Genomic DNA, 57,671 nt, shown 5'->3' with positions numbered 1-57,671 from the left:
AGGTCATACAAGATTTATAAACAAAATTTGCGCATTAATGTAATCTTGTTTAATCTGACCAAATAAAGAAAAATCGAGATTACATTTTTTTTATGCTAACAATAATTTTAAATGAACAAGAAAAGTATGATCAAGCCATTGAATTAAAAAACGAATCGTGCAGAAGAAATGTTATTGCAAGCTCGTTAGAGGATTGCATTCAAATCAATATCGACCAATTAAAAAAAATCTGATGATATTCGTTATGAACTCATTTTTAGACAATGGTTAAATTATTCGATCTATGATCTCTAATCACTCCCCCCACTTCGCCATCATCGGTGCAGGAACCGCAGGATTAGCCACTGCGATTCTACTGGCTCGGCAAAATATTCAAGTCAGTATTTTAGAAAAAGCCTCAGAACTTGAACCTGTCGGCGCAGGACTGTTACTCCAGCCCTCTGGTTTAGCTGTTTTTGAGCATTTAGGTCTCTTAGATGAAGTTTTAAGACTGGGTGCAAAAGTCACAGGACTCAAAGGTCAGTTACCGAGTGGAACTTTACTGGTCAATAGTCATTATCAACAAGCGCATTCTGATTTTTATGGCGTCGGTATCCACCGAGCAACGTTATGCCATGTTTTAGAAAATAAATGCTGTGAATATTCTGAATTCATTACTTGGCAGATGAATACCGACATTCAAACATTAGAAGAAAAAACAAATCATATCCAAGTTTTGGGTACAAAAGATGGCGAAGCATTTGATCAAGCTTTTGATGCTGTAATCATCGCCAATGGCGCACGTAGCCTTTTAAGACCCAAAAAATGGGTAAAGGTTGATCAAGCTTATCCTTGGGGAGCCAAATGGACGATTGTTCCTGAATGCCTTGAATTAGATACAGAAATTTTACATCAGTTTCATGACCGCTCTAAAATGATGCTGGGAATCTTACCAACAGGCACAGTGCCACATGAACCCAAGCAAAGACTGTCGAGTGTGTTTTGGAGTCTTCCAAGCCATCAGTTGAATAATTTTCTACACAACTCACAAGCGCATTCCGACTGGTTAAACCAAGTGTCTAAGCGCTGGAAACCTGCTGCGGATTGGTTAGAACAAGTCATTGCCCAGCCTGAACAAAAATCGCAATGGTTAACTGCAAATTATCGTGATGTGGTACTGTCTAAGTTTGGTGAGGGTCGTATTGGTGTCATGGGTGATGCCGCACATGCGATGAGTCCACAACTTGGACAAGGTGCAAATATGGCCCTTTTAGATGCATGGGCTTTGGGGCAAGCGGTTCAAAGCGCAAGGAAAAATGAGAACATTGATATTGATTATGTTCAACTCTGGCAAACGTATCATCAACACCGTCAAAGTTCGACGGCGTTCTATCAATTTTTAAGTCGTTTACTCACACCCCTTTACCAGTCTGAGCTATGGTGGGCAGGGGGGTTACGAGATTTAAGCTTTGCTTGGATGTATCGAATCCCCTATTTCCGTAAAGAAATGGCGGTGACGATTTCAGGTTTAAAATTAGGTATGTTCAGTCAAATGAACTATCAGGATATTGCAAAACAAAACAATCATTCTGCGTAGAATGCAACGACAATCATCGTCATCCGCTTTGGATTGATGACTGATGGTTGAATTTCTAAAATACAGCAATTAAGCCTCTGTGAGATAACTGTAGAAAGTTTCTCCTCTATTCTGTTTAAATCACGTAGACTATAGCGCTACGTTGACATCGTAACACTCTCAATATTTATTCGCTTGGTGAAATCTTATGAACAATTTGCAATGGCTCGATGAAGTAAAATTTAACGAACAAGGTTTAGTCCCTGCCATTGCACAACATCATCAAACTGGTCGAGTGTTAATGGTTGCATGGATGAACCGTGAAGCTTTGGCTTTGACGGCTGAAAAAAACCAAGCTGTGTATTTCTCTCGTTCACGCAACAAGTTATGGCACAAGGGCGAAGAATCTGGACATTTTCAGACCGTACATGAAATTCGTCTCGACTGCGATGCCGATGTAATTGTGCTACAAATTGAACAGCACGGCGGGATTGCCTGCCACACAGGTCGCGAATCATGCTTCTACCGTAAACTCACGCCAAGTGGCTGGGAAATTGTGGATGCACAGCTCAAAGACCCGAACGCGATTTATGGTGAAAAATCGACCAATCCACATACATTGGCAATGAATGCCTCAACGGCGCAGTCTGAACAAGTTGAAGTTTTGTCCTACCTCGGTCAAATGATGGCTGAGCGTAAAGCAGCAGATCCAGATTCGTCTTATGTGGCAAAGCTGTACCACAAAGGTCTCAACAAAATTTTAGAAAAAGTTGGTGAAGAAGCCATTGAGACAGTAATTGCCGCGAAAGATTTTAAGTCTGAAGCCAATGAAGATCATAAAAATGATTTGATCTATGAGGTGGCAGACCTTTGGTTCCATACGATTGTGGTTTTAGGTTATTTCGACTTAGACCCTCAAGTGGTTCTCAATGAATTGGCACGTCGTCAAGGGCTTTCTGGTTTGCTTGAAAAAGCCAACCGTAACCACTAAGTTTATTGCCTGTGTCGAATATCATCAAACCGAGCGCGACTTATGAGCAAGCCATTGCCATTGATAACGCACGTCTGGGCAAATCGTTTAAAGTGATTGCCTATGCAGGCACAGGTAAAACCACTACCTTGCAAATGATTAGCGATGCCATGCCACAAAGACGTGGCATGTATTTGGCATTCAACAAAGCCATTGCCAGCGAAGCACAAACGAAGTTTCATGGCAATGTCGACTGCCGAACTTTCCACTCGCTTGCTTTTCGCAGTGTTCCACGTGGAGTGACCGACAAACTTCGTCTACCTCGTTTAAGTCCGAGTTTTATCGCAAAAGAATACCGTCTTGAACCGATTACCTTAAGACGGATGATGGGCGGACGTTATGAAAAATATGTGTTGATGCCATCCCGTTTGGCCAGCCTTGTGGCCAATGCCGTGAGTCACTTTTGTTCAACCAGTTCTCAGTACCCAGCACCGCGTCATTTACAAGCACCGAGCTGGTTGCATCCCGATGACATCGACTCACTACAAAAGCACCTCTACCCTGCCATTGAACGTCGTTGGTTAGAATCCATCGACCCTCATCATCAAGCGGGGATTGGTCACGACATTTATTTAAAACTGTGGGCACTGTCTGAACCGAATATCCCAAGTGACTATGTGTTATTTGATGAAGCCCAAGATGCTGATCCGCTAATGTTGGGCATCTTACTGAAGCAGCGTAATACACAAGTGATCTATGTCGGTGATGCCCACCAACAAATTTATGCATGGCGTGGCGCAGTCAATGCCATGCAACAACTGCCTTTGCCTGAATCGCGCCTCACCACCTCGTTCCGTTTTGGTGAAGAGATTGCATTACATGCCAATGCTATTTTAGGTGCCCTGAATGAAACTGTACCGCTCATGGGCAACCCTCAGCTCAACTCTAAAGTGGTCAACAAACCCCATACCAAAATGCGCGATGCGATTTTATGTCGCACCAATGCCCGCGCTATGGAACTGTTACTCTCAGGATTGGTTCATGGCGATAAAGTCAGCCTACAAGCCGACCATGTCAAACTGAACCGCTTTGTCGATGCCGCAGCGATGCTGAAACAAGGTAAGCGCGTCACCGATGTGCCTGAACTGGCATGGTTTAATTCTTGGCACGATGTACATGAATACTGCGAAACCAATGACGGCAGTGACATCAAGCCTTTAGTGAAATTGGTAGATGATCATGGCACCGATCCACTCAAAAAAGCCCTTGCGAAGATTACACCGATTGAACAAGCGGATTATATTATTTCCACCGCCCACAAAGCCAAAGGCTTAGAGTGGAACCGCGTTCACATCGAAGATGATTACCAATTTAAGGTCAACGACAAAGACCATAAAATTAGTGATGAAGAGTTAAGACTGCTTTACGTGGCTTGTACACGTGCTAAAGTAAGTCTAAATATTCATCACATTTACGACCTGATGCAACAGCTCAAAAAACAGATGCCAAGCTCATTGCGTAAAGTGGCTGGATAATCGAATGTAAAAATAGCAACCACGTCTGCGGGTGTTCTATGAAAATTCAATCCATTCACCTGAAACACATCCTGCATTTTGCTGACCTCAAAGTCGATTTTTCTTATCAAGACAAAGCTGTCACTTTAATTTTAGGTGATCAAGCCTCAGGCAAAACCTCTATTCTGCGTTTTAGTTATCAGGCTCTGACTTGGTTTGCAGCCCGCTATAAAGATTTACGCTCTGCGGGGGTGGTGATGTTAGATCACGACATTATGCTGAACCGCCTACAGTCCAAAATTGATATTCAAGTTGCTATACCCGCTGAATTGTATGCTCTCAAATCTACAATAGCCGATGCTGCAGCCGAACCTTATACATGGCAACTCTACAAAACCTTAAACCAACAAGGGATTGGCATCAGTCGAGTGGAAACCTTGGAACTCGAACAACTGGTCAATCTATATCAGCAGGCAACCCTACAAGACCCACTGCAAGGTTTACCGTTGATTGCGTATTATCCTGCGGAACGTTTTGTCAATGAGATGAATATTCTCAGCAAGAACAATCCCCTGATTTTCCAACATGCACATGCCTATGAAATTTCAGCTATTCCCTATACCACCTTTGCCCGTTTCTTTGAATGGTTTCGTGAAATCAGCGATATCGAAAATGCGCAAACTGCGCAGTTTTTACAAACGATACTGCATCAGCCCAAAAGTATGCCACCCGATATTCCTCTAAGCTATCAACTCACTCAGGCTCAAGCACACATCCAGTCGCCCAGCCTACAAGCTCTTAAGCAGGCGTTAGCAACCGTGCTGCCTGAGATTGAAGATATTTATCTGCAATATCACCCCAAATTACAACTGATGGTGCGCTATCAGGGCAACAGCATGCTCTATCAACAGCTTTCCAATAGTATCCGCAACTGGGTGGCACTCATTGGCGATATTGTGCGACGTTTATGCTTACTCAACCCTGAAAGCCTGTTCCCATGCTTAGAAGGTGACGGTGTGCTATTGATTGACGCGATTGATCATCAACTGGATCAAAATATGACACAAGTCATTTTAAAACGTTTAAATCAGGCTTTTCCTCGACTGCAAATTATCGCTTCAGGTAACCGAAGTGAGTTGCTGGAGCAAGCCAGTGAGTTTCAATGCCTCAAACTGGAAAATAAACAATTAAGTCCGATCCAGCTCGATGCACTGCAACATCAGTTCGATGCCATTTACCAAAACCTTGCCAATCATGAAGCGACCAATGGAACCATCGAACCGATTGCGGCTGAACCTCAAGATTTAAATGTGGCTGAATTATTCACACAAATACAGCAGCAACTCTCTCCCGAACAGCAACAGCATTTGATTGCTTTACTCAGTGCTGAAGATGATGCCTCATCTACTAATCCATTATCTTAGCCGGCTTCATCAGTATCACCATTTCAACTCTAAAAACAGGCAACCAATGGTCGCTTTTTTACATTTCTTGCACTGAGAAAGTACCTCCTAGCCACCAAGAAACGACCATCATGCGTATAATGTTTTACGTCAGCGCAAAAAAGATTGATGTTGTTTTAGTCATGTTATATGATCGGTTTTACTTGCAAATTTCTAACTGAAATCGGATTTTGCTATAACGCTTCATGAGTTGCGCAACACAACTTCATTATTTTTAAATTTCACATTGGCTTTCAAGATTGAAACTCTTGGGCTGCTCTTTGCAGTCCTGTAATCCTTGAAAGATGAGATTCACCAATAGGTTTTAACCTATTCACGACAATGGAAACGAGTGTGCTACCGATTATTATATTGTTACCGTTAATACTTGGCACAACCCTTGTCTCATTACTGAAGCAGAGCTCACGTAGGCTAACCGCCTTCGCAGCTGTTGGGGTCAGTATGACAAGTTTAGGCTTATTACTGACCCAAGCACGAGACGTGTTTAATGGCGCTGTCATTACGCAGTCGTGGTCGTGGTTGCCGCAGCTTGGCATTAACTTCAGTTTCCGTCTAGACGCTTTAGGCCTCCTCTTTGCCTTACTCATCAGCGGCATCGGAACCCTCATTTATATTTATGCCTATTTTTATTTAGGCCCCAAAAATTCTCTCAATAAACTCTATCTACTGCTCATGTTGTTCATGGCAGCCATGCTTGGAATTTCACTCTCCAATAATTTAATTTTACTCCTCGTTTTTTGGGAACTGACCAGTATCTCCTCTTTTCTTTTGGTCGGTTATTGGAGCAATTACGACGCGGCGCAACGTGGCTCACGAATGGCCTTGACCATTACGGGTATGGGCGGACTGGCCATGCTGGGTGGTTTCATCTTGCTGGGCCAAATCACTGGCACCTACGAGATTGATCAAATCTTGACAATGACCACACAGATTCAAGGTCATGCTTTATTTGTACCGACGCTGCTGCTGATTTTACTTGGTGCTTTTACCAAAAGTGCGCAATTTCCATTCCACTTTTGGTTACCCAACGCGATGGCAGCCCCGACCCCCGTGTCTGCTTATTTACACTCAGCAACCATGGTCAAAGCGGGGCTTTTCTTGGTGGCACGCTTGTTACCGATTTTTGCAGGTGCGGCACTGTTCCATAATTTGGTCACATTTATTGGCCTGTTTACCCTGTGTATGGCTGCATTTTTTGCCATCTTTAAAGAAGACTTAAAAGGCCTGTTGGCCTATTCAACCATCAGCCATCTTGGCTTAATCATGTGTCTGTTGGGGATTGGATCCCCATTGGCTGTGGCTGCGGCGATTTTTCATATTATTAACCATGCCACCTTTAAAGCAGCGCTGTTCATGATTGCGGGCATTATTGATCATGAGTCAGGCACACGTGACTTGCGTAAGCTTAGTGGGTTATGGCAACTGTTGCCTTATACCGCTACGCTAACCATGGTCACTGCCGCGTCGATGGCTGGCGTGCCCTTGACCAATGGTTTCTTATCTAAGGAAATGTTCTTTACTGAGCTACTCAGCAACCTGTCTGGCCCTGTGCTCATCTGCTCTGCGATTGTCGCGACTCTGGCGGGGATTTTTGCAGTAGCTTACTCTGTACGTTTAGTTCACGGCGTTTTTTTCGATGGTCCTGTAGGCCAACAAGTCCCAAACAAAGATGCACATGAGCCACCGTTTGGCATGCGTGCACCAGCCACTTTACTGGCGATTCTGTGTATTTTAGTCGGCTTATTCCCTGCCCTAATGGTTGAAAACATCGTTAACAGTACAGCACGCGCCAGTACCCAAATGATGAATTTTGAAGGCACACATCTTGCCCTGTGGCATGGTTTTAACCTGCCATTGTTGATGAGTGCTATTGCCTTGGTCGGCGGTCTAATTTTCTATTTCAGTCTGGCGAAAGGCGGCAAAATTCGAGAAATTGATCTTGATCCATATTTAGGTCGTCTGCAAGGTCGAGTGGCTTTTGACTTATTCCTAAAGTCACTCCTGCTCAACTCACGCAAATTTAAACGATTGACTGAAAATGGTAAATTACAAAGCTATCTGCTCTGGATTGTACTATTTAGCATCGTTTTAGTAGCCATTCCATTCTTGGGCCAAGGCATTAGCACAGGTACACGTGAACTCGCCCATGCTCCAGCCTTAGCGATCGTACTTTGGCTACTGTTATTCTCTTCATGCTGGATGATGCTTTGGTTTCACCATGAACGCATTAAAGCGGTATTGATCAGTGGCGCGATTGGTTTAGTCGTGACCATGATTTTTGTCTGCTTCTCTGCACCAGATTTAGCTCTGACACAAATCACCGTCGATGTGGTCACTACCGTATTGCTATTGATGAGTTTATCGCTTTTACCGCAACTCACACCGTATGAATCAAGTGTCTCACGTCGTTGGCGCGATGCTCTCATTGCGATTGGTGGCGGACTTGGCATTGCATGGATTACATGGCTCATTTTAACCCGTGATCACAACTCCATTTCATGGTTCTTCATGCAACAGTCGATTCCACTAGGCGGTGGAACCAACGTCGTCAATGTCATTTTAGTTGACTTCCGTGGTTTCGATACCTTTGGTGAAATTACAGTCCTCGGTATTGCAGGCATCGGTGCACTGTGTTTAATGGATGGTATGCGTGCTCACGGTACCACCATGACCCAAGGTCTCAGCTACCGTTTCAATCCATCGCCACTCATGCTTCGCATTAGCGCATCGTGGATTTTACCGATTGCCTTGGTGGTCAGTCTGTATATCTTCTTACGCGGGCATAACCTGCCGGGCGGTGGGTTTATCGCGGGCTTAATTACCGCTTTGGCCTTGATTATTCAGTACATGGCACTCGGTCAAGACCATGCGGAACAGCTGCTCAAAGCCAAATCAGGTCGTTTGTATGAAATCTGGATTGGTACAGGTTTAGTTATCGCAGGCTTAACAGGCTTAGGCGCATGGTTTTGGGGACGCCCATTCCTCACCAGCGCACACTTTTATGTGTCGCCACCAATTTTAGGCGAAATGCATCTTGCAACCGCAGCACTATTCGATGTCGGTGTTTATATTACGGTTGTAGGCGCGACCATGTTGCTCATTTCTGTTTTAGGTGACTCTCGTCACTCCAGCATGTCTGGTCCAGTCGTACCAAAGGGGGATTAATATGATTAGTTTAGAATTGTTACTTGCCTCCGCTATTGGTCTATTGACTGCAACAGGTATTTATCTGATTTTACGTGCTCGTACCTTTCCTGTGGTGCTTGGGCTTGCCATGATTGGCTATGCCGTCAATTTATTTTTATTTGCTATGGGCCGACTCCAAATCAATGCGCCTGCGGTACTCACCGAAGCCAGCAAAGCAACCGATCCCCTTCCGCAAGCTTTGGTGTTAACCGCAATTGTGATTGGCTTTGCCACCACTGCTTTTATTGTACAACTGGCCTTACGCAGTCGCTATGAAACAGGAACCGACCACGTTGACTCTAAAGAAGAAATACCACAAATTGACCCACGTGAGGATGAGCCATAATGAATGACTTCATCCACTTTTGGACCGAACACACCCCAATTTTTAGTATTCTAATCCCTGCCCTTACCGCTTTTGTGTTGGTATTATTGGGTAATCCGGGATCAGGTTCTTTAGCACAAGACTGGCGACAACCTTGGCGTCGGGGTATCAGTTATACTTCAGGTTTGCTCGGTTTATTCACCGCAGTCAACTATCTGATCTTTGCAAGCTCAGGGCAAATCAGCGTTTACAACCTGAGTGAATGGGCAGCGCCGTTTGGTATTGTTTTGGTCCTCGATCAACTGTCTGCACTCATGTTGGTCTTAACCTATGCTTTGGCAGTTCCTGTAATGTGGTTTGCCAGTAAAGAATGGGATGAGCGTGGACGTTACTTTCATGCCATGTGTCATTTCCTGCTGATGGGTCTCACAGGCGCTTTCCTGACAGGCGACTTATTTAACCTGTTCGTGTTCTTTGAAATTTTGTTGATGGCCTCTTATGTCTTGTTACTGCATGGTCAAGGCAAAGCGCATTTTCAACTGGGCATTCACTACGTCACCATTAACCTGTTGGCATCAGCCCTATTTCTGATTGGCCTTGGCATGATTTACGGCAGTGTCGGTAGCCTCAATATGGCGGATGTTGCACGTTTGATGCCTGTATTAGAAGCCGATCAACATCGTATCGCGGTTGCAGGTGGGCTATTGTTGTTTACAGTCTTTGGCATTAAAGCAGCCATGCTACCTGTCGGATTTTGGTTACCCAAAACCTATGCGGTGGCAACGACGCCTGTGGCGGCTCTGTTCACCATCATGACCAAAGTCGGTATTTATGCCATTTTACGTGTCAACGGCACCGTATTTGACGATGCAATTAGTCGTGAAATTCTGCAATACATTTTATTACCAATTGGTTTGATTACATCTGTCTATGGTGTGATTGGTGCGATGGGTGCGGAACGCTTACGTCGTTTCATTGGCTTTATGATTTTGTCTTCTGTAGGCACGATTTTAATCGCCATTTCCCTATTCAATACTTTGGCATGGGCAGCGGCACTGTATTATTTGGTACACAGTACTATTATTGCAGCAGCGTTTTACATTTTAAGTGGTTGGATTACTTCACAACGCGGTGAATTTAAAGACCACTTTAAAATCGCACCTCAAATGAAACAGCAGAAGATACTCTCTATTACCTACTTTACAATTGCTTTGATGATGGCCGGTTTGCCCCCATTTAGTGGCTTCCTAGGTAAGGTTTTTATATTACAAGCAACCTCTAATTCACCTTATCAGTTGTTGATCATTTTGACGGTTTTGGTCGTCAGCTTACTCAGCATTATCGCCTTTACTCGTGTGGGTTTTATTCTGTTCTGGCGTGCAACAAAGCCTGAAGATAACCCTATCGAGCCTGCTTATACCACCTATCAAGCCTTGCCTGAGCAAGCACCAAAACGCAATGACAAAACCATTTATCTTTTATTGGTCGGTTTAATTGGCTATATGGTCTTTGCAAGTCCAATTCAGAAGTACACTTACCAAACCGCTATGCAAATCCAAAATAATGCGCTCTATGAGCAAACTTTGCTTAAAACCGATGAGCATGGGCAAACCATTAGCGTACAACCATTCGATAGTGAAAATTTACCTGAAACCAAATATGGTGGCGAACGCGTGGATCCAAATGCACATTTGATTCCATATTTAATTTCGGAAGAAACACTGGAAGGTGAACATATTTCTGAATACAAACAGCATCAAATGCAACAGCAGCATCAGGCTGAAGAGCAACCAAACACAGAACGACTAGAACCTACGGTGGAGCCTTAAACATGAAAAAGACTTCTTTTCTAGTACGCTGGCTTCCTCACCCTTTTGTTTCGGTTGTGGTTGCACTTAGTTGGCTAATGCTGGCGCATAGTGTTGAAGCAGCGAGTTTAGTCATGGCAGTTTTACTCGGTATCTTTATTCCACGTTTCATTAAACCTTTCATTGCATATACGCCAAATATTGAATGGAAATCAGCAGTTAAACTACTTTTTGTCGTACTTTACGATATTGTGATGTCCAATATTACCGTGGCAAAACAAGTTCTAGGGCCGATTGATCGTCTACAACCCAAATGGTTTCGTGTTCCGCTTGAAACGCAGCATGAGGAAGTCAATACACTATTGGCAATGATTATTACCACAACGCCTGGAACCGTTTCAGCAGGGATTGACCAAGATCGTGGGGATATTTTGGTCCACGCACTCAGCACTGATGATGCTGATGCCGAAATCCAAAATATTAAAGCGCGCTATGAAAAACCGTTGATGCAAATTTTTGGTGTTCAAGCAGGAGATAATACATGACTATTTTACCGTATGCTCTCGGCATCTGTTTAATTGCCGTCACGATCTCAATGCTGCTGTGCTTGATTCGTTTAATCATTGGCCCATCCATCGTGGACCGACTATTAGCACTCGATACCTTATTTTTAAATGCCACCTGTTTGATTATCATTTTAGGCATTTACTGGGCCAGCACCTCATTGTTTGAAGGTGCGCTATTGGTTGCGATGTTAGGCTTTGTATCTACAGCCGCTTTAGCACGCTACTTCACCTCAGGTCATGTGATTGACTAGGAGCGATATAGATGCAACTCACAATGGAAATTCTGGTTTCAATTTTTCTCATGATCGGCACTTTCTTCATGCTGGTTGGAGGGATTGGAATGGTACGCCTACCCGACTTATTCATGCGTCTTCACGCACCCACAAAATCAAGTACGCTTGGCTTGGGCAGTTTTTTGATTGCTGCCATGATTTATTCTGCATTTCAAGGTCGCTTTGGTTTTCCTGAACTATTGCTCACCTTATTTGCATTTTTGACTGCACCAGTATCTGCTAACTTAATGGCACAAGCAGCATTGCATTTACGTTTACGCTCACTCAGTGGTGATGTACCAGAAGCTTTAAATCGCCCCTTACCTTGGCAACGCACGCGCCGTAGGGCTTTCCAAAAGCAGCATAATGATGATCTTTCTCAGTAACATAGAAATCACGGCCACACTCGGTATTTCTGACTCATTCAATTTGTAAATACAAATGAAGCAAATAAAAAAGCCACCCTCAGGTGGCTTTTTTATGCTCAGTTAAACTGAATTACTCATCATCTTTTTTTGCTTCGTCAGCAGGTAAATCCTTCACTGCTTCTGCAATCAGACCAAACATATAGTTACCATATGCATTGGTTTTGTCGTAATGGAAACGCAAACGCGGTGTAATACGTGTCTTAATACGACGGCTGAGTTCATGACGCAAGAAACCAGATGCTTTGTTTAACACATCAAGTGTTTCTTTATTTGCTGCCTCACTTTGCTCATCGCCAAGCTCACGACCCATTACAGTCACATACACTTCAGCATAACCTAAGTCTGGACTTACTTTCACCGCAGAGATGGTCACAAGACCACCTAAGCGTGGATCTTTCAGCTCTTGACGGATCAATTCAGACAACTCTCGTTGTACTGTATCCGCCATACGCTTAAGACGTTGACTACCCGCCATTAAAGACTCCGTTTGATCAATTGAACATCATACACTTCAATCTTATCTAGTGCTTTGATGTCTTTATAACCTTTCACCGCAAGACCACATTCCATACCAGCACGAACCTCTTCAACCACTTCTTTATAACGACGAAGTGATTCAAGCTCACCTTGGAACACAACCACGTCATCACGAAGGACACGAATTGGTTTGTTACGGTGTAATACACCTTCAAGTACCATACAGCCTGCTGCAGCACCAAACTTACTTGAGTGGAACACTTCACGTACTTCAGCCACACCTAGAATTGTTTCACGGTGTTCTGGTGCAAGTTTACCGCTCATCGCTGCTTTCACATCATCAATCAATTGATAGATAATTGAGTAGTAACGAATGTCGATGCCGTCAGCATCTGCTTTTTGACGTGCTGCGTTATCCGCACGTACGTTAAAGCCAAGAAGAACTGCCTCAGAAGATTCAGCTAGTGTCACGTCAGATTCAGTGATCGCACCAACACCTGAACCAATGACACGGACTTTAACTTCGTCTGTTGCAAGGTCAGCAAGAGCAACGTGTAATGCTTCCAATGTACCACGTACATCAGTTTTCAATACGACATTGACGATAGGTACATCTTTCTTGCCCATAGACGCCATGATATTTTCAAGACGCATTGCGCTTTGACGCTCAAGACGTTTTTGACGTTCACGATCCATACGCGCATCCGCAACTTCACGTGCTTTCTTCTCGTCATTCACAACAAGAACTTCGTCACCTGCCATCGGTGCTTCTGGAAGACCCAAAATTTCCACTGGAATTGAAGGACCTGCAGATTGAATACGTTTACCGTTTTCATCTGTCATCGCACGTACGCGACCATAAGATGCACCCGCAAGAACCAGGTCACCTACTTTCAATGTACCGTTTTGAACAAGGATAGACGTGACCGCACCACGGCTGTTGTCTACACGTGCTTCAATCACGACACCTTGAGCAGCACCTTCTTCAGATGCTTTCAACTCAAGTAATTCAGCTTGGATTGAAATAATATCTAGAAGCTCATCAATACCTTGACCTGTATGTGCTGAAACCATTGCAACAGGAACGTCACCGCCCCATTGTTCAGGAACGATTTCTTTCACAGTCAATTCATTCAATACGCGGTCTGGATCAGCAGACTCTTTATCCATTTTGTTGATTGCAACAATAATTGGCGTACCAGCAGCACGTGCGTGATCAATCGCTTCAGCTGTTTGTGGCATTACACCATCATCTGCCGCAACAACCAATACCACGATGTCTGTCGATTTCGCACCACGTGAACGCATTGCAGTAAATGCTGCGTGTCCCGGAGTATCTAAGAATGTGATAATGCCTTTATCAGTCGTTACATGATATGCACCGATGTGCTGAGTGATACCACCCGCTTCACCAGCTGCCACTTTTGAACGACGAATACGGTCAAGCAATGATGTCTTACCATGGTCAACGTGACCCATGATAGTTACAACAGGAGGACGAGTCGTTTGAGCGCCACGTGCTTCTTCTGCTGCTTCAAGTAAGTTATCTTCAGCTTGGGTATCCGATACAAGAACTGGGTTATGGCCCATTTCTTCCACGATCAACGCTGCAATTTCTTGATCAATCGCTTGGTTCTGAGTTACAAGTTCACCCATTTTCATGAGCGACTTAATCACTTCGCGTACTTTAACTGCCATTTTCGCAGCCAAGTCAGCAACCACAATTGTTTCACCAATTTCAACATCATAAACTTGTTTTTTAACTGGTTTTTCAAAGCCATGCTTGTTTGCTTGGCTGGTTTTTAAACCACGTTTATGCGTGTTGTCACGGAAAGACTGTTCTTCACCACGACGACCACCTTTCTTCGGTGCACGCGCACCTGGTGTATTGGTACCACGTTTGATATCGCGGTCTTCTTTGGCAAATGAATCTTCATATGCTTGACCAACAAGACCCGCTGCAAGTGGAGAATCATCCACGACACGAATCGTTGCTGTTGCATCTTCATTTGAGTATTTAGACGCCATTTGACGCATTTGCTCAAGTGTACGTTGCTGTGCTTCTTCAGCTGCTTTACGACGAGCTGCTTCTTCAGTTGCTTTAAGTTGAGCTGCCTGAGCTTCGCGCGCTTTTTTCTGTTCTGGTGTTTCAATCACTTTAACTTGGGCTTTAACCACAGGTTTATTGGTTGATTTACGTTTCACCACAACTGCTGCTTTTGCGACTTCTTGCTTCGTCGTTTCTTGCTTAGCAGCAGCACGCATTGCTTCAAAGTTTGCAGCTGCTTTATTTACAACTGGCGTTTCAGCTTTTGGTTCAACCATAGCTTGCACGTTTGCACGCGCTTGTTGCTCAGCTTGTGCTTTCGCCAAAGCTTCTGCTTTAATTTGTTCTGGATCTGGCTTAGTAAATGTATGCTTCTTGCGAACTTCTACATTAATTGTTTTCGCCTTACCTGATGTACTGGCTACTTTAGCCGTACTGGTCGTTTTACGTTTCAACGTGATTTTTCCTGCCTGACCATCGTCTTGACCATGAATTTTCTTCAAATGGTGCACGAGGGCATCTTGTTGTTCAGTAGAGATAATATCGTCCGATTTACGCTGTGGTAAACCTGCATCACGAACCTGCTCTAGGAGCTTCTCAACAGGGCGGTTCACGCTGAGAGCTAACTCTTGTATCGTCTTGTCCGTCATGTATGATCTCCTAGTTAAACCATGATTCGCGCGCTTTCATAATAAGTTGACCCGCTTTCTCTGCACCTAAACCTTCAATATCTGAAATATCGTCAGTTGCTTGGTCAGCCAAGTCATCAATCGTGATTACACCACGTGCTGCGAGTGCATATGCAATCTCTTGTGTCATCCCTTCCATTGCAACGAGTTCTGCACTTGGATCTTGGATGTTTTCTTGCTGTTTCAATGCATCAGCCAATGCAACTTCTTTTGCGCGGCCTTGAAGTAATTCAACCACTTCAGCATCTAATTCAATTTCGTCAAATGTTTCAGCCGGAACATAAGCAATCTCTTCCAAAGAAGTGAAGCCCATTTCAACCAAAGCCATTGCCAAATCTTCTTCAATATCTAAACGTGATACAAATAAGTCTAGGTATTGTTGAGCTTCGTTTTGCTGACGAGCATGATACTCTTCTTCAAGCATCATGTTCAGTTTATAACCAGTCAATTCAGATGCAAGTCGAACATTTTGACCTTGAGAACCGATCGCACGCGCTAATTGATCGCTGGTTGCGAAAATAATGTCAGCTGTACGTTCTTCTTCATCAATCACGATACCCGATACATCTGCTGGCTCTAAAGCACTCGCAATATACTGAGCAGGATCATCAGACCATACCACTACATCAATACGCTCACCGTTCAACTCTTGCTGAACTGCTTGGATACGTGTACCACGCATACCAATACATGCACCCACCGGATCAATACGATGATCGTTGGTTTTCACAGCGATTTTAGCACGAACGCCCGGTTGACGCGCCGCTGCTTTAATCTCGATGATTTCTTCAGAAATTTCAGGAATTTCCTTTTTCATCAACGCGATGAGCATTTCTGGCTTGGCACGAGATAACTGAAGCTGTGCGCCACGACCTTCACGGTTCACATTAAACAAAATCGCATTTACACGTTGTTTTGGACGCAAAATTTCTTTTGCAATCATTTCTTCACGTGCAAGGTACGCTTCTGCATTGTCACCAAGATCAATGATAAAGCCATCTTTGGTCTGCTTTTTCACTTCACCGTAGATCAACTCGCCCACTTTCGACTCATACGCATCCGCAATCAACGCACGCTCTGCTTCACGAATTTTCTGAACAATCACTTGTTTCGCAATTTGTGCTGCAATACGACCGAAGTCAATTGACTCAACTTCAAGCTCTCGTACATCACCGATCGACCATTTTGCTGGATCAACATCTGAAATGGCGTCTTGGCACGCAGGCATTTCATGATCTTCATCCGCAACTACAGTCCATTGACGGAAAGTACTATATTCACCCGTTTTACGATCAATCTCTACACGAAGCTGCGCTTCTTCAGAGTTTGTTCCTTCGTAGAACTTCTTTTTAGTCGCAGCAACAAGCGCTTGTTCCAAGGCTTCGAAAATCGCTTCACGACTTACACCTTTTTCATTACTAACCGTTTCAACGACGGTAAGAATTTCACGTGCCATAAGCCACCTATTTCGTTCAGATTCTTATTTATTAAATGAATTAATCTTGATAGACCAAATTGGCTTTATCAATATTATTGCTATCAATTTCAAGTACTTGTTGCTTTTCCACTTCAACTTGAATCATTTCTGCTTCAAGATCTACAGCAACCAATTTTGCTTGGAATTTACGACGATTATCAACTGCACTGATCAAACGGAACGCAATTTGTTGACCAACATATGCTGGTAATTGTTCAAGTTGGAAAAATGGACGATCCCAACCTGGTGAAGATACTTCAAGCGCATACTCACCTGAAATTGGATCATGCACATCGAGCATTGCACCGACCTGTTGAGTCACGCGTACGCAGTCCTGAACACCAATACCGCGCCCTTGTTCAAGCTCACCATCTTCATTGATAACAGGTTCTGCATGTTCATCGACCGCTTTGTCGATATAAATACGCAATAAAGAACGTTTGCCTTGAGGAAGGAATTCAATTCCCCAAAGATCCACACCACAGGCTTGCACTGCAGGAGCAATTAAGTCTTGGAGTGCTTGGGTTTTATTTGATAGCTTCATTTACTCTCGTCAATTTTGTGCGATTCAATGGCCGAAACTGACCACTACAAACCAATACAAACTATAGTAGTAGTGGAACATGACACTTTGACTTTCACCGTATCCGGCGCACATCGACACTACACGATAGCCAATAAAAAAGGGCGTAATCGCCCCAATTATTGCACAGAAAATCAATATCCACTGTGCAAAAAGGCCCACCTTGTTGTGAGCCTCTTTTAGAAACTTGGTAGCGGGAGCTGGATTTGAACCAACGACCTTCGGGTTATGAGCCCGACGAGCTACCAGACTGCTCCATCCCGCATCAACGTGCAAAAATTATATACAAATATGAACTATTTTTCAATCTAAATACTTCATACTTACTTTGATTTAGTTGCACCTAAATCAAATTGGTAGCGGGAGCTGGATTTGAACCAACGACCTTCGGGTTATGAGCCCGACGAGCTACCAGACTGCTCCATCCCGCATCAACATGCAAAAATATTCTTGGTTTAATCACTTAAACCACTTACTTTAGTTTGCCTCTAAAATAAGATTGGTAGCGGGAGCTGGATTTGAACCAACGACCTTCGGGTTATGAGCCCGACGAGCTACCAGACTGCTCCATCCCGCATCAACAGATTTGCTGCATACACCAACTTAATCTTCTGGATTCATAAGTTGGTGCGGAAGGGGGGACTTGAACCCCCACGCCCGAAAGCACTACCACCTCAAGGTAGCGTGTCTACCAATTCCACCACCACCGCAGCTGTGACGCATTCTAGTAGCATCGCCACAAAAAAGAAAGGACTAATTCCAATTATTCGCTTGTTTTCGGTGCAGTTGGTGAAGTTTCAGTCGATTGCGCAGGTACAGAAGTTGTCGTTTGTACCGACTTTAGGCTGTATGCATCTGTAGTTTGCTTTTTAGCAAACACGGCCAATGTCAAACTGGTGACAAAAAACAATGCCGTTAAAATCGCTGTTAATCGTGTCAAGAAGTTCCCTGAACCCGATGCACCAAATACAGTTGCCGCACCGCCACCACCAAACGAAGCGCCAGCATCTGCACCTTTACCATGCTGGACTAAAATCAGCACGATCATCAACACAGCTAAGATAATATGTACTACCAGCACAAAAGTTTGCATGCTGAACTCCTAATTATTTTGTATTTGCAAATGCTTCGGCAATTTTATAAAAAGACGTTGCATTTAAAGATGCCCCACCGACGAGCGCACCATTGATATCTGGACAAGCCGCTAACTCTACTGCATTTTCAGCTTTAACACTACCACCATATAAAATGGCCATGCTTGCGCCATACGAGGTAATTTGGGTTAAACCTTCACGGATTTTTGCATGCATGGCCTGTGCATCTTCTGGCAATGCAGTTTTGCCTGTGCCAATCGCCCAAATCGGCTCATAAGCAATCACAATATTTTGCCATTGTTCCGCCGCCACTACACTAGCCAAGTCACAAATTTGTTGTAAAACAATAACTTCAGCCTGACCCGATTCACGTTGTTCTAGACTTTCACCTACACAGTAAATGACAGTCAAACCAGCATTTAATGCATTTTGTGCTTTGGCATTTAAAACAGCAGAGGTTTCCGCAAAATATTCACGGCGCTCCGAATGCCCCACCAAAACATATTCGATTTGGCTATCTTTCAGCAGCTCTGCACTCACCTCACCTGTATATGCACCAGTATGGGCAAAACGTGAAACATCTTGAGCTACAGTAAAAACTGGGCGTACAGCTTTCGCAAGCTCAACTTGTGTTGCGCCCAGTGCGATTGCAACAGGTGCAATGCCAATATTACATTTTTCTTGTGCTATTTCTTTCTCTTGCAAGAGCTGTTTAAATTCTTGAAGCAATTGCTTGGCATCTGCCTGCATTGGGTTCATCTTCCAATTGCCGACAACCCATGGCTTAATCGTCGAACCCGACATACAGCACCCTATTCAAAACAGTTCATTAAAACGGCCTCATTCTACACGTTATTTATTTTTCAAAGATAGTTTTCTTCCAGAATTTATTCTTTGATGGAAACCACACCGATCAAAACAAAGAGCATTTTGTAAAAAAAACCGCCTGCTATTACGACCAGTTCATGCTTTTAATCGATATTAAGGTGGTGACAACACTTTCAGATATGGTATTTTTGTGCAACAAAAGTATAATTTTACGATACCAATTATAAACAATTGAGAAGTTAAGGACTTGGGGAATGTCAGTATCAAATGGTTTGCCTAAATTCACAGGCTTTATTCGACGCTTAGTCGAAGACGGACGCATGACTGCTGAAAATATGCAGCAGGCGATGCTTGCTGCCAAAAAGGCTCAACAAGATATTGTTCCTTATCTCATCGAAAGCCATAAACTCTCTCCAAAAATTATCGCAGAAACGATTTCATTGGAGTTTGGTGAGCCAGTTTTTGACCTAAGTGTCTATGACTCAGCACAAATTCTACGAGATATTGTTGATATTAAGCTCATCACTAAACATCGTATTCTACCTATCTTCCGCCGCGGTAATATTCTTTATCTCGCAACCAGCAATCCGACCAATATGGATGCCATGGATGCGATTCGCTTCAACTCTAAAATGAACATTGAAGCAATTATTGTTGAGCACCCTCAACTGGAAAAATTTATTGAGCAAAACTTTACTCAAACAGATAGTTTTGAATTTGCTGATGATGATATTGATTTAGATCTAGAACAAGATTTTGAAAAGCCGAATGATGAGGAGGATGACTCCCCGCAAGGTGATGAAGCGCCAATTGTAAAATACATCAATAAACTATTGATTGATGCGATTCGTATGGGCGCTTCAGACTTACACTTTGAGCCTTATGAAAAATCGTATCGCGTTCGTTATCGTGTCGATGGTGTACTTCGTCATATTGCCAGCCCACCACTACAGCTCGCAACACGTCTTGCCTCTCGCTTGAAAGTCATGTCTCAAATGGACATTTCCGAAAAACGTGTTCCTCAAGATGGGCGTATTAAATTAAAGCTATCAAAAAGCAAAGCGATTGATTTCCGTGTCAACTCTCTGCCGACTTTATTTGGTGAGAAGCTGGTACTGCGTATTCTTGATCCATCGAGCGCTATGTTAGGGATTGATGCATTAGGCTATGAACCTGATCAAAAAGAACTCTTTATGCAAGCTTTGGACAAACCACAAGGCATGCTACTGATTACAGGTCCAACAGGTTCAGGTAAAACGGTATCTTTATATACAGGTTTGAATATTTTAAATAAAGAAGATACGAATATTTCAACTGCCGAAGACCCAGTTGAGATTAACTTAGAAGGCATTAATCAGGTCAATGTGAATAATAAAGTCGGCCTCACTTTCTCAGCCGCACTCAAGTCTTTTCTGCGTCAGGATCCAGACATTGTAATGGTCGGTGAGATCCGTGATCTTGAAACAGCAGAAATTGCCATTAAAGCTGCGCAGACCGGTCATATGGTGATGTCGACACTACATACTAACAGTGCCCCTGAAACCCTGACACGATTACGCAACATGGGGGTGCCATCATTTAATATTGCCACTTCAGTCAACCTCGTAATCGCTCAGCGTTTAGCACGTCGTTTATGTAAACAATGTAAAACACCTGCTGACATTCCTGAACAAAGTTTACTCGAAATGGGCTTTACCGCAGAAGATATTAAAAATCCAGACTTCAAACTTTATCAGCCTGTAGGATGTGCTGAATGTCGTGAAGGCTATAAAGGTCGTGTCGGCATTTATGAAGTCATGAAAGTTACATCAGAAATTTCAAAAATTATTATGGAAGACGGCAATGCCTTACAGATTGCAGAAGCTTCAGCAAAATTAGGATTTAACAATTTACGTCGTTCAGGTTTACTCAAGGTTATGCAGGGGGTCACTTCCTTACAAGAAGTGAATCGTGTAACCAGCGAATAATTGAAATATTGAAAGAATAAGGATAAACGCATGGCTGTCAAGAAAGCACAGATGATGCCAACCTTCAATTATGAAGGGATAGACCGTAAAGGGGCAAAAATTAAAGGGGAGTTGCCTGCACGTAATCTTGCCCTCGCCAAAGTCACTTTGCGTAAACAAGGCATTACCATCAAAAGTATTCGTGAAAAGAAAAAGAATATTCTTGAAGGCGTATTTAAGAAAAAAGTGACGACGCTGGACATCACGATTTTCACCCGTCAGCTCGCAACGATGATGAAAGCTGGTGTACCACTGGTTCAAGGGTTTGAAATCGTGGCTGAAGGCTTAGAAAATCCAGCAATGCGTGAAGTCGTCCTCGGCATTAAGGGTGAAGTTGAAGGCGGTAATACCTTTGCTGGAGCACTCAGAAAATACCCTCAATATTTTGACAATTTATTCTGTTCGTTGGTCGAATCAGGTGAACAATCAGGTGCACTTGAAACGATGCTAGATCGTGTAGCGGTTTATAAAGAAAAAAGTGAGTTACTCAAACAAAAAATTAAAAAAGCCATGAAATATCCCGCAACCGTGGTTGTGGTTGCAGTGATTGTGACGATTATTTTGATGGTCAAAGTCGTCCCCGTTTTCCAAGAACTCTTTACCTCCTTTGGCGCAGAATTACCAGCATTTACTCAAATGGTCGTCAACATGTCTGAATGGATGCAAAAATATTGGTTTATCTTGATTATTGTAATTGGTATCTTAATTACAGCTTTACTCGAGACCAAAAAGCGCAGTAAAAAGTTTCGTGACATGCTGGATAAAGCTGCGCTGAAAGCCCCAATTTTCGGTGATTTGGTTTATAAGGCAATTATTGCTCGTTATAGCCGGACTCTTTCCACAACCTTTGCCGCTGGTGTTCCTTTAATTGATGCACTTGAGTCTACAGCTGGGGCAACCAACAATGTGGTCTATGAAGAAGCTGTGATGAGAATCCGCGAGGATGTAGCAACCGGTCAACAACTTCAATTTGCCATGCGTGCGACCAATAAATTCCCTTCCATGGCAGTACAAATGGTTGCCATTGGTGAAGAATCTGGTGCGCTTGATGCCATGCTAGATAAAGTTGCCACTCACTATGAAAATGAAGTGGACAATGCAGTGGATGGCTTAACTGCAATGATGGAACCTTTGATCATGGCGGTCTTGGGTGTACTTGTGGGCGGTCTCGTGATTGCCATGTATCTACCAATCTTCCAAATGGGTTCTGTGGTTTAATGCAAGAAATAATTTCCTCTCTGATCAACACTCCAACTGCACTTTATTTCGTGGTTGGAGTTTTTAGTTTGTGTATTGGCAGTTTCCTCAATGTGGTGATCTACCGCACCCCAAAAATGATGGAGCAAGAATGGCGTACTGATTGTCAACTGTTACTTCATCCTGAGCAACCCATCATTGATGAAACGAAGCTCACCTTAAGCAAACCAGCATCCACTTGCCCCAAATGCAACAGTGCCATACACTGGTATCAAAATATCCCTGTGGTTAGTTGGTTAGTACTGCGTGGAAAGTGTGGCACCTGCCATAACCCAATTAGCATTCGTTACCCTGCTATTGAACTGCTCACAGCCACGTGTGCATTGATCGTGGTCGCGGTCTTTGGTCCAACCATCCAAATGCTTTTTGGCCTAGTCTTAACCTACATTCTCATCGCTTTAACCTTTATTGATTTTGATACGCAGCTCCTGCCAGATCGCTATACTCTCACGCTTGCAGCACTTGGTTTAGCAATAAATAGTTATGCTATTTATACCTCTCCCACCGCTGCCATTTGGGGTTATATCATTGGCTTCTTGTGCTTATGGGTCGTCTATTATCTATTTAAGCTTATCACTGGCAAGGAAGGCATGGGCTATGGCGACTTTAAGTTACTTGCTGCCTTAGGTGCCTGGATGGGGCCGTTGTTACTGCCACTGATTGTGCTACTTTCATCTTTTGTTGGTGCAATCATCGGCATCATCTTGCTCAAAATTCGAAAAGAAAATCAACCTTTTGCTTTTGGTCCATATATTGCTATTGCAGGTTGGATTGCTTTTCTTTGGGGAGAGCAAATTATGAAAATTTATTTAGGCAATTAATAAAACCTATGGCATTTATTTTAGGTCTGACAGGCGGAATCGGTAGCGGGAAATCTGCCGCAAGTCACTGGTTTGAACAACAAGGCATTCACGTGGTTGATGCAGATGTGGTTGCTCGAGAAATTGTGGCTGTAGGTCAGCCCGCACTGCAACAAATTCAAGCCCAGTTTGGAGATTGGGTGCTCCTAGACAACGGCGAACTGAATCGCCGCGCTTTGCGCGAACACATTTTCCAAGACCCAGCTGCCCGCACGCAATTGGAAAATATCACCCACCCTGCTATTCGCCAGTCCATCAGACAACAATTGCAAGATGCGACTAGCCCTTATGTGATTTTGGTTTCACCGCTACTGTTTGAGACCAATCAACATGAACTAACCCAACACACCCTGTTGATTGATGCTTCTATAGATCTACAAATTTTGCGTGCTTCTCAACGTGACCATCAAAATATTGAGCAGATTCAGGCCATCATTCAAGCTCAAATGCCACGCGAGCAAAAACAGGCTTTAGCCAATGATATTGTGATAAATGATGGACATTTGGAGCACTTATACGCACAGCTCAGACCTTTGCATTTAAAGTATTTAGCTCGTTCAGAAGCCTAAAAAAAGCAGTCGATTATCACTGCTTTTTTTGTTGCACGAGTTGGGCTTTCAAACTGTCCTTACGTATCCAGCGCCAAGGCTGCAAGGCACCAATCCCCATCCCTACAAGCCCACATAAAATGGCAACACTCAGCGGCTCATTGAGCAGAGGAACTGCAATTATTGCAGCAATAAATGGTGCTAAGGTGACAATACTGCCTGTTTTAAATGCCCCCAAACGTTTAATAGCCTCCACATAAGTAAGAGTCGCTACAATCACCACAAATATGCCATGAAATATGACCTGAGCAATCAATTGCACAGGTTGCACATGTGCGAGGGTTTTGGGCAAAAACAAAACATAAATTGGTACAAATACAATCGCAGCCCAAACCGCAACACCTGCCATGGAATGCCACGCAGATAATTTCCATTGCCGAAGCAAGACAGTAAATGTTCCCCAAAGCACGGCACTGAGGAAAAATAAACCATCCCCTAAACTAAAAGCGATACCTGTTTCTTGATACATCAACCCGCTCATGACCGTCAGTGCAAGCAACATTATACTGAGGCTAAGCCAAGTATGCCGGTCAAAGGGCTGCCGAAATAAAAGATAAGCCGCGACAGCCGTGCAAAGTGGAATGCAGCCATTGAGAAAGATCGCAGCATGTGCCGCAGGCACATAATGAAAGGCACTATAAGCGGTGATGCAATAACATACCCCACCAATCATCGCCAAAATAAAAGGCTCTTTCTTCCACAAAAAGGCAGTATCCTTTTTATAGATCAAGATCGGCATTAAGATGCAAAATGCCAAGAGAAAACGTAAGGCAGTAATATCCCACGCCCCAATGCCCCAATTGGCACTGAGCCGAGCCGTTAAGGTAAATCCCCCCCAAATACACATGGTGATGGCAATAAATACATAGCCTTGTTTTTGAGGGGTCATCATTGGATTTAAATTGAATCGGAAATTAAAAAATTTTAGATATTACGTTGACGACATGCTTCATACAAAGCCATACCCGTTGCTACACTGACATTCAGACTTTGCAAGTTGCCTGCCATCGGGATATATACTGTTTGATCACATTGAGACTGGGTAATTGGACGCAGGCCTGTATCTTCAGCACCCATCACCACACATACAGCAGTGCCCGTAAAATCGAACTGTTGTAGCGGCAAGGCATTTTCATCCAACATGGTACCAACCACACGCACATTAAATTCTTCCTTAATTTGCGCTAACGTCCGAGCCAAATTGGTTACTTGAATAAATTTAACTTTTTCAGCACCACCTGCCGCAACTTTGCGTGCAGTCGGGGTCAAACTTGCAGAACGATCACGAGGCACAATCACAGCTTCAACGCCCATTGCAGCAGCAGTACGGATACATGCGCCGAGGTTATGCGGATCGGTGACTTGGTCTAAACCCAGCAATAAACAATTTGGCGACTGTTTAAGTAAAGCTTCTAGATCTTTTTCATTGAAAACTGGATTAGGACGAACAGCGGCAACCACTCCTTGGTGGAACGGCAAGCCAGCCATTTTTTCCAAGCGATCACGGCCCGTTTGTTGTACGCTAATCCCAAACGGTTCAGCCAACTCAAGTACACGCTTTAAACGCTGGTCATCACGCCCTTTTAAGGTAAAAAGTGTGAGCACACGTTCAGGCTCAAGCTCCAACAATGACTCCACCGAATGAACGCCATAAAAATATTCAGGTTTAGCCATGTAGGACCTCTAAAAGATAAATCACCATCGACACGATGTGCCAAAATAAAAATCCTGTAAAGCTGACTTTACAGGATTGCTGTGCAATATCTAGTTTAACTGATTTTGCTTAAAATTACTTAGTGAGTATCGTCTGAAAGCTTAGCCTTCTAAATGACACACGTAATCTAAAACTTCATCAGTTTCAATTTTGAAACGGCTATTGCCAGGCACGTAAAAAGACTGTCCCGCACGGAACAATTCGCTCTCTTCACTGTCTGCAATCTGCACACGACATTCGCCTGAAATAATTTCCATACGCTCTGGCACATGTGTTTCGAACGTCAATGCTTGCTCTGTCGGTAGAATGACACCTAACGTTTTTTTGGTACCATCTTCAAACTGTACAGTATGGCTAATGCATAAACCGCCAAAATAAACATTGGATTTTTTAATGACAGAGACATGATCGAACTGAGTTGACATGCATACACTCCAGATAATGCGCATTTATAATCATATTGATGTGCTAGTTTAAAGATGTGCGATTAACTAATCAATCCATGTTTTATTCCATTCAATCAATATTTTGTTAAAGCCCGACCATTGTACAATTGCACCTCTTCTCTCTACACTTTGGCTTAATTTTTGCCTGTCTAGGCCTTCTAAAATAGTCATTTTGAATATATCTAGAAACCAAGGACAACTTTGCTACCAATTTTAGATTCACGACGCGATTTAAAAATCTATTAGGTCGTCTTTGGGATTCAAGCTAAAATAGTCCAGTTTTAACTAAAACCAATAGCACTGCCGTCTTGTCGGCTGAATAAAACTTGACTATCTTAAACTAAAACTTTTCGCAGCTCGGATGCGTTTATGCTGACACATTTAACTTTAATTAACTTTGCTTTAGCTGATCACTTAGCCCTTGATATTGATCAAGGCTTTAATGTCTTAACGGGTGAAACAGGTGCAGGTAAATCTTTATTACTTGATGCACTGTCAGCATGTCTAGGTGAACGCACCGACACTAACTATGTTCGTTTTGGTTCAGACAAAGCCGATGTGACCGCTATTTTTAGTTATCAAGAACATAGTCCTGAAGCAACATGGTTAAAGTCACATGAACTCGATGATGAGTCAGGCGAAATTCATTTAAGACGTGTGATCTTTGCTACAGGACGAAGCAAAGCATGGATTAATGGCCGTCCGAGTAGCTTAGCTGAATTAAAAGAAATTGGCCGTTTGTTGGTACAACTCTACAGTCAACACAGTCAGCAACAGCTGTTAGAGCCACCTTATCCAAAGCGCTGGTTAGACCTGTATCACAACTTCTACCCTGAAGCGCAGGCTGTACGTGAAGCTTATAGTACTTGGCAAAAAGACATCCGTCAGCACCAAGCAGCATTGGATGCCCAAGCCACACGAAAACAGCGTATCGACACGCTAAACCTACAACTTGAAGAACTCGAAGATGTGGTTCAAATCGACTACAAGGAGATTGAACAAGAGTTTGACCGTCTTTCACATCATGAAAACATCATGCAAGACAGCAGTTATGCCTTAAATGCATTAGATGATGCAGAGCAGAACATTAATCAAGAAGTTTCCAGTATTCTTCGTCGTTTAGAGTCGCATGCAGGCCGTAGTGAGCAATTGGCTGAGATTCACACCTCTTTGCTGAATGCGCAAAGTGAACTTGAAGATGCCACAGCCAACCTACGTCAGTTTATTGACCGTCAAAGCTACGACCCTGAACGCATGGAAGAGCTCAATACACAGCTTGAAATGTTCCATCGTTTTGCACGTAAATATCGCACGCAGCCTGAATTGCTCAAGCAAGAATATGAACAATGGCAAGTCGAATTAGAACAACTTCACTTATTAGAAGACCCTGAAACACTGGCAGAACAAGTCGAGCGCTCGCATCAAGACTTTTTAGATAAAGCACACCATCTGGATCAAATTCGCCAAGATGCAGCCGCACCACTGGCCAAACATTTAACCGAACAAGTGAAACAACTGGCCCTACCTGAAGCTCATTTTGAGTTTAAGTTTGAACCTTTGGAACAGGCTTCAAGTGAGGGACTCAGCTTTATCCAACTATTATTTACAGCCAATAAAGGTATCCCACCTCAGCCCTTAGCCAAAGTAGCATCAGGCGGTGAACTCTCACGTATTGCCTTGGTCATGCAAGTGATGAATGCTGAAAAAACTGAAGCAGAAGTTTTAGTGTTTGATGAAATTGATGTCGGGATCAGTGGTGGTACGGCGGAAATTGTGGGACGCCTATTGGCCGACTTAGGCTCACACGTGCAAATTTTATGTATTACCCACCAAGCCCAAGTCGCAGCACAATCCGACCAACATCTATTGGTGAAAAAGCGCCAAACTGACCCGGCCAGCAGTACCATTTTAAGTTTAGAAGAAGATGAGCGAATCAATGAGCTCGCACGCATGACAGGGGGGGTTGAAATCAACGACACCACACTGCAACATGCCAAGCAATTACGCCAGCTAAAGTTCCAGTCTGCTTAGAATATGTAGATTGGATCACAAAAAAAGATTTGGAGAATAGGCATTAGTCTAGTAACGTGGTAATTAAGAACATTTACTAGAAGCATTTCAATTTCAAGGAGAAGCCTTTAGGTGAGCAAACAATATCTGACGCATCGCTGTCTCATTGCCCCGCCCGATATGGCAGATGATTTTTTTGCCAATACGGTGATTTATTTGGCTCGACACGATGAAGAAGGTGCTCAAGGCATCATCATCAACCGACCTTCAGGACTTTCTGTTAAGGAATTGCTCAATGATCTTGAAATTGAAGCAGATCATGTCCGCCCTCATGATGTACTCCAAGGTGGCCCTTTACGTCCTGAAGCAGGCTTTGTCTTACATACTGGCCAACCAACATGGCACTCATCTATTGCGGTGGGAGAAAACATCTGTATCACTACCTCTAAAGATATTCTAGATGCTATTGCTCATAACGAAGGTGTGGGTCGTTATCAAATTGCTTTGGGTTATGCCAGCTGGACCAAAAACCAATTGGAAGATGAACTCGCTCGTGGTGATTGGCTGGTCTGTGATGCTGATATGGATTTGATTTTTAATATTCCTTATAACGACCGTTGGGATGCTGCCTACAAAAAGTTGGGGCTCGACAGAACCTGGTTGTCATCTGAGATTGGACATGCCTGATTTAAACACGCCCCAAATGATTATGGCATTTGACTTTGGTACACAAAAAATGGGCATGGCTGTCGGTCAAGCATTGATTGAAAGTGCCACACCTTTGGCGTTGTTTGCCATGAGAGATGGCATTCCCAATTGGGATGATTTGCATAAAATTATCAAGCAATATCAACCTAATCTATTTTTAGTCGGTTTACCGCTGAATATGGATGATAGTGAGTCAGAACTCTCGGCCCGCGCGCGTAAATTTGCGCGTCGTTTACGTCATCAGACCAATATTGAAACGTGGATGGTGGATGAACGTTTAAGTACCCGCTCTGCCCGCGATGAGTTAAGTCACTACCAAGCACAAGGCAGAGGGAAAAATCTCTCTGCAGATAGCCTTGCCGCTGCATTATTTATTGAAAGTTGGTATCGTGAACCCAAAGGACTTACTCCTTAGTTCAGAGTCTCTCGAAACATAGCGAACCATCTTAAAAAAGCATCCAATAAGGATGCTTTTTTAAGAGATGAAGAAAGACCAATTTAGTGGCTCTTCTCGATAATATGTACTGTCACAGTTCGCCCCGCAACAAATGCCAATTCATTCTTTGGAATTTCATCTAATGCAATTTTTACAGGAACGCGTTGCGCTAAACGCACCCAACTAAAAGTTGGATTTACATTTGCCAGTAGACCTGTACTAGATGTTCGTTCACGATCTTCAATGCCTGAGGCAATGCCCTGCACATGACCTTTTAAACTTCCCGAATCACCCATCAACTGAATGGTTGCGGGAGCACCGAGATAAATTTTATTTAACTTGGTTTCTTCAAAATAGCCCACCACATAAAGTTGTGAACGATCCAACAACGCCGCTACCGCTTGACCCACTTTGACATAGTTGCCTGCTTTCATCTCAAAGTTAGACAATGTACCATCGGCAGGTGCTAGGACTTCGGAACGGTTCAAGTTTAATTCAGCCAAATGTAAATTACTGGTGGCTACATCAATTAACGCCTGTTGCTGCGCAATATTGGCTTTGGCCTGCTGAATCGCCGCTTGCATTTGTTCATGTTCGGCATGTGATTGATCTCGTACGGCAAACATCTGATCTTGTTCTTGCTTTGAAATAGCACCATCCATCAAATTGGCATAGCGTTCTGCATTTTTATCGGCCAAGTGACTATTGGCTTGTGATTTGGTCAAATTGGCTTTGCTTTGAAACAGCTCCGCTTCGGCGGCGGCCAAACTGGCTTTGGCTTTAGCCAAGTCTGATTTGGCTTGTTCCACATCAAGCGCCTGACGTGCCACATCAATTTTAAACAGCACCTGTCCTTGTTTGACGCTTTGATTATCATGCACTAAAACTTCAGTGACTAAGCCTGAAACATCGGAAGACACTTGAATCACATCGCCACGAACCCGCCCATCACGTGTCCACGGTTCAGCATTATAATAATGCCAAAGATGCACGAGCACTGCGATCGCGATACCCGCAATCAGCACTGAAGTGAAGGGACGGCTCAGTTTACGCCAATCAAAGGATGCCATTTCATTTTACCTCATTCATTTCAATCAGATGTGCGCTTAGGCAAAGCTCACGATAAAACCCCAATGGACCATGCCAAGCACTGTAATGTAGAGGCATAAATAAAAAATACTGGGTAAAAAAATCCAACCTTTGTCGACCCAAGGATCGGTCACCCGCATGAGTAACCGTAATACGATGTAGGCCAATACCGCCTGAATGACCAAAACTGGCACATAGACACCATAGATATTAAGTTCACCCATCGTTATGCTCCCAACAAACGGACGTGAGACATTTCGGCCCATGTCGCATGACAGAGACTGCTTTGAATATTATTCAGTGAAACTTGCAAACGCCGAGCAATGCTTAGGTCTTGCATCTGTATAAGCTCGGCCTGAATGATCTGAATTTTGTCCAAAATGTGTTGTCTGACCTGTAGGTCGCTATGGTCTAATTCTTTAGCGTAAAAATAAGCATCCATTTGGCTTTGTAGTTCTTGTAGATGCAGCGTGATAGAGGCCTGCACAGGCATTTTTTCAATCAGTTCTTGCACCCGAGTTAAATCAATCACCGCACTGGATTCAATCAGGGCCAAATTGATTTTTTGCTTCAAACGATCAGACTGGACCAACTTGGTATTCAGTACGCCTATCCGATCCAACATACTGCGCAAATGCACTCTAAACTCGACCCCATAAGGTAAATAAAGCGCTTGTCGTATCGCTTTATAATGTAAAGACAGGATTCGCTTGGCGGTAATGTCCGGCGACATCGCACGCACCAAATGAATCACATAGACAGAAATGATGGGACCAAGCACCGTACCAATCGAGGCATCAAAGAACGTTACTTGATCTAGGTGATAACGGTTTTGCAGGTTTAAGCCCATGACCACACCCATCAATAAAGGCAACGCCAAGCCTGTAAGTGGCGGATGTAAAAACAGCATCAGGCAGTACATACAAAAAGGGGCCAACACTATCGCTAACATCCAAAAAGCGCTGACTTGCGGGAAGATGCCATAAGCATAAATAAAGACAATAATCGCCGCATACAAACTGCCACGGATAAAAATTTTTAAGGCAGGAACGGGGTTGTCCATACTGGTGAGAATGCAAGCACAAATAGCCGCCATTTCCGCCATCATAAAACCTGCTTTCCAGCCACTGACGATCCAAAAGCCAGTTGCCACAATCACCACGATAAAAGCAGAAACACCACCACGTACTGCAACACCATGATCGCGATGTAGGTTAGGATAAGTCGTACTCATCGGGATCACTGTCGCAGGTAAACTGTCATCGCCTTGTTGAATACGTTGCCAAATCAACTTAATGGCACGTATATTTTGAATAAAATGACGCACATCCATTTTTAAACTGGCCAATATGACTTGCTGCTGTGGCAAGGCACTGTCAAACACGTCTTGGAAACTCGACTCAAATTGTTCAGGCAAATGGTTTAGTTCTTGTTCTAAAATGGCTTGATCGCCTTGCAAAAACTCGACGATCTGCACATGCACTTTTTCTAAAGCAGGACGGTACGCAACATCAATGTGGTCTAGCTGCTGAATCCGCTCTGCCATCGCCACCAGATTGGTCACCAACATACTCAGTTGATGCAACATTTCTTGTAAGGGTTTGGTCATGCCTTGTAATGCTGATTTTTCATAGCTCAAGTACACAGCCATCACATGAATATCAGCAATATCACGCGTGATATGACTGAGCGTAGCGCTGTAATTGATGGCTTTTACGTCCGCATTGAGGATTTTATCAAAAACTGCCCGGGTATCTTGAAGAGTCTGTGAAACACGGGTTTTCACCACAGGACCAATATGCATAGGGAACAGTACCGCATTCACCACGGCACTACATAACACTCCAACCGTAATTTCGATAAAGCGCCCAATCGCCATATCAAACATTGACGTAGTTTCAATGTTATAAATAATGTTGTAGCAAATAATGACTGTGGTATAACCAGCCAACATAAAAATATAGCTACGTGGCGTTCGATCCAATAAAGAAAAATATAAGCAAAATCCGACCCACGTCGCCAAAAACAAGGTGAATAGTTCAGGGGTATTAATCAGATTTGGGGTAACCGCAAGTGAAACAATAGCGCCCAACAGCGTTCCCAAAACACGATATACGCTCTTTGAAGCGGCCATTCCAGTATAAGGATTGGCAATCACGAAGACTGTGCCTATAGCCCAAATGGGATAAGCCAGATCTAAGGAAAATGCCACATACAGTGAGAGCATGCCTGCCAAAAAAGTTTTACTCGCAAAAATCCAATCCAATTTATTTGGACGAAATGCAATTAACTGTTTGGTCAGGAACATAAATCATCTCTAAATGCGCTGAATGACAACATCTACAGGATTCTTCAACGCAGTATTGCTCAAGCAAACAGCAACACTTCATCCTCACCAGAAGCGAAAACGAATCAAAAATAATTCCAATAAATGAAGTCTTTTACAGACATGGGCAAAGACAGCACCATGTGACAGGAAAGAAAATGCTCAAAAAAATAATGAAACATTATTCATTAAAAGACATTTCTATAGACAATTTTTCCAAAATTAATTGTTTTTGTCAATCAAAATATCTCCATGTGATAATACAATCTTTTTTATCCGTGTTTTATCGCTTGTTTTTCAGACCAATTCTGCATATTAAAAGTTTCTCAAGCCTTCTGCGTAAACAGAAAACCATGTCAAAGTTATGTGTTTTTTGTTATATAGTCACTATTGCTCAGATAGATGATTTTTGACTCAGTAGGTTGTTATGGCACTTTCAAGTTTTGGTAAAATTCTCACTGTCTTAGGCCTCTTTTCTGTGTCACGCCCGATTATCAATGTCGATACTATCAGTGCCGAACTGGGGCTTTCACAACCTACAAGTTATCGCTACTTAAAAGAGTTGGTGTCCGCAGGACTTTTACAGCGTTTAAGCGGAACCAGCGGTGACTATACTTTGGGTTCTCAAATTGCTGTGTTGGACTACATCTCTCGAACCACAGATCCGTTATTACAAATCAGCATTCCTTTTATGCAAGACATCGTTGAGCGAACGGAATTTTGCTGTATCCTCACCCAGCTCAACGCAGAGCACTGTATTGACCTATATGGTGAAGTTTTTAAAGATCTTGAGTTATTTTCCTATGGGCGGGGTTGCCCACGTCCCGTGTATTTGGGTTCATCGCCGAAAGTGGTGATCTCACAGCTTAGCAAAGCCAAAATTATTGAATATTATCAAAAATTTGCTACTCAACTGGCTGAGGTCAATTTTGCCGCGAGCCAAGACGAATTTTTACAGAAAATGAAAGCCATTAAGAAACAGGGCTATTATTTTTCCAATGGCGAGTTTGACCCCAATCTTGCCAGTCTTTCCGTACCTGTCAAATTTTCACCCAAAGATACGCCGTTGGCACTGACCTTATTGGCTTCGAAGAACCGATTTGAATTTGTCGATCTGAAAAAAATGGTCGAAATATTAAGACATAGCGCACTACAAATCGAACAGAAATGCAACCTGCTACATAATATTGAGACCTAAATTTTATTTAGCCTTGCTGTGCGGGATAGAAATAGCGAAAGGTTAAATTCAGTCGTGGCTCAGTGATTTTACTGGATTTCATCAACGCATGTTTCCAGTAGCGCTGAGTCTGTCCACGCATCACGATCAATTGCCCACTGTGTAGCATAAGCTCAACTTTTTCCTGTTTAAACTTGTGCTTAAAGCAAAACTTACGGGTTGCACCAAAACTGAGTGAGGCAATCACCACATTGTCTTGCTGCGGCGAACGTAGTGAAGGTTCATCATCACTATGCCAGCCCACAGCTTGGCTACCATTTTCATATAAATTGGCTAAACATGAGTTAAATGGATGTCCCACCAGTTGCTCAATATGCTGTTTTAAACGAAACAAAGCAGGATGCCATAACAGTGCTTGCTTGGCACTCCCCGAATAGTGATATTGATACTCAGCATCGCCATACCACACCACTTTTCGTTCCGTGACATAACGCTTGCCATGTAACACGACCTCGTCAGGTTGCCATGCCAAATGCGCTAAAAAATAATCCAAATATTTTGCACTTTGCTCCGCAGTTAAAATCAAGCCCAAATCCTGCACCTGCCCATCACATGGGAGCACGTTTGCTTGCGGTTCAGGACTAAACAGATCTAAGGTCATGACTGTTCCTCCTCTGCAAACAGTTTAACTGAATTTAGAACGACACAAATCAAAACAAAGTCACAGCTTGTCGCCTAGCCTCCTTATGCATACACTCATCTGAACTTTCACAATAAAAAGAAGCATGTATGAACCTTTGGCAGTTGTTTCAAAAGCTTCGCCCCTTTGTCCACCCCTATCGGATATTGGTGATTGCGACCTTGATCCTGACGCTGATTGGTTCCTTCACCGCGCAGGTCAATGCCCTGACTTTGCAATATGCCGTCGACAGTATCAACCGTCTGGTCGAACAAGGCCAAGGACTGACCGAAGGCCTACACATTTTGATCACCATTTCTGTGATTTTACTCAGCAAAGAAATCATCAGTGCCTTGGTGCAGTTTGGTCAAAAATTTTATGGGGAAAAACTGCGCATTCTGGTATCACAAGACTTGGCGCAAAGTATTATTGAAAAATTCCTGAACTATCGTTTGACCTTTTTTAATGCCGATCAGAACCAAGCAGGTAAGCTACAAACGCGAATTGACCGTGGCATTGGTTCGCTCACCCGTCTCATACAAATCTTTTTTATTGATATTTTACCGCTCTTTAGCAGTGCGATTGTGGCACTGGGACTGATGTACTATGCCAATATTTATGTCGGTTTAGTAGCAACCAGTATTATTCCGATTTACTTTTGGCTGACCTTTCAACAGGCAAAAAAACTAGGAGGATGGCGGCGTAAACTGCGTGATGGTCGTGAAAAAAAGAGCCAAGGCATTCTGAGTATTATCCAGTCGATTAGTGTGATTAAATCCTTTAACCGAGAGTCTATTGAGTCCACCAAACAACTGAAACTGCAAAAAGCACTGACCGAAAACCAGATGCAAACACGGCAGCTCAGTTTTTTATTTGATGGCTTAAAGACCTTTATTGAACAAATAGGGATTGTGCTGATTATCATCCTCACGGCGTACTTTGTACTCGATGGACAGATGAGCATCGGCATGATCATGTTTCATATTTTATTGTTCAATAATGTCTCCGCACCCATTCGTTCATTGCACCGTATTTATGATGAAGTGAATGATGCGATGATTTACGCGGAAAGCTTTTTTAAAATTTTAGAAGCCGATGATGAAATCGAGCAAAGTGGTACGCTCAAACCCACAATTCAAGGTAAATTTACCTTAAAGCATGTCGATTTTTTCTATCCCAATGGTCATCATGCATTAAAGCAAATTGACATGGAAATTCGACCGAATAAAATCACAGCGTTGGTCGGTTTATCGGGCGCAGGCAAATCCACTTTAATTAGCTTATTGGATAAGTTTTATCAGCCTGATGCAGGAAAAATTGAGCTCGATGGGATTGACCTACAAGACATAGACACCACTTATTTACGTGATCACATTGGTCTCGTTTTACAGAAAAATCACATTTTCCAAGGCAGTATTTTAGACAATATTCGTTATGGAAAAATCAATGCCACAGATGATGAAGTCTACGCTGCCGCAGAAAAAGCGTCCATTCACAAGCAAATTCTTCAATTGCCCGAAGCCTATCAATCCGATGCCCTGATGCTCTCAGGCGGGCAACAACAACGCATTGCGCTGGCACGCATGTTCCTCAAAAACCCACCGATTATTTTTCTTGATGAGCCAACCGCCAGCCTCGATGCGATTGCTAGCGAGCAGATTAAACATAGCCTCGATCAGATCAAACAAGGGCGAACGGTGATTATTATTTCACATAGCTTGTCGCAAATTATTGATGCCGATTATACCTATGTGATGAAAGAAGGCTGTATTGCAGAACATGGGGAACATGAAGCACTGTACCGTCAGGAAGGCGTTTATAAAGAAATTTTTGATGCGATGGCCAAGAGCCTAAATATTGAGAAAATTGCCAAAACGTTTGAAGATGATACTGAGGAAGAAACGCATAGTTGACTTCTCTTCGATATAAAAAGAGCTCCCTCAGGAGCTTTTTGACATCTAAAAATCAAGGCTGTTTTAAGTACGGCCAAGCTGCCTTGAGGTAAATAAACATCGACCACAAAGTCAAAATCACTGCGGTATACAACAATGCATAAGCCAACATTTCAAGCGGTTGCCAATTCAGCAAGAACACCGTAATTGCAATCATTTGAAAAGCGGTTTTATATTTTCCAACCGTAGATACAGCTACATTGGTACGTGCACCCAACTCGGCCATCCACTCGCGTAAGGCAGATACCGTTATTTCGCGAGAAATAATCACAATCGCTGCAAATGCCATCGAAATTTCAGGTTTCCACTGCACCAATACAATCAGTGCAGCTGCCACCATCAGCTTATCCGCCACAGGGTCTAAGAAACGTCCAAATGCAGAAGTCTGATTTAAAGTCCGCGCCAAATAACCATCAAACCAATCTGTCACCGCAGCAACAACAAAAATAGACGTCAATAAAATATGACGAGACATATTGCCTGCGTGTTCAGCAATACCCATTACAGGAGGCCAATAAGCCACCAATAAGAAGACCGGAATTAGGGCAATACGCGCCAAGGTCAAGATGTTTGGAATATTCAGGATTCGACCTGCTGTCATAGACACCGCCAATTTTTCCCCTTCATGCGCGATGAAACCATCGATCTATTTTCGCATGCGACTCATCGTAATTAGGCCTCACTTTATACGAATTGAGGTACAGTGTCACTAGGCAAACACGGTTACTGTTTGCCGTGAGATAGCGATTAAACGGTTTTCGGCATCCCATAAATAAGCAGACTCCGTCGAATAGCCGTCTGCTGCATATTGCGTTTCAACTTGAAATTTCATCCAATCATGTAACTGATTTTTCAGTGGATGCACATAGGTCAAATGCCAGGTCAACGAACTTGCAGGTGCCATCGTTTTAAACATGGGTAAGACACCCGGTGGCCAAATATCTATCGACACCATCAGGTCTGCCACAGTCATGTCACGATTTTCATGCAAATTAGGGTTAAAACGATACCAGCCTGAAAAGTCAGGTTCTGGACTGGCTGTACACGGATACTGCCCTGTCACCCACACCATATCCAGTTGCTTAAAGCACTCGGGTGCAAGTGGATGATGCGGTGCGGTTGTCAGACCTTCAACCGATGGAAACGTTGGCGCTACAGGTTCTTGATGCACATGAATACTCGATTCACGCTGTGTTCCGAAACTTGCCACTAAAATACTTTGAACCGCATCATCCTGCCATAAGCGTACCTCCAAAGTGGTCACTGACTTGCCTTGACGTAGAATCTCGCTGGTTAAACGAACTTTGGCCTGCTGTACTGGCCCAACAAAAGTTACGCTACAACTGAGTAAATGTTTCGTATCATCAGCAACAGTCAACAATGCTTTTTGCATCATTAAGCCTGCAACCAATCCCCCATAAATGGTGCGTCCTTGCAACCAACCTGTAGGTATATCTATCCATTCTTGTTCTGCTAAAGCTTGATAACTGTGTTGAAGTGACATAGAGCATCCTTGTTTTAAATTCCCTCCATATCTTTACAACACAATTCAACTGATGTGAATGATCAGTGACCCATGCGTCAATGAGCACTTTTGCCAACGCGGTGACTGCTGCTCTATTCATGTAAAACTTTATAAATGGTGCGCGCCATTACTTCACCCAAACCAGGCACCAAAGTTAAATCTTTTTCCGAGGCTTTCAACACCCCTTGGATTCCACCAAAGTGAGTCAATAAATCACGGCGCCGTTTCGGCCCCAAACCCGGGATCACTTCCAAAATGGATGAACCACGCTTTTTATCACGTTTGGCTCGGTGCTTGGTAATCGCAAAGCGATGCGCCTCATCACGCACCTGTTGTATCAAATGCAATGCTTTATGGTCTTCAGGCAACTGAATTTTTGTTCCATCGGTAAAGTGTAGAGTTTCAAGGCCCGGTTTACGCCCCTCTCCTTTTGACACCCCAACCATAAAGGCCTCTAAACCCAGCTCTTGCATAACGTCCATCGCCATATGCAACTGCCCTTTACCACCATCAATCAAGAGTAAATCAGGCAACATGGCTTTTTTATAACGACGAGTCAGCGCTTGGCGCATTGCGGCATAGTCATCACCCGCGGTAATGTCTTGAATTGAAAACTGACGATAATCGCGCTTACGAATGCCACCGCTGTCGAACACGACACACGAAGCCACGGTTTCTTCGCCCATGGTATGTGAGATGTCAAAACATTCGATCCGATCAACCGGACGCCCCACCACTTGTTCAAGTTGATGGAAACGCTCATTCAGCTCAAAGTGATTGGCCAATTGTCCTTTGATCGCATGCTGCACATTCATCTGTGCCAATTCTAACCATTCTGCACGTGTCTCACGCACGCTATGCTTAATCTGTACTTTCTTATCAAACTGTTGTTGTAGCGCCTGTTCCAGTTCTTTTCGATCGGGCAGTTCGACATTCACAATCAATTCGCTAGGCACTTCATCTGCCACTTGGAAATAGAAGTTCGCCATGAAGTCAGCCAGCATTTGCCCCAAATCATCTCCAAGCATATCTGGAAAATAACTTTTGCCTCCCAACATTTTGCCGTTGCGTACATGCATGATCTGCACGCAGGTCACTCCTGCCTGATAAGCAATCGCTAAAATATCCGCTTCACCTTTGAGCTTATAAATGGCTTGTTGTGACTGGACATCCCGCAATAGCGCCATACGGTCACGATAAAACACCGCTTTCTCAAACTCTAAGGCTTCGGCCGCTTGCTCCATTTTCGCAATCAGTTCCTGATTCAGCTCTTTGGTGTCTCCTTGTAAAAAACGAATCGAGTTATCGACATCATTTTTATACTCTTCAGGGCTAATGAGTCCCACACACGGCGCTGAACAACGTTTAATTTGATATTGCAAACAAGGACGCTTACGCTGCGAAAAATAGCTATTTTCACACTGGCGAACATTAAACAGTTTTTGCAAAACCAACAAAGTATCCCGTGCATTATATGCACTCGGATACGGTCCAAAGAACTTCCCAACTTGGTGTTTGCCTTTGCCCCGACCCGATGCAATCCGTGGATACGGTTTGTCGGCAGAGACAAAGATATAGACATAGGACTTATCGTCCCTAAGCATAATGTTATAGGGTGGACGATGTAGCTTAATCAGGTTTTGTTCAAGCAGCAGTGCTTCAGTTTCAGAACGAACGACTAAGGTTTCGATGTCATAAATCCGCGCCACCAAAGCCTGCGTCTTCGGATGCTCAATGGTTTTGACAAAATAACTAGAAACACGATTTTTTAAATTTTTCGCTTTGCCCACATACAGCAGTTCACCGTCTTTACCGAGCATGCGGTAAACGCCCGGTAATGTGGTCATATTGGCTAAAATTTTTTCGATATGTTCTCGTGCGTTTTCGTTCACAATACGTTCAAACCTCGGAGCACTGATGGGCTGATATGGATAGATTTCTGGCTTTTTAAGTAGGGAAATTATAGTCAGGACCGTTCACGACTTAATAACATCCACGACTTCTGCTGAAGCGTCTGGGGTTTCAGCTACGTATACTCTTTCTGTACAACTAAAACTTGCCCATATAAATCAAGATGTTCATCTCCCCAGGCTTTAAGTGCCAATAAGATGGGGCGTAAACTACGCCCCAAAGGGGTTAAGCTATATTCTACCTTGGGTGGCACCTGCGGATATACTTCCCGATGAAGCATGCCATCTTCCTCGAGTTCCCGTAGCTGATTGGTCAGCATCCGTTGGGTCACATTCGGTATTCGTTTACGAATCTCACCAAACCGTAAGGTGTCTTCAGTCAACAAATGCCATAAAATAATACTTTTCCATTTCCCATCCAAAATCCCAATTGCTGCCTCGACCGAACATCCTGGACTACAGTTAAAGCGTGAATGCTTTGCTTTACCCATTTCAACAGTATCCTTTTTTACACTATATGCAGAATTTAACCGTATATAGCATTTTTAAAACTACGATAACATTTTCAGCATAAACCCAATTTGAGATGAAAACTATGAAAGCTGTTGGATATTTACATGCTGGTTCTGCCGAACAATTACAAGATATTGAAGTCGATATACCCAGTCCTCAAAATAGAGAAGTCTTAGTGGCAATAAAAGCCATTTCTGTAAACCCCGTCGACTGTAAAATCAGAACCCGAGTCTCACCTGAACATGGACAGTCCAAGATTTTAGGATGGGATGCTGCTGGTGAAGTCGTCGCTGTCGGTCCAGACGTGGAAAACTTTAAAGTAGGCGATCAAGTGTGGTATGCAGGTGATTTGACTAAAGCAGGCAGCAATGCTGAATTTCATGTGGTCGATGAGCGTATTATCAGTCTAAAACCGCATAACTTATCTTTTGCTGAAGCGGCTGCCATTCCGCTGACCGCGATTACCGCATGGGAAATGCTATTTGATCGACTTCAAGTACAACAACATGATGCCTCAAATGAGTCAATTCTAATTATTGGTGCTGCTGGTGGTGTAGGATCTATCGCCATTCAATTACTCAAAGCTAAAACCCAATTACAAGTCATCGCTACAGCCTCCCGTCCCGAGAGTCAAGCATGGGTTAAACAATTGGGGGCAGATATCGTGTTAGATCATCGCCAATCTCTAGTTGAGCAAATCCAAGCTCAGAATTTACCTGCTCCACGTTATGTTTTCTCAACGACACATACTGACCACTACTTAAGCCAAATTGCAGAGTTAATTGCACCGCAAGGTCAGTTGGGGCTCATTGATGACCCTGAGCAGCTCGATATTCGCTTACTGAAACGTAAATCTGTTGCGATACATTGGGAGTTTATGTTCACACGCTCCATGTTCCAAACCTCTGACATACAAGCGCAAGGACACTTATTACAACAAGTTGCAACCTTAGTCGAAAGTCAAAAAATCCATAGCACACTCAAGCATATAATGGGACGTATTAATGCGGAGAATATGCGCCAAGCACATGCTGCCATCGAGTCTGAACACACTCAGGGAAAAATTGTATTGGCTGATTTCTAAGATCAAAAAAGCCCTCGTACATCATCGCATCGAGGGCTCTTAAATTGCGCTTGACCTAGTATCAAGCGCTTTGTTGTAGCGCCTGTATAAATTTCTGCTGATCTTTGGGTGAAACCAAAACAGATTTCACAGTTCCATCTTTTTGATAATCTACTTTGAGGCGATCTAAGGACAGTGCTGGTGAAGAAACCGAGTTATTACTTGGGCTGACTTTTTGAATATCTGCCAAAGGAATAGTCCATTTCAAAAACATACTGGTAATCACCAAACAATTTTGCTCAATTCGATATTGAGTATTTACAACAGGCCACCATAACACGGCAATTGTGAGGACATAGGTCACCGTGTGAATTGGATACTGTGACATTGTACCTTTGGCATACATTGTGAATAACAACTGTAGCAACAGACCTGTCATGGCAATAATAAATCCAATCACCCACCAGTCTTTTTTTGAACGAAATTTTTGCATATTTCCCCCTAATTTATGCTTATCTTACACAAAAATATCTCGCTTGTAAGATCATAAAATCAAAACCTTGGCCCATAAAAAAACGCCTCGAAAGACGTTTTTAAATTCCCCATATATCAAAAAATATAAGGGCAAACAAAAATCAGGAAAAAAATTCCAAGCATCAAGAACCATTTTAAAAAATAATACAGTTGGCGGTTGGTTTGTTTTAAAGCTTTGGCTTTGATCCGCACTTGATAGACATAACCAAAGACTTTATTTAACCCACCTGTTTGATCGCCAGCTTCATTTGGAGAGCTGGCTGCGGTCATGACTTTTTTACCAAACCAATGGTTAAACTTTTGCATAAAGCGTGTTTTTAAAGGACGCTCGACATCAGCAAAGAAAATAATGCGATTCTGATCCGTAGTGTTTTCGGCATAGTGAATATAAGTTTCATCAAAGACTACACTTTCACCATCACGCCATGAATAGCGCTGACCATCCACATCAATAAAGCAGCGGTCATCGTTTGGTGTGAGCAAACCCAAGTGATAACGTAATGAACCTGCATAGGGGTCACGGTGACGAACTAAACGGCTGTCGGGAGCCAGTTCGGTAAACATCGCAGCTTTAATGGTCGGCAAGGTTTTCAATAACGCTGTGGTTTTTGGACACAGCTCCATAGCAGATGGGTGTGCCGAGTCATACCATTTTAGATAAAAACGCTTCCAGCCTGTTTTGAAAAAGGAGTTAAAGCCTAAGTCATCATAACTACTTGATGCTTTAATACCGCCTTTTTCATATAAAGCTTTCGCTTCATCTCGAATCATTTCCCAGTTTTCATCCAAGACTTTTAAGTCTTGAAAATGCTGGGTCTCGATATACGGCTGATTCGGTACTTTTGAAAACATGTACATGAGGTAATTAATCGGCGCAAGAATCGTTGAGTGATCGAAAAATTGACGATAAAACGAGTGACGAACTTTCCCACGTTGCTGAATATAAAGGGCAGAAAGAATAAAGATCGCCAGAATGATCCACTTAATCATATAAAAACCTGAAAGCGAATAAAAAGACTAGAGTCGGAGAAGACCTAAAAGTGATCTGATATCTATTTTAACATAAGCCACAAAATACAGCCTATTTCATGTTTTTCGGAACGAGTTTTCAAGCTTTTCAATCAAACTAGATTTCTCAAAATTGACTGAATTGCCCAAAATAAGAATAAAACATGAACGAAAATAAGAATAACTTCCGCATCTTATTTTCAAATACTTGTCATTAAAAACATGAAGTGAAACAAAAGCTTCATTATATTGAAGCACAATCAAGCAAAAGCACTGCACATAAACATAGAAAACAATTGAACAAAAATAGATGACCCTTGCGTCACGGCTTGATACAACTTGTTATGTTCTTTTTCGATATAGTTATCGTAAGATTGGCGGAGCATAGATGTACGTAGGAATGACGTACTCGCTTCACAACATCAACTTAGAAGTCCTCCAAAATAAAGGAGATCAGGCATGATCCACGCTGGCAATGCCATTACCGTCCAAATGCTTTCGGACGGAATTGCAGAATTCCGCTTTGACTTACAAGGTGAGTCGGTCAACAAATTTAACCGTGCAACGATTGAAGATTTCAAAGCCGCGATTGACGCTGTTAAAACAAACGGCGACATCAAAGGTTTAATCGTTACTTCGGCTAAATCTACATTTATCGTTGGCGCAGATATTACTGAATTTGGTGCAAACTTCGCTCAAGGCGAACAAGCGATTGTGGATTGGGCATTGCCTGTTCACGACATCTTCAACGCATTTGAAGATTTAGAAATTCCTAAAGTTGCTGCGATCAATGGTATGGCATTGGGCGGTGGCTTTGAAATGTGTCTCGTGTGTGACTATCGTGTGATGTCAGAAGCGGCTCAAGTCGGTCTTCCTGAAATCAAACTAGGCATCTTCCCTGGTTTCGGTGGTACAGTTCGTTTAAGCCGTCTCATTGGTATCGACAATGCAGTTGAATGGATGGCCATGGCTAATCCTAAAAAACCAGCTGCTGCACTGAAAGATGGTGCTGTTGATGCAGTAGTTGCTGCCGACAAACTGCAAGACGCTGCAATTGACTTGGTTAAACAAGCCCTTGCTGGCCGTGTAGACTGGAAAGCAAAACGCCAAGAAAAACTTGACCCAGTTAAATTGAACCCAATCGAACAAATGATGGCGTTCAACTCGGCGAAAGGTGCAGTACTTGCAAAAGCAAATCCTGCTCAATACCCTGCGCCTAAACTTCTTCTTGACTCATTACAAGCTGGTGCAAGCCTTCCACGTAATGAAGCACTGCAAGCTGAAGCAGCTGGTTTTGCAAAAGCAGCGATTACACCACAAGCAGGTGCATTAATTGGTCTATTCATCAATGACCAAGTGGTGAAGAAAACTTCGAAGAAATATGAAAAAGGTGCGCACCCTGTAAACCAAGCGGCTGTTCTAGGCGCGGGTATCATGGGTGGCGGTATTGCTTACCAAGCGGCAAGCAAAGGCACACCAATCATCATGAAAGACATTGGTAATCCACAACTTGCTTTAGGTATGAAAGAAGCAAATGGCTTACTGACCAAACAAGTTGAACGTAAGAAGATGAAACCTGCTCAAATGGGTGAAACTCTTGCGCGCATCCGTCCAACTTTAAGCTATGACGAGTTTAAAGAAGTGGACATCGTGATTGAAGCGGTGACTGAAAATCCAAAAGTAAAAGGCATTGTACTTGCTGAAACTGAGAAGAATGTTCGTGACAACACGATCATTGCTTCAAATACTTCAACAATTTCAATCACACGTTTGGCTGAAAACCTACAACGTCCTGAAAACTTTGTCGGTATGCACTTCTTTAACCCAGTACACATGATGCCATTGGTAGAAGTGATCCGTGGTGAGAAGACTTCTGCTGAAGCGATTGCGACCACTGTAGTTCTTGCTCAGAAAATGGGTAAAACACCAATCGTGGTAAACGACTGCCCTGGTTTCCTTGTAAACCGCGTATTGTTCCCTTACTTCGGTGCATTTGACCTGCTATTGAAAGACGGTGCTGACTTCCAACAAGTCGACAAAGTCATGGAAAAATTCGGCTGGCCTATGGGTCCTGCTTACTTGATCGACGTTGTTGGTATCGACACGGGCGTTCACGGTGCAGAAGTCATGGCGGAAGGTTTCCCTGACCGTATGAAGCCAGACTTCAAAGGTTCAATCGAAATCATGTACGAAAACAAACGTTTGGGTCAAAAGAACGACGTTGGTTTCTACAAATACGAACTTGACCGTAAAGGCAAAAAAGCCAAAGTGGTTGATCCAACTGCGTATGAGCTTGTTGCTACTGTGGCAACTGCAGAAAAACGTGAGTTTGATGCTCAAGAAATCATTGACCGTATGATGCTGGCTTTCTGTAACGAAACTGTTCGTTGCCTAGAAGACAACATCGTAGCGACTGCTTCTGAAGCAGACATGGCGATGATTATGGGTGTAGGTTTCCCTCCATTCCGTGGTGGTCCATGCCGTTACATCGACCAAACAGGTGTTGCTGAATACGTTGCACTTTGCGACAAATATGCACACTTAGGTAAGGCTTATGAAGCGCCACAAATGTTGCGTGACATGGCTGCTAACAACAAAAAATTCTACGGTTAAGGAGCAACGTGAATGGCTACTTTAAATCCACGTGACGTTGTCATCGTTGATGGCGTACGTTCAGCAATGGGTAAAACCAAAAACGGTATGTTCCGCAATGTACGTGCTGACAGCTTATCGGCTGAATTGGTTCGTGCTTTAGTTGCTCGCAACCAGTTTGACACCAATGAAGTTGAAGACCTGATCTGGGGCTGTGTAAACCAAACTCTAGAGCAAGGTATGAACATTGGCCGTAACATTGGTTTATTGGCTGACCTTCCAAAAACTGTGGCAGGTCAAACGGTTAACCGTCTTTGTGGTTCATCTATGCAAGCGCTTCACACTGCTGCTGCACAGATTGCAACCAACCAAGGTGATATCTTCATCATTGGTGGTGTAGAGCACATGGGTCACGTAGGGATGATGCACGGCATCGACCTGAACCCAGAAGCGTCTAAGCACTATGCAAAAGCGTCTAACATGATGGGCTTAACGGCTGAAATGTTAGGTCGTATGAACGGCATTTCACGTGAAGAACAAGATGCATTCGGTGTGGAATCTCACCGCCGCGCTTGGGCTGCAACACAAGAAGGTCGTTTCAAAAATGAAATCGTAGGTGTTGAAGGTCATGATGCGAATGGCTTCAAAATCCTGTGCGACATCGACGAAGTGATTCGTCCAGATGCAAACCTTGAAGCATTCAAAGGTTTACGTCCTGTATTTGACCCGAAAGGCGGTACAGTAACAGCAGCAACCTCTTCAGCTTTGTCTGATGGTGCTTCTGCAATGTTGTTGATGTCTGCTGAACGTGCTCAAGCTTTAGGTCTTAAGCCTCGTGCTGTGATTCGCTCTATGGCGGTTGCAGGCTGTGACGCTGCGATCATGGGTTATGGTCCTGTACCTGCAACTCAAAAAGCGCTTAAACGTGCTGGCTTAACGATGGCAGATATCCAAACCATCGAGTTAAACGAAGCATTTGCTGCTCAAGGCTTATCAGTCATGAAAGGCTTAGGCGTGTATGACAAGCAAGACATGATTAACTTAAATGGTGGTGCGATTGCGTTGGGTCACCCATTGGGTTGTTCTGGTGCACGTATTACCACAACCTTGTTGAACGTGATGGAACAGAAAGATACGCAAATTGGTCTTGCGACTATGTGTATCGGTTTGGGTCAAGGTATCGCGACCATTATCGAACGTGTTTAATGTTTAGTTAAATACTAAGATAAAAAGAAACCCCGCTTATTGCGGGGTTTCTTTTATTGTATTGCGCTACAAACACAAGATGGATCTGTACAGACCTTATTTAAATCATCATTTTTAATTTTAAAACCTGCCTGAGTTATCTCATATTGAGCATTAATCAATAATTGATCATCAATCAGAGTGTTGATAGGAGTTTGTGTTTCCAAATCATAGATTTGTGTAAAGTCTGCCTTTTTACCAGTTAATTCTTTATAACCAATAGCATACAGTATTAACTGTTTTTGAATAATCTCTTGTTTTAAAAGACGATCTATTACATTCCCTGAATCTAATTTAGATTTAAAATCGACAATATAAATTTTTTCGTTATACGCATCATCTTTCTGAATAACGAGATCAATACGCCCACTAACAATAAGACCTTCTGCTAAATCAAAAACAATATCTTTTTCTGCAAATTCAATTTTTTCAAAATTATTATAGTTTTGATCATAATAATCATGAAGAATATTCAATGCTCTCAGTCTCATAGCCTCTTTTGTCTTAGGAATAGCATATGGGAAATTAATATGTTTTTCTAAAATAGTAGATATTTCTTCTTTAGTTGGTTTGATTCCCTCAATAGCCTTTTTATGGATTTCCATCAAACTATCATGTAAGGATTTACCAAAGCCAATTCTAGCTTCTAAAGGCTCTTTAAACCCATAACATGTATAATATTTAAATGCATAAGGACACTTGAAATAAGACTCTAAAATAGAGAAGTTTAAGATCATAGCATCCAACTCAAGTCGATCTTTCAACTCAGCTTGTTCTCTAGCTTTAAAATCATAAGTGATAGTAGAAAAAATGTACTGATTTTGTCTTAATAACTGAATAAAAGTGGATGGTTTTTTATCCTGATTACTTGATTCAGATGGAGAGCATGAGACAAATAAGAATTTTTTAGATCTTGTAATAGCTACATAAAGAAGTCTTAACTCATCTTCTAATGTTCCTTCATATCTTTCATAATTTTTAATAACACTAGTATCAATTAAATGAGATACTTTGACTCCACCAGCTTTTTTACTCGGAAAATAATTGGTATTTAAACGTGGCATAAACACAACTGGCCATTCTAGCCCCTTAGACTGATGAATAGAAGTAATTGTGACAGCATTAATTGCTATATTTGTTTTATTTAACCATCCTTCCGGATAAATATCTTTCGCTGTATATTTCAGAAAATTTAAGAAGCCTTTGAGTTTAAACACTGGATCATCTTTAAAATTAATTGTCTCAAAATCTTGAATTATTTGAGAAAACATTCCAAGGTTATAAAATGCTACTTCCCCTTTAGGGATGTTATTTACTTTATATTCACCAAAACTACTTTCTTTTAGATCTATATTTTCTCTAAAATTTTTAAATATTCTTTGTAAATTAAAATATTCATACCAATCACCTGATTTAGGTTCACTTTTTATTAATTCAGCAATCCCATATTTAATTTTATCCAAGTCTAAATAGGGGCATAATTTTATCCAATGTTTTTCAAGCTCTTGTATTACTGTCGTATCATTCGGATTTAAAAGAGCTTCAAAAATTTTAACACAACATATCACTTCTTCTTGTTCAAATAGCTGATTTACTCCAGTTACAACAAATGGTATTCCAGCCTCATTTAAAGTATTAGCAATCTCTGTTGCTGGCTTCCACTTTCTTAATAATATACAGATATCGCCATAATCTATTCCTCTAGATTCACTATCAGATTTATCTTTAAATTCACATCCTATTAATGATTGTATATTTTTTATTAAATATTGGTTCTCATTTTTTCTACTTGAAAACTCATTTATTTGAAGATCACCCTCCTCATAAAATTGATGACTAGAATGAATCATATTTTTAGACAATCGATTTTCTATTTTATCAGTCACTATTGATGCTAATCCCAATATGCCTTGAGAACTTCTAAAATTATCGTCCAAACAAATTGTTAAAACTTCACCATATTTTTCATACTTCTCTTTAAATTCTAAAATATTTGCAACATTGCTTCCACGCCACTGATATATAGTTTGATCATCATCACCTACAACACATATGTTTGCACCTAAGCTACATATATTTTCAATAATCATTTCTTGTAAGTGATTTACATCTTAATATTCATCTACAATAAGGTATTTAATTTTATCTCTGATTTTACTTCTTACGTATTCTTTCCCTAATTCTTTATAAAAGCTTGTAAGTATCATTCCAAAATCTAAATAATTATTTTCCGTTAATACTCTCTCATAATCTTTTACTACTTCTAATAAATTTTCATCAATAACAGCATTTTCAACAAGATCTGCTTCTCGGAACATCGATATCATCGATAAAAAAATACTGGTATCTGTGAAGATCTTCAAAGGTCTTTCCCCTTGAGAAGTAGTGCATTTGAGTCTATTAATACCTATTTTATGAAAATTTTTATCAACAAAAATTTTAAGTTTTATATCATCTAATATTTCGTATTTCTGGAATCCATAAACTTCATCTTTCAAAAAGTGTAGACACCAAGAATGTATAGTTCCAATATAAAGTTCAGCCATTCCTTGTATAGAACCTAATTGATCTCTTGATAACTTAAGTACTCTATTTTTTAGTTCGGCAGCTGCTTTCTCCGTATATGTAAAAGCTACTATCTCTGAGGGGCTTGTATTATTTCGTAATAAATTTACTATACGCTGAGCTATAGTTTGTGTCTTTCCCGAACCTGCTACTGCAATAATATGTAAATGTTTATTTATATCTATAGTTTCAATAGCTTCCGTCTGGGCTTTTGTGAAATTCATCTAATTTTCCTTCAGTAAATAATTCTAAATTTTTTCGTATTTCTAATGCAATTGCTTTCGCTAATAATGGTGGTACAGCATTACCTACTAATGTGTATTGCGGGGTTTCCTGCTTTCTCAGAATCCCACCTGTCGTTCTTTTTCCCAAAAACTCAAAACTGTCATCAAATGATTGTAATCTCGCTAATTCACGAACTGTCAGGATTCTATTTTTTGAGTAATGCACCATATCATCAGGTAGAGTGAGAACTGTAGGTGATGGCTCATTCGGTAGCATACGACGGCAATTATGTTTACGAGTCTTGTAACGCTCTTGTTGCTCTTCAGATAAATTATTATAGATTTTTTTAAAGTCATCACCTGGTGAAAGCAAATTGAACCGTTCTATAACAAGTGCTGTATGCTTACTTGTTTCATGATTCGTTAATTTAGTACTCGCAATAGATTCACCTTTTGAATTTGGTGTGCACCCAGCTCTTAAATCTATTTGATAATCAGACTTTGCTTTACATTTATATTTTTCTACTTTTGAACCTATTTCTATGTTCGCTAAATCTGAAAGCGCTTCTTTAGCAGAAATTTTTTGAGATTTTAATGGCTCAGGATGTGTAAGCTGAATATCAATATCGTCACGTGTGCCAAGAAAAATTACACGCTTTCTTCGTTGTGGAACACCATAATCACTTGCATCCAAAGTTTTCACTAATACATTTTTATAGCCAATTTCTGAGAACTCTTTTAATAAAACCTCTGTAACTAATTGATTTTAATAAACTTTATAGTGACCTTCGTATATTGAAAACTTTGCAGATAGAATACCTGCGACATTTTCCATCACAAAATACTTTGGCTGTACTTGCTTTAGAATACTGATATAACTACGAACGAGCTGATTTCTTAAATCATCAGGGTTTCTTTTTCCCGCCATACTAAAACCCTGGCAAGGTGGCCCACCACAAATGACATCTATATTAAAAAAATCTTTTCCTAAAAACTCTTTGAGCTTTTTTTCTTCTGCTAGCTCTTGAACATCCCCACAAAAATAATCAAGTTTGTAACCCAACTGTTCTCTATGACGGTATTCGTATGTCAATGCAGCTTGAGGACTTCTGTCAGATGCAAAAGGGATGTCAAAACCAGCTTGCAGAAAACCTTCAGCCATTCCTCCTGCACCCGAAAACAAATCTAAGACCTGATAACGCTTCATAGATAAAATTTACAAAATAACCCACTCTAATTCTATCGAATATAACCTAGGTTATATATATGTTATAAAAAATATAATGCTAAGCAATTATCTTCTGCGCCAATAACGTCGCAAAATGCTGTTTAATCCGATTACCCTGCTTATCAACCCGATGCAGCTCCCCGACATTTTCATTGTATTTCACAATGTTCCAGCCATCGTATAGCGCCCTTAACTCTCCTGCTTTAAAAGCAAATGGAAAGTCAGCCTGCGCAGGAATATCATCGGTATCCATCGCACACACGATCAAATTAAACCCATTTACATTTGTGGCTTGCTGCATCTGTGCAATCAACGGCTTCACCGTTGAGGCCTCTAAAAACATCATCACGACCGTACAGCAAATAAAGTCGTATGTACCTGCAATGCTTGGGTCAGCATTGAGGTCACGCTGTTGTATATGAATCTTTTGAATACCTTCGGCATCTATAATCTGCTGTAGTTTTTGCAAACTTTGCGGATTCACATCCCAAGCATCTACCTCAAAACCCTGCTGATTTAAATACAGCGAATTTCGCCCTTGTCCACAGCCAACATCCAAAGCCCGACCACCGTGTAAATACGGCGTAGCCGCCAAAATTTCTGAATGAGTAGGTGAAAGCTGATATTTCTTATAAAAATAATCCTGCGGAGTACAGTAAAATTGTAACTGACACTCTATGTCATCACTGGTCGAAACAATCTTGTGCCATGCTTGAGGCTGAATAAATGGTGGCTGTTGCTCAGGGGTAAACAGATGTTCAGATTGCACTTGACCTGTCTCATCTAAAAAAGCAAAGCTTAGCTCTCCTTGATAAATCTGTAACTTGGCCCACGTGCCCGCTTTGGTATTGTGTTGATTTTTAAACCCTTGCGGAATGGCCTGCGCAGTCCACACAGGCAGTTCTTTATAACAAATCAAGTTTTGCATCAGCCGATTTCCCACCTTGTTATGACGTATTCGCTAGTCCATCGTTTTTATCGAACGCTTGTATGATCATAGCCAGTTCAGACTCAAATGAACATTCATTCAGTAACTAGAAACTACCAGTGGATAAGAAATAAAAGCGATCACTCTACTGCATTGAGCAATTTATAGAACTTTCATTACTTCAATTTTTTAGCTTTGACGCCTTTTTACCCATTTTAATGATAGGCTTAAAGACAATAAAAATTCAGCTTAACTATATTTCAAATGATTTGGAGTCTAACGATGTTTGCATCACCTTTAAGAACCGTCATATGTTTAGGCGTCATAGGAACATTATTCACAGGCTGTGCTACTAAAACCCTAATGACCAAAGACAATAAAACCTATACCCGTACCAACAAAGTAACCTTGATCGAAGACCAAGTGGTGGCTTTTGGCAAACCTGCTCAGCCTCTACCGAATTTACCTGCGCATAGTTTAGTGATTGCAGGGCAACAAAAAAGTTATGTATTGACCCAAGGTGGGCCCCAATTTGTCAGTTTGATTGGCAAATTGGACCCGAAAAATATTCAAGTCACCCGAGAACTAAGCTTCTACTCAGAAAAGAATGATGGTCATTTTACAGGGACACTGCCATTGTCTTATGTGAAACTCAAAGAAGACATCAGCAAGAAAGATCTGGAATTTTTTATTGAAAATGGGGCAAAGGAATGTTCGAGTTCCAGTGATGAACGCATGTTGGCACAGCGTTTCTGTTTTGAGATCAAACTAGCAGGTGTCGTCTACCCTGCCGCGAAGAATTTAGCCTCTTTAAAAGCTTTGAGTAAGCCTTATCAGGTGAGTATTTATACCCATCAAGAGGAAAGTTATAAATCCAAGTCAGGCATGAATCCTTTTGAAAAGTTAGTGCTGTTGCCTTTTGCCGTGGCAATCGACGTGGTCAGCCTACCTTTCCAAGCAGCCGATAAAATCTTTGATTAATCCAATAAAGGCACAGCGCTGAGAACGAATTAGGCGCTGTGTAGTTTTAGGATAGATTTAAATTAAAAGCTCGCCCATCAACCACGCCATATACTTTTCTTTGTCCATAAAGTCAGGGGCATTGCCTGTGTCTAAACTAAAGTACTGTTGATTGAATTGAATCACGATCTGTTCAGTATGATGCCAGTCTTCGATCATTTCAAAATATTGGTTAAAGAAGAAACGATTCTTTCCCCAGTTGCTTAAGCTTTCTAATTTTGGATAGTTTTTATTTTCTACAAACTCACTATACACATGCTGAATATCAGCAAAAACGTGTATGGTTCTCATGACTCACCTGCCTACACTGAAAAGTCGTCATCTTTGTGATGCTTTTAATCTAGCAAACTATTTTGAACAGCAGATGACAGTCTGCTTACAAAACTGTCATCTTTGTATTTGGTTATAACTTTTGTTCTACCTCTTTTTGGGTTTGTTTCTCTACCCGCTGCATTTGACTATTTAAGGCTAAAATTTCTTTATACAGTGCATTAAACTGTTGAAGTGGTATATCTTCATAAAACATAAAGGTGTTGTTTTTCTTTTCCCATTGATTGTTTTTGAGCACCAAGAAGATTTGATCTGCCTTGGCTAAATTCTGCTGTTCCAGCTTAAACAAACGCATCGCTTCTTGGCTCTTGTCACTGGCTTGCATACTGTCTGTTAACTGATGACGAAACCGAGAAGAGATCGGTAAATCCTTGGCTTGATCAATCGCCTGTTTCTGACGTTGCTCGACCTGCTGGGCATAGCTATCGACAACGGTATGTATGTCTTTCAGCATTTGTTCCGTTTCAGCATAATTGTTGTTTTTGTCTTTGCTTAATCGGTCAATATTTAAAAATTGATCCCAATTCAAGGCTTTTAAATCACGTAGATATTGATTACGCGCTTCGGCATTTTGCAACATATGACTCAGCACAAACTCAGCCATAATTTTGTAGTCGCCAGTGAGGCGCGCGTCTTTCACATCGACTTGAATTGGTGTGGTCCAGTCTTGGGCTTGCTTGTAAATTTGTTCGGTCTTTTCATATAGCACCGTTTCATAGCTTTGTAGTTGCTGCTGTTCTTTTTGTTGTTGAGAATACTGATAATACATCCAACCGAAAATAGCACTGGTCGCAAGAACTAAAATCAACACGATACGTCGCATGTTCAGCTTCCTCTTCATTTCTTTTTATCATAGCAAATATCGAAGTATGATCAATATTTAAACATTTTATCAACATTTTCAGAGCACATCGCTCATATACTCCACGAGTTAAAAAGGAGTGTATGAGCGATCAATAAATGAAGAAGCCTTTACTTGGCTGGGGTTATTCTCTGTTGCTGGATATTCTGTTGAATCCCTTGCATAAAGTTATGGTCAATTTGCCCAATCGAAATTTGCTCGCGGGCTGTTTGTACATTGGTTGCATTGCGATCAATACCAAACGGCTGCAACATAATATATAAACCTTCAGTCGGGTTGGAGGACTGTAAACCTGCAGCAATATTCAAAACATGCTCACGTAATAGCGGAGGTACAGAGTTCAAATCTGCGGTAACTGCGGGTGGTAAAATATCCACATTTTGAGTGATGGTCGGATCGACCACAAAAGATTGTGCATCACCCTGTAATTGGATAATCCGATGCTGTAAAGCCTTACGAATATTTTCATCTTGTTGGTACGGAATGACACCCGTTTCGGCACGAAGTTCTGATTCTGCCATAGTCTTAAAGGTAGGAAGGCTAACAATATCACCATTAGCTTTAGCCACAGTCGGCATAAAAATAAAAGCACAACAAACGATAGGAAGAGAATGTAAAAATTTCATAAAACAATCCCAAAAAATAAGAGATATAAAAAGGCAGATGTCATAGCATCACCAGCACCTCTATTGTATATTTTTCGTCCATTATGCAGCAGCGTTGTCAGATAAACGGTACAACTCAACATTGTCCTTATAATATGGCTGCGAACATCTGCTGGCTTTTTTCATGTGTTTTGCTTTAAATTTTAGAACTCACCCCCATCATTTTTTTAATTGCTTTTTACTATTTTGAGAAATTCCATGCGTGTAGATATTTGGTCAGATGTTGTTTGCCCCTTTTGCTATATTGGCAAAAAACGCTTAGAAGCTGCAGCTGAACAAGCAGGTGTTGAACTAGAAGTCCACTGGCATAGTTTTGAACTCGACCCTGAAGCGCCAACACGCCAAGAAATATCAAACTCAGAACGTCTTGCACAAAAATATGGTCGTACTGTTGCTGAAGTTGAAGAAATGCAGCGAAATATTGCAGCGATGGCTGCCGAAGAAGGAATTGAATTTAACTGGGAAAACGCTAACTCAGGCAATACCTTTAACGCCCACCGTATTATTCACTTGGCACAAAGTCGTGGCTTGGGCAATGAAGCAGAGGAAGCCTTTTTCTATAGTTATATGACACAAGGTCTCCCAATTGGCGAACGTGAAACCATTGAAGATGTCGCATCCCGAATTGGCTTAAGCCCTGTTGAAGTGGATGATGTGCTGGATTCTGACGAATATGCAGATTTCGTTAAATTTGACCAAGAAGTAGCACGTGAACAACTCAAGGTGACGGGCGTTCCGTTTTTTGTATTCGATCAACGTGTCGCTTTAGCGGGTGCTCAACCCCGTGAAGTATTCCTACAAGTCTTAGAAAAAGCGCAAGCACCTGCTGAACAACAAGAGCAAGCAGCACAGTGTACAGACCACTCGTGTGAAACACCCAAACCATAATTCAAGCCCTGTAGCGATGTTTTAAAAGCGCCTATAGTTAAAATCAAAAAATCCCCATACTTTGGGGATTTTTTTATAGGTTAATGCGGTTCGCTGTGGTTTTAATCGACCAAGAAACTAATTTTAAGATTGACCCGATACTCTACAATTTTATTGTCCTTCACCACCACTTTCTGCTCATTAATCCAAGCACCCTGCACATTCTTTATCGTCTCAGTGACTTTGGCGATACCTGTCTGGATGGCATCTTCAAAACTCTTTACGCTGCTCGAATTGACTTCTACCACTTTTGCAATGGCCATGGGTTCATCCTCTGATTTTTTTGTTTTGGTTTTCCATCATAGGTGATTTTTTATACAAGATTGGATTGATTAAACATTCCACAGCAAAAACTTACGTAGTACACACAATAGGCTTTCCACCTATTGATGATTATTTAATCAAACAATCATGTAGTTCAAGGGTCTTTCCGCTGTGATTTTGAGCAAAAAAGAGCACATCACGCATGCCTGTACTCAATTTGAAAATTTAGATTTTCACTTTTAATTTAAATAGCTTAGCGATAGAGCAAAAACTCAAAAACCGACTAGAGCATTTATTCTAATTCATTGTTTTTTAATGATAAATGAACTAACCATTCATCTTTTTTCAAACTTTAGCTCCGCTAAAACTGTTCATTTTTTGATATTATTCATGCGAAATTTATCTTTTTTTAACCTCCCAGTCTCTTTCGAGACTTCCTTTTCCATCGAGGAAATATCATGAACGCTCTTAAGTATACTTTGGCTGTTGCTGTAATCGCTCTTTCTGCAACTGTATCTGCACAAGTAGTTTATACCCCAAGCTTTCCTGTAAAAAAACCAGTAAAAGCACAAACGGCAACTGCTCAGGCACCTGCCGAAGCACCCCATCAAGAAGCTTAATTCTTGTAAAATTAAATAAAAAATAGGCAATTTATATTGCCTATTTTTTTGCCTAAAAAGGTTAATAACTGACAAAAATTTTCAAATATTTAGCATCTAGATCAAAAATATTTAGAATGATCTGTGTTTTAATCGAAGTTATTTACATTTTTTACAACATTTTTCTCGTATAGGATATGCAATAGTTTTTGCCTATTTAAGATTTTCTAATTATGATCAAAAAGAATACTAAACCGTAAAACCAAAACTAAATGCCTTCTTAGACCATATGCCTATGCAAAATTTACAAGCTTTAATTCAAGGTCGTATTTCTCCACAAACTATTGATCCAGATCAATTGATTGCTTTAGCAAAGCAGTACACACAACCAACTTCAGCCGAATATAAATTACTTGAACTTGCACTCAATATGATTTTAGCAAGTTATTTGGAACAAGCACAAAAACAACTTTAGAGCTCAGCACATGAAAGCAATCGAAAAAGCACTGCTGATCAAAGAACTGCATCAATTGATTGACGGTTTGGAACATCAGCATTTGTCTTTTTTTGAAATTGCACGCTCAAAAAAACGCATTCGTGAAATCTTTGCCCGTTGTGATGAGCCCATTTTTCACAAACAACTCGAAGCCTATAAAGCCCTCACTCAACCTCAAGCTACGGCCGAACACTGGTTACAGCAGAGCCCATATCGACATTTATATGTTGGTCTTTTTCAGTATGAATCTGCCCTTAGCAGTGCTTTGAAACAACAACAACATTTTGCATGGGGCGTTTTATATAAATCGGGTTTAGGTTGGCAAATTAGCTTTCAAGATGCTTCAACTCATGTGTATAACAGCCCTTGGTTTTCAAAGTTTAAAGAGGTTTACCAATGGTTGATTGATCATTCATCAGTCGATCAGCAATTGAACATGATGGAGCCTATTCCAACGACGCTGAGTACACACAGTACTGAAGTGCCGAAAAGTTTTATTTCGACCACAGAAGTTGCAGAAGTTGCAGAAGTTGCAGAAGTTGCAGAAGTTGCAGAAGTTGCAGAAGTTGCAGAAGTTGCAGAAGTTGCAGAAGTTGCAGAAGTTGCAGAAGTTGCAGAAGTTG

52 protein-coding genes, 4 tRNA genes and 3 pseudogenes (1 of these 59 running past the window's edge) are annotated in these 57,671 nt (G+C 41.9%); 28 read left to right on the top strand and 31 right to left on the bottom strand.

The window, feature by feature from the left end:
• From ACE01U_RS06440 to ACE01U_RS06390, 11 genes are all read left to right on the top strand, one after another.
• Window positions 1-20: the final stretch of a patatin-like phospholipase family protein gene (locus tag ACE01U_RS06440; RefSeq protein WP_395578980.1), read on the top strand. It extends 1,057 nt beyond the left edge of the window; the window shows 20 of its 1,077 coding nt (coding positions 1,058-1,077); the start codon falls outside the window, past its left edge; the stop codon is at window positions 18-20.
• Window positions 21-283: 263 nt separating this feature from the next.
• On the top strand, window positions 284-1,576 hold the full coding sequence (locus ACE01U_RS06435) for an FAD-dependent oxidoreductase (protein WP_395578979.1): 1,293 nt from the start codon (window positions 284-286) through the stop codon (window positions 1,574-1,576).
• A gap of 187 nt (window positions 1,577-1,763) precedes the next feature.
• The gene (gene hisIE, locus ACE01U_RS06430; protein WP_395578978.1) at window positions 1,764-2,546 is read left to right on the top strand and encodes a bifunctional phosphoribosyl-AMP cyclohydrolase/phosphoribosyl-ATP diphosphatase HisIE; all 783 of its coding nucleotides are present in this window, start codon (window positions 1,764-1,766) and stop codon (window positions 2,544-2,546) included.
• Window positions 2,547-2,557: 11 nt separating this feature from the next.
• Window positions 2,558-4,060 (top strand): AAA family ATPase, encoded by a 1,503-nt coding sequence (locus tag ACE01U_RS06425; RefSeq protein ID WP_086209811.1) that lies wholly within the window; start codon window positions 2,558-2,560, stop codon window positions 4,058-4,060.
• A 38-nt stretch (window positions 4,061-4,098) separates the two neighbouring features.
• Window positions 4,099-5,463 carry an ATP-binding protein gene (locus ACE01U_RS06420; RefSeq protein WP_395578977.1) on the top strand — a complete coding sequence of 455 codons (1,365 nt, stop codon included), beginning with the start codon at window positions 4,099-4,101 and terminating at the stop codon, window positions 5,461-5,463.
• 360 nt (window positions 5,464-5,823) lie between these two features.
• Window positions 5,824-8,667, top strand: a complete 2,844-nt coding sequence (locus ACE01U_RS06415; RefSeq protein WP_086209684.1) for a monovalent cation/H+ antiporter subunit A — start codon at window positions 5,824-5,826, stop codon at window positions 8,665-8,667.
• Between the two features lies 1 nt (window position 8,668).
• Window positions 8,669-9,034: a Na+/H+ antiporter subunit C gene (locus ACE01U_RS06410; protein ID WP_086209685.1), complete on the top strand. Its 366-nt coding sequence runs from the start codon at window positions 8,669-8,671 to the stop codon at window positions 9,032-9,034.
• Window positions 9,034-10,842: a monovalent cation/H+ antiporter subunit D gene (locus ACE01U_RS06405; protein ID WP_395578976.1), complete on the top strand. Its 1,809-nt coding sequence runs from the start codon at window positions 9,034-9,036 to the stop codon at window positions 10,840-10,842. Before ACE01U_RS06410 ends, ACE01U_RS06405 begins: the two co-directional genes overlap by 1 nt.
• Window positions 10,843-10,844: 2 nt before the next feature.
• Complete coding sequence (locus tag ACE01U_RS06400) at window positions 10,845-11,366, top strand: Na+/H+ antiporter subunit E (RefSeq protein WP_110974250.1); 522 nt, start codon at window positions 10,845-10,847, stop codon at window positions 11,364-11,366.
• A complete protein-coding gene (locus ACE01U_RS06395; protein ID WP_086209688.1) occupies window positions 11,363-11,638 on the top strand; it encodes a monovalent cation/H+ antiporter subunit F in 276 nt (91 codons plus the stop codon). The genes ACE01U_RS06400 and ACE01U_RS06395 overlap by 4 nt, the downstream gene beginning before the upstream one ends.
• Before the next feature lie 11 nt (window positions 11,639-11,649).
• A complete protein-coding gene (locus ACE01U_RS06390) occupies window positions 11,650-12,045 on the top strand; it encodes a Na+/H+ antiporter subunit G (RefSeq protein WP_086209689.1) in 396 nt (131 codons plus the stop codon).
• 112 nt (window positions 12,046-12,157) lie between these two features.
• Here the strand turns inward: ACE01U_RS06390 and ACE01U_RS06385 are convergent, their stop codons facing one another.
• The 10 genes from ACE01U_RS06385 to tpiA form a co-directional block, all read right to left on the bottom strand.
• Window positions 12,158-12,562 (bottom strand): ribosome-binding factor A, encoded by a 405-nt coding sequence (locus ACE01U_RS06385; RefSeq protein WP_086209690.1) that lies wholly within the window; start codon window positions 12,560-12,562, stop codon window positions 12,158-12,160.
• On the bottom strand, window positions 12,562-15,261 hold the full coding sequence (gene infB / locus ACE01U_RS06380) for a translation initiation factor IF-2 (RefSeq protein WP_086209691.1): 2,700 nt from the start codon (window positions 15,259-15,261) through the stop codon (window positions 12,562-12,564). Before infB ends, ACE01U_RS06385 begins: the two co-directional genes overlap by 1 nt.
• A 10-nt stretch (window positions 15,262-15,271) precedes the next feature.
• Window positions 15,272-16,756 (bottom strand): transcription termination factor NusA, encoded by a 1,485-nt coding sequence (gene nusA / locus ACE01U_RS06375; protein ID WP_086209692.1) that lies wholly within the window; start codon window positions 16,754-16,756, stop codon window positions 15,272-15,274.
• Between the two features lie 40 nt (window positions 16,757-16,796).
• Entirely contained in the window at window positions 16,797-17,321 is a 525-nt protein-coding gene (rimP, locus tag ACE01U_RS06370; protein ID WP_086209693.1) for a ribosome maturation factor RimP, read from the bottom strand.
• A 227-nt stretch (window positions 17,322-17,548) separates the two neighbouring features.
• Window positions 17,549-17,625: transfer RNA gene (locus ACE01U_RS06365), tRNA-Met, on the bottom strand.
• Between the two features lie 89 nt (window positions 17,626-17,714).
• Window positions 17,715-17,791 (bottom strand) — tRNA-Met (locus ACE01U_RS06360).
• 69 nt (window positions 17,792-17,860) lie between these two features.
• Window positions 17,861-17,937: transfer RNA gene (locus ACE01U_RS06355), tRNA-Met, on the bottom strand.
• Window positions 17,938-17,985: 48 nt separating this feature from the next.
• Window positions 17,986-18,070: transfer RNA gene (locus ACE01U_RS06350), tRNA-Leu, on the bottom strand.
• Between the two features lie 53 nt (window positions 18,071-18,123).
• The gene (secG, locus tag ACE01U_RS06345; protein WP_395578975.1) at window positions 18,124-18,453 is read right to left on the bottom strand and encodes a preprotein translocase subunit SecG; all 330 of its coding nucleotides are present in this window, start codon (window positions 18,451-18,453) and stop codon (window positions 18,124-18,126) included.
• Between the two features lie 13 nt (window positions 18,454-18,466).
• Entirely contained in the window at window positions 18,467-19,258 is a 792-nt protein-coding gene (tpiA, locus tag ACE01U_RS06340) for a triose-phosphate isomerase (RefSeq protein ID WP_395578974.1), read from the bottom strand.
• A gap of 278 nt (window positions 19,259-19,536) precedes the next feature.
• On the opposite strand from tpiA, the gene pilB reads away from it, so the two are divergent.
• The 4 genes from pilB to coaE are packed head-to-tail and all read left to right on the top strand — an operon-like array spanning window position 19,537 to window position 23,974.
• The gene (gene pilB / locus ACE01U_RS06335) at window positions 19,537-21,249 is read left to right on the top strand and encodes a type IV-A pilus assembly ATPase PilB (RefSeq protein ID WP_395578973.1); all 1,713 of its coding nucleotides are present in this window, start codon (window positions 19,537-19,539) and stop codon (window positions 21,247-21,249) included.
• Between the two features lie 30 nt (window positions 21,250-21,279).
• On the top strand, window positions 21,280-22,506 hold the full coding sequence (locus tag ACE01U_RS06330) for a type II secretion system F family protein (RefSeq protein ID WP_110974247.1): 1,227 nt from the start codon (window positions 21,280-21,282) through the stop codon (window positions 22,504-22,506).
• Complete coding sequence (locus ACE01U_RS06325) at window positions 22,506-23,366, top strand: prepilin peptidase (protein ID WP_110974246.1); 861 nt, start codon at window positions 22,506-22,508, stop codon at window positions 23,364-23,366. Before ACE01U_RS06330 ends, ACE01U_RS06325 begins: the two co-directional genes overlap by 1 nt.
• 8 nt (window positions 23,367-23,374) lie before the next feature.
• Window positions 23,375-23,974: a dephospho-CoA kinase gene (gene coaE / locus ACE01U_RS06320; protein ID WP_119064163.1), complete on the top strand. Its 600-nt coding sequence runs from the start codon at window positions 23,375-23,377 to the stop codon at window positions 23,972-23,974.
• A gap of 16 nt (window positions 23,975-23,990) precedes the next feature.
• Here coaE and ACE01U_RS06315 read toward each other — a convergent pair whose 3' ends face one another.
• From ACE01U_RS06315 to ppnP, 3 genes are all read right to left on the bottom strand, one after another.
• Window positions 23,991-24,905, bottom strand: a complete 915-nt coding sequence (locus tag ACE01U_RS06315; protein WP_171327345.1) for a DMT family transporter — start codon at window positions 24,903-24,905, stop codon at window positions 23,991-23,993.
• Between the two features lie 32 nt (window positions 24,906-24,937).
• Window positions 24,938-25,687: a 23S rRNA (guanosine(2251)-2'-O)-methyltransferase RlmB gene (gene rlmB, locus ACE01U_RS06310; RefSeq protein WP_395578972.1), complete on the bottom strand. Its 750-nt coding sequence runs from the start codon at window positions 25,685-25,687 to the stop codon at window positions 24,938-24,940.
• 141 nt (window positions 25,688-25,828) lie between these two features.
• Complete coding sequence (ppnP, locus tag ACE01U_RS06305) at window positions 25,829-26,152, bottom strand: pyrimidine/purine nucleoside phosphorylase (RefSeq protein WP_086209701.1); 324 nt, start codon at window positions 26,150-26,152, stop codon at window positions 25,829-25,831.
• 390 nt (window positions 26,153-26,542) lie between these two features.
• Between ppnP and recN the strand changes: the two genes are divergently transcribed.
• The 3 genes from recN (at window position 26,543) to ruvX (ending at window position 29,306) form a co-directional block, all read left to right on the top strand.
• Window positions 26,543-28,204, top strand: a complete 1,662-nt coding sequence (recN, locus tag ACE01U_RS06300) for a DNA repair protein RecN (protein ID WP_086209702.1) — start codon at window positions 26,543-26,545, stop codon at window positions 28,202-28,204.
• Window positions 28,205-28,315: 111 nt separating this feature from the next.
• The gene (locus ACE01U_RS06295; protein ID WP_086209703.1) at window positions 28,316-28,870 is read left to right on the top strand and encodes a YqgE/AlgH family protein; all 555 of its coding nucleotides are present in this window, start codon (window positions 28,316-28,318) and stop codon (window positions 28,868-28,870) included.
• The gene (gene ruvX, locus ACE01U_RS06290; protein WP_395578971.1) at window positions 28,863-29,306 is read left to right on the top strand and encodes a Holliday junction resolvase RuvX; all 444 of its coding nucleotides are present in this window, start codon (window positions 28,863-28,865) and stop codon (window positions 29,304-29,306) included. Before ACE01U_RS06295 ends, ruvX begins: the two co-directional genes overlap by 8 nt.
• An 83-nt stretch (window positions 29,307-29,389) precedes the next feature.
• On the opposite strand, the gene ACE01U_RS06285 is transcribed toward ruvX, so the two are convergent.
• Genes ACE01U_RS06285 through ACE01U_RS06275 form a run of 3 tightly spaced genes read right to left on the bottom strand, consistent with a single transcriptional unit; the run spans window position 29,390 to window position 32,724 of the window.
• Window positions 29,390-30,397: an HlyD family secretion protein gene (locus tag ACE01U_RS06285; protein ID WP_395578970.1), complete on the bottom strand. Its 1,008-nt coding sequence runs from the start codon at window positions 30,395-30,397 to the stop codon at window positions 29,390-29,392.
• A gap of 36 nt (window positions 30,398-30,433) precedes the next feature.
• Window positions 30,434-30,640: a DUF1656 domain-containing protein gene (locus tag ACE01U_RS06280; RefSeq protein ID WP_005400946.1), complete on the bottom strand. Its 207-nt coding sequence runs from the start codon at window positions 30,638-30,640 to the stop codon at window positions 30,434-30,436.
• Window positions 30,641-30,642: 2 nt separating this feature from the next.
• Window positions 30,643-32,724, bottom strand: coding sequence for an FUSC family protein (locus tag ACE01U_RS06275; protein WP_395578969.1), 2,082 nt, complete (start codon window positions 32,722-32,724; stop codon window positions 30,643-30,645).
• 445 nt (window positions 32,725-33,169) lie between these two features.
• Here ACE01U_RS06275 and ACE01U_RS06270 point away from each other — a divergent pair, with 445 nt between their 5' ends.
• A complete protein-coding gene (locus ACE01U_RS06270; RefSeq protein WP_086209707.1) occupies window positions 33,170-33,940 on the top strand; it encodes an IclR family transcriptional regulator in 771 nt (256 codons plus the stop codon).
• Window positions 33,941-33,947: 7 nt separating this feature from the next.
• On the opposite strand, the gene ACE01U_RS06265 is transcribed toward ACE01U_RS06270, so the two are convergent.
• Window positions 33,948-34,580 carry an alpha-ketoglutarate-dependent dioxygenase AlkB family protein gene (locus ACE01U_RS06265; RefSeq protein WP_119064168.1) on the bottom strand — a complete coding sequence of 211 codons (633 nt, stop codon included), beginning with the start codon at window positions 34,578-34,580 and terminating at the stop codon, window positions 33,948-33,950.
• A gap of 128 nt (window positions 34,581-34,708) precedes the next feature.
• On the opposite strand from ACE01U_RS06265, the gene ACE01U_RS06260 reads away from it, so the two are divergent.
• Entirely contained in the window at window positions 34,709-36,511 is a 1,803-nt protein-coding gene (locus tag ACE01U_RS06260; protein ID WP_151706432.1) for an ABC transporter ATP-binding protein, read from the top strand.
• Window positions 36,512-36,563: 52 nt separating this feature from the next.
• Here the strand turns inward: ACE01U_RS06260 and pgsA are convergent, their stop codons facing one another.
• From pgsA to ACE01U_RS06240, 4 genes are all read right to left on the bottom strand, one after another.
• A complete protein-coding gene (pgsA, locus tag ACE01U_RS06255) occupies window positions 36,564-37,151 on the bottom strand; it encodes a CDP-diacylglycerol--glycerol-3-phosphate 3-phosphatidyltransferase (protein ID WP_086209710.1) in 588 nt (195 codons plus the stop codon).
• Window positions 37,152-37,259: 108 nt separating this feature from the next.
• The gene (locus ACE01U_RS06250; protein WP_395578968.1) at window positions 37,260-38,054 is read right to left on the bottom strand and encodes a thioesterase family protein; all 795 of its coding nucleotides are present in this window, start codon (window positions 38,052-38,054) and stop codon (window positions 37,260-37,262) included.
• 113 nt (window positions 38,055-38,167) lie between these two features.
• The gene (gene uvrC / locus ACE01U_RS06245; RefSeq protein WP_151706430.1) at window positions 38,168-39,967 is read right to left on the bottom strand and encodes an excinuclease ABC subunit UvrC; all 1,800 of its coding nucleotides are present in this window, start codon (window positions 39,965-39,967) and stop codon (window positions 38,168-38,170) included.
• 134 nt (window positions 39,968-40,101) lie between these two features.
• On the bottom strand, window positions 40,102-40,476 hold the full coding sequence (locus tag ACE01U_RS06240) for a winged helix-turn-helix transcriptional regulator (protein WP_086209713.1): 375 nt from the start codon (window positions 40,474-40,476) through the stop codon (window positions 40,102-40,104).
• Between the two features lie 104 nt (window positions 40,477-40,580).
• Between ACE01U_RS06240 and ACE01U_RS06235 the strand changes: the two genes are divergently transcribed.
• A complete protein-coding gene (locus tag ACE01U_RS06235; protein ID WP_395578967.1) occupies window positions 40,581-41,582 on the top strand; it encodes a zinc-binding alcohol dehydrogenase family protein in 1,002 nt (333 codons plus the stop codon).
• A 61-nt stretch (window positions 41,583-41,643) separates the two neighbouring features.
• On the opposite strand, the gene ACE01U_RS06230 is transcribed toward ACE01U_RS06235, so the two are convergent.
• Complete coding sequence (locus ACE01U_RS06230; RefSeq protein ID WP_086209715.1) at window positions 41,644-42,054, bottom strand: PH domain-containing protein; 411 nt, start codon at window positions 42,052-42,054, stop codon at window positions 41,644-41,646.
• A gap of 116 nt (window positions 42,055-42,170) precedes the next feature.
• Window positions 42,171-43,085: a lipid A hydroxylase LpxO gene (lpxO, locus tag ACE01U_RS06225; RefSeq protein ID WP_395578966.1), complete on the bottom strand. Its 915-nt coding sequence runs from the start codon at window positions 43,083-43,085 to the stop codon at window positions 42,171-42,173.
• A 477-nt stretch (window positions 43,086-43,562) separates the two neighbouring features.
• On the opposite strand from lpxO, the gene fadB reads away from it, so the two are divergent.
• Window positions 43,563-45,716, top strand: a complete 2,154-nt coding sequence (gene fadB, locus ACE01U_RS06220; RefSeq protein WP_395578965.1) for a fatty acid oxidation complex subunit alpha FadB — start codon at window positions 43,563-43,565, stop codon at window positions 45,714-45,716.
• Window positions 45,717-45,728: 12 nt separating this feature from the next.
• Complete coding sequence (fadA, locus tag ACE01U_RS06215; RefSeq protein ID WP_395578964.1) at window positions 45,729-46,901, top strand: acetyl-CoA C-acyltransferase FadA; 1,173 nt, start codon at window positions 45,729-45,731, stop codon at window positions 46,899-46,901.
• Between the two features lie 53 nt (window positions 46,902-46,954).
• On the opposite strand, the gene ACE01U_RS06210 is transcribed toward fadA, so the two are convergent.
• From ACE01U_RS06210 to tehB, 4 genes and pseudogenes are all read right to left on the bottom strand, one after another.
• Window positions 46,955-47,677: a RecB family exonuclease gene (locus ACE01U_RS06210; protein WP_395579047.1), complete on the bottom strand. Its 723-nt coding sequence runs from the start codon at window positions 47,675-47,677 to the stop codon at window positions 46,955-46,957.
• A 159-nt stretch (window positions 47,678-47,836) separates the two neighbouring features.
• Window positions 47,837-49,729 (bottom strand): annotated as a pseudogene (locus tag ACE01U_RS06205) (ATP-dependent helicase); the annotation flags it as partial.
• A pseudogene (locus ACE01U_RS06200) lies at window positions 49,695-50,936 on the bottom strand (DNA cytosine methyltransferase). The pseudogenes ACE01U_RS06200 and ACE01U_RS06205, both read right to left, overlap by 35 nt.
• A gap of 79 nt (window positions 50,937-51,015) precedes the next feature.
• Complete coding sequence (tehB, locus tag ACE01U_RS06195; RefSeq protein ID WP_395578963.1) at window positions 51,016-51,885, bottom strand: SAM-dependent methyltransferase TehB; 870 nt, start codon at window positions 51,883-51,885, stop codon at window positions 51,016-51,018.
• A 282-nt stretch (window positions 51,886-52,167) separates the two neighbouring features.
• Between tehB and ACE01U_RS06190 the strand changes: the two genes are divergently transcribed.
• Entirely contained in the window at window positions 52,168-52,866 is a 699-nt protein-coding gene (locus tag ACE01U_RS06190; protein WP_086209721.1) for a YidX family protein, read from the top strand.
• Window positions 52,867-52,923: 57 nt separating this feature from the next.
• Here the strand turns inward: ACE01U_RS06190 and ACE01U_RS06185 are convergent, their stop codons facing one another.
• The 3 genes from ACE01U_RS06185 to ACE01U_RS06175 all read right to left on the bottom strand — a co-directional run bounded on the left by ACE01U_RS06185 (window position 52,924) and on the right by ACE01U_RS06175 (window position 54,723).
• Complete coding sequence (locus tag ACE01U_RS06185; RefSeq protein ID WP_110975677.1) at window positions 52,924-53,196, bottom strand: hypothetical protein; 273 nt, start codon at window positions 53,194-53,196, stop codon at window positions 52,924-52,926.
• Between the two features lie 112 nt (window positions 53,197-53,308).
• A complete protein-coding gene (locus ACE01U_RS06180; protein WP_395578962.1) occupies window positions 53,309-54,058 on the bottom strand; it encodes a hypothetical protein in 750 nt (249 codons plus the stop codon).
• 149 nt (window positions 54,059-54,207) lie between these two features.
• Complete coding sequence (locus ACE01U_RS06175; protein WP_086209724.1) at window positions 54,208-54,723, bottom strand: hypothetical protein; 516 nt, start codon at window positions 54,721-54,723, stop codon at window positions 54,208-54,210.
• 237 nt (window positions 54,724-54,960) lie between these two features.
• Here ACE01U_RS06175 and ACE01U_RS06170 point away from each other — a divergent pair, with 237 nt between their 5' ends.
• Window positions 54,961-55,650: a DsbA family oxidoreductase gene (locus tag ACE01U_RS06170; protein ID WP_395578961.1), complete on the top strand. Its 690-nt coding sequence runs from the start codon at window positions 54,961-54,963 to the stop codon at window positions 55,648-55,650.
• A 101-nt stretch (window positions 55,651-55,751) separates the two neighbouring features.
• On the opposite strand, the gene ACE01U_RS06165 is transcribed toward ACE01U_RS06170, so the two are convergent.
• Window positions 55,752-55,952 carry a dodecin family protein gene (locus ACE01U_RS06165; RefSeq protein WP_395578960.1) on the bottom strand — a complete coding sequence of 67 codons (201 nt, stop codon included), beginning with the start codon at window positions 55,950-55,952 and terminating at the stop codon, window positions 55,752-55,754.
• 459 nt (window positions 55,953-56,411) lie between these two features.
• On the opposite strand from ACE01U_RS06165, the gene ACE01U_RS06160 reads away from it, so the two are divergent.
• The 3 genes and pseudogenes from ACE01U_RS06160 to ACE01U_RS06150 all read left to right on the top strand — a co-directional run.
• Window positions 56,412-56,573: a hypothetical protein gene (locus tag ACE01U_RS06160; protein ID WP_162900292.1), complete on the top strand. Its 162-nt coding sequence runs from the start codon at window positions 56,412-56,414 to the stop codon at window positions 56,571-56,573.
• 274 nt (window positions 56,574-56,847) lie between these two features.
• Window positions 56,848-57,027, top strand: a complete 180-nt coding sequence (locus tag ACE01U_RS06155) for a hypothetical protein (RefSeq protein ID WP_162900293.1) — start codon at window positions 56,848-56,850, stop codon at window positions 57,025-57,027.
• A 10-nt stretch (window positions 57,028-57,037) separates the two neighbouring features.
• Window positions 57,038-57,671, top strand: a pseudogene (locus tag ACE01U_RS06150) (hypothetical protein); the annotation flags it as partial.

It is taken from the genome of Acinetobacter halobius (genome assembly GCF_044130335.1).
Classification (GTDB): Bacteria; Pseudomonadota; Gammaproteobacteria; order Pseudomonadales; family Moraxellaceae; genus Acinetobacter.
Note: the sequence above shows the minus strand (reverse complement) of the source record. Positions and strands in the feature narration are given on the sequence as shown.

Coding starts and splice junctions, on each gene's coding strand:
- ruvX (WP_395578971.1), top strand. CDS start 28,863: ATGCCTGATTTAAACACGCCCCAAATGATTATGGCATTTGACTTTGGT.
- lpxO (WP_395578966.1), bottom strand. CDS start 43,085: ATGATTAAGTGGATCATTCTGGCGATCTTTATTCTTTCTGCCCTTTAT.
- ACE01U_RS06265 (WP_119064168.1), bottom strand. CDS start 34,580: ATGACCTTAGATCTGTTTAGTCCTGAACCGCAAGCAAACGTGCTCCCA.
- ACE01U_RS06325 (WP_110974246.1), top strand. CDS start 22,506: ATGCAAGAAATAATTTCCTCTCTGATCAACACTCCAACTGCACTTTAT.
- pgsA (WP_086209710.1), bottom strand. CDS start 37,151: ATGACAGCAGGTCGAATCCTGAATATTCCAAACATCTTGACCTTGGCG.
- ACE01U_RS06155 (WP_162900293.1), top strand. CDS start 56,848: ATGCAAAATTTACAAGCTTTAATTCAAGGTCGTATTTCTCCACAAACT.
- ACE01U_RS06175 (WP_086209724.1), bottom strand. CDS start 54,723: ATGAAATTTTTACATTCTCTTCCTATCGTTTGTTGTGCTTTTATTTTT.
- ACE01U_RS06395 (WP_086209688.1), top strand. CDS start 11,363: ATGACTATTTTACCGTATGCTCTCGGCATCTGTTTAATTGCCGTCACG.
- ACE01U_RS06250 (WP_395578968.1), bottom strand. CDS start 38,054: ATGTCACTTCAACACAGTTATCAAGCTTTAGCAGAACAAGAATGGATA.
- recN (WP_086209702.1), top strand. CDS start 26,543: ATGCTGACACATTTAACTTTAATTAACTTTGCTTTAGCTGATCACTTA.
- ACE01U_RS06420 (WP_395578977.1), top strand. CDS start 4,099: ATGAAAATTCAATCCATTCACCTGAAACACATCCTGCATTTTGCTGAC.
- ACE01U_RS06415 (WP_086209684.1), top strand. CDS start 5,824: ATGGAAACGAGTGTGCTACCGATTATTATATTGTTACCGTTAATACTT.
- ACE01U_RS06280 (WP_005400946.1), bottom strand. CDS start 30,640: ATGGGTGAACTTAATATCTATGGTGTCTATGTGCCAGTTTTGGTCATT.
- ACE01U_RS06190 (WP_086209721.1), top strand. CDS start 52,168: ATGTTTGCATCACCTTTAAGAACCGTCATATGTTTAGGCGTCATAGGA.
- ACE01U_RS06285 (WP_395578970.1), bottom strand. CDS start 30,397: ATGGCATCCTTTGATTGGCGTAAACTGAGCCGTCCCTTCACTTCAGTG.
- ACE01U_RS06275 (WP_395578969.1), bottom strand. CDS start 32,724: ATGTTCCTGACCAAACAGTTAATTGCATTTCGTCCAAATAAATTGGAT.
- tehB (WP_395578963.1), bottom strand. CDS start 51,885: ATGCAAAACTTGATTTGTTATAAAGAACTGCCTGTGTGGACTGCGCAG.
- infB (WP_086209691.1), bottom strand. CDS start 15,261: ATGACGGACAAGACGATACAAGAGTTAGCTCTCAGCGTGAACCGCCCT.
- fadA (WP_395578964.1), top strand. CDS start 45,729: ATGGCTACTTTAAATCCACGTGACGTTGTCATCGTTGATGGCGTACGT.
- ACE01U_RS06240 (WP_086209713.1), bottom strand. CDS start 40,476: ATGGGTAAAGCAAAGCATTCACGCTTTAACTGTAGTCCAGGATGTTCG.
- ACE01U_RS06435 (WP_395578979.1), top strand. CDS start 284: ATGATCTCTAATCACTCCCCCCACTTCGCCATCATCGGTGCAGGAACC.
- hisIE (WP_395578978.1), top strand. CDS start 1,764: ATGAACAATTTGCAATGGCTCGATGAAGTAAAATTTAACGAACAAGGT.
- rimP (WP_086209693.1), bottom strand. CDS start 17,321: ATGAAGCTATCAAATAAAACCCAAGCACTCCAAGACTTAATTGCTCCT.
- ACE01U_RS06180 (WP_395578962.1), bottom strand. CDS start 54,058: ATGCGACGTATCGTGTTGATTTTAGTTCTTGCGACCAGTGCTATTTTC.
- pilB (WP_395578973.1), top strand. CDS start 19,537: ATGTCAGTATCAAATGGTTTGCCTAAATTCACAGGCTTTATTCGACGC.
- nusA (WP_086209692.1), bottom strand. CDS start 16,756: ATGGCACGTGAAATTCTTACCGTCGTTGAAACGGTTAGTAATGAAAAA.
- ppnP (WP_086209701.1), bottom strand. CDS start 26,152: ATGTCAACTCAGTTCGATCATGTCTCTGTCATTAAAAAATCCAATGTT.
- ACE01U_RS06410 (WP_086209685.1), top strand. CDS start 8,669: ATGATTAGTTTAGAATTGTTACTTGCCTCCGCTATTGGTCTATTGACT.
- ACE01U_RS06390 (WP_086209689.1), top strand. CDS start 11,650: ATGCAACTCACAATGGAAATTCTGGTTTCAATTTTTCTCATGATCGGC.
- rlmB (WP_395578972.1), bottom strand. CDS start 25,687: ATGGCTAAACCTGAATATTTTTATGGCGTTCATTCGGTGGAGTCATTG.
- ACE01U_RS06165 (WP_395578960.1), bottom strand. CDS start 55,952: ATGGCCATTGCAAAAGTGGTAGAAGTCAATTCGAGCAGCGTAAAGAGT.
- ACE01U_RS06405 (WP_395578976.1), top strand. CDS start 9,034: ATGAATGACTTCATCCACTTTTGGACCGAACACACCCCAATTTTTAGT.
- ACE01U_RS06270 (WP_086209707.1), top strand. CDS start 33,170: ATGGCACTTTCAAGTTTTGGTAAAATTCTCACTGTCTTAGGCCTCTTT.
- ACE01U_RS06235 (WP_395578967.1), top strand. CDS start 40,581: ATGAAAGCTGTTGGATATTTACATGCTGGTTCTGCCGAACAATTACAA.
- ACE01U_RS06330 (WP_110974247.1), top strand. CDS start 21,280: ATGGCTGTCAAGAAAGCACAGATGATGCCAACCTTCAATTATGAAGGG.
- ACE01U_RS06160 (WP_162900292.1), top strand. CDS start 56,412: ATGAACGCTCTTAAGTATACTTTGGCTGTTGCTGTAATCGCTCTTTCT.
- ACE01U_RS06170 (WP_395578961.1), top strand. CDS start 54,961: ATGCGTGTAGATATTTGGTCAGATGTTGTTTGCCCCTTTTGCTATATT.
- ACE01U_RS06400 (WP_110974250.1), top strand. CDS start 10,845: ATGAAAAAGACTTCTTTTCTAGTACGCTGGCTTCCTCACCCTTTTGTT.
- coaE (WP_119064163.1), top strand. CDS start 23,375: ATGGCATTTATTTTAGGTCTGACAGGCGGAATCGGTAGCGGGAAATCT.
- ACE01U_RS06260 (WP_151706432.1), top strand. CDS start 34,709: ATGAACCTTTGGCAGTTGTTTCAAAAGCTTCGCCCCTTTGTCCACCCC.
- secG (WP_395578975.1), bottom strand. CDS start 18,453: ATGCAAACTTTTGTGCTGGTAGTACATATTATCTTAGCTGTGTTGATG.
- ACE01U_RS06210 (WP_395579047.1), bottom strand. CDS start 47,677: ATGATCTTAAACTTCTCTATTTTAGAGTCTTATTTCAAGTGTCCTTAT.
- ACE01U_RS06230 (WP_086209715.1), bottom strand. CDS start 42,054: ATGCAAAAATTTCGTTCAAAAAAAGACTGGTGGGTGATTGGATTTATT.
- ACE01U_RS06385 (WP_086209690.1), bottom strand. CDS start 12,562: ATGGCGGGTAGTCAACGTCTTAAGCGTATGGCGGATACAGTACAACGA.
- ACE01U_RS06185 (WP_110975677.1), bottom strand. CDS start 53,196: ATGAGAACCATACACGTTTTTGCTGATATTCAGCATGTGTATAGTGAG.
- tpiA (WP_395578974.1), bottom strand. CDS start 19,258: ATGTCGGGTTCGACGATTAAGCCATGGGTTGTCGGCAATTGGAAGATG.
- fadB (WP_395578965.1), top strand. CDS start 43,563: ATGATCCACGCTGGCAATGCCATTACCGTCCAAATGCTTTCGGACGGA.
- ACE01U_RS06315 (WP_171327345.1), bottom strand. CDS start 24,905: ATGATGACCCCTCAAAAACAAGGCTATGTATTTATTGCCATCACCATG.